This window comes from Acinetobacter baretiae (assembly GCF_015627105.1).
In the GTDB taxonomy this organism is placed as follows: Bacteria; Pseudomonadota; Gammaproteobacteria; order Pseudomonadales; family Moraxellaceae; genus Acinetobacter; species Acinetobacter baretiae.
Genome location: NZ_VTDM01000011.1, coordinates 57672 through 115342, shown reverse-complemented (window position 1 = coordinate 115342; position 57671 = coordinate 57672). Strand labels below are relative to the sequence as shown.

General features: G+C 36.2%; 50 protein-coding genes, 2 tRNA genes and 3 pseudogenes (1 of these 55 only partly in view). 38 read left to right on the top strand and 17 right to left on the bottom strand.

The genetic code is table 11. The features are described from left to right. Nucleotides 1–420, top strand: partial view of a UDP-3-O-acyl-N-acetylglucosamine deacetylase gene (lpxC, locus tag I2F17_RS06330; protein WP_211139376.1) — the final stretch only. It extends 483 nt beyond the left edge of the window; 420 of the gene's 903 nt are visible here — the last part of the coding sequence; its start codon lies off the left edge, out of view; it ends in the stop codon at nucleotides 418–420. Between the two features lie 54 nt (nucleotides 421–474). On the opposite strand, the gene I2F17_RS06325 is transcribed toward lpxC, so the two are convergent. Further along, nucleotides 475–933 (bottom strand): DUF721 domain-containing protein, encoded by a 459-nt coding sequence (locus I2F17_RS06325; protein ID WP_196421765.1) that lies wholly within the window; start codon nucleotides 931–933, stop codon nucleotides 475–477. 96 nt (nucleotides 934–1029) lie between these two features. On the opposite strand from I2F17_RS06325, the gene I2F17_RS06320 reads away from it, so the two are divergent. The 3 genes from I2F17_RS06320 to I2F17_RS06310 all read left to right on the top strand — a co-directional run bounded on the left by I2F17_RS06320 (nucleotide 1030) and on the right by I2F17_RS06310 (nucleotide 6617). Continuing rightward, nucleotides 1030–1659 carry a M23 family metallopeptidase gene (locus I2F17_RS06320; RefSeq protein ID WP_211139375.1) on the top strand — a complete coding sequence of 210 codons (630 nt, stop codon included), beginning with the start codon at nucleotides 1030–1032 and terminating at the stop codon, nucleotides 1657–1659. 245 nt (nucleotides 1660–1904) lie between these two features. After that, nucleotides 1905–4619: a pyruvate dehydrogenase (acetyl-transferring), homodimeric type gene (gene aceE / locus I2F17_RS06315; RefSeq protein WP_196421763.1), complete on the top strand. Its 2715-nt coding sequence runs from the start codon at nucleotides 1905–1907 to the stop codon at nucleotides 4617–4619. Between the two features lie 3 nt (nucleotides 4620–4622). Further along, nucleotides 4623–6617 (top strand): 2-oxo acid dehydrogenase subunit E2, encoded by a 1995-nt coding sequence (locus tag I2F17_RS06310; protein ID WP_211139374.1) that lies wholly within the window; start codon nucleotides 4623–4625, stop codon nucleotides 6615–6617. Nucleotides 6618–6852: 235 nt separating this feature from the next. On the opposite strand, the gene I2F17_RS06305 is transcribed toward I2F17_RS06310, so the two are convergent. From I2F17_RS06305 to I2F17_RS06295, 3 genes are all read right to left on the bottom strand, one after another. Then, entirely contained in the window at nucleotides 6853–7506 is a 654-nt protein-coding gene (locus tag I2F17_RS06305; RefSeq protein WP_211139373.1) for a Crp/Fnr family transcriptional regulator, read from the bottom strand. Between the two features lie 583 nt (nucleotides 7507–8089). Next, entirely contained in the window at nucleotides 8090–8899 is an 810-nt protein-coding gene (locus I2F17_RS06300) for an ABC transporter ATP-binding protein (RefSeq protein WP_211139372.1), read from the bottom strand. Between the two features lie 11 nt (nucleotides 8900–8910). Further along, a complete protein-coding gene (locus tag I2F17_RS06295) occupies nucleotides 8911–10521 on the bottom strand; it encodes an ABC transporter permease (protein WP_211139371.1) in 1611 nt (536 codons plus the stop codon). Between the two features lie 467 nt (nucleotides 10522–10988). Between I2F17_RS06295 and I2F17_RS06290 the strand changes: the two genes are divergently transcribed. From I2F17_RS06290 to I2F17_RS06250, 9 genes are all read left to right on the top strand, one after another. After that, nucleotides 10989–12047 (top strand): ABC transporter substrate-binding protein, encoded by a 1059-nt coding sequence (locus I2F17_RS06290; RefSeq protein WP_211139370.1) that lies wholly within the window; start codon nucleotides 10989–10991, stop codon nucleotides 12045–12047. A 109-nt stretch (nucleotides 12048–12156) separates the two neighbouring features. Continuing rightward, complete coding sequence (locus I2F17_RS06285) at nucleotides 12157–14340, top strand: TonB-dependent receptor (protein ID WP_211139385.1); 2184 nt, start codon at nucleotides 12157–12159, stop codon at nucleotides 14338–14340. 76 nt (nucleotides 14341–14416) lie between these two features. After that, entirely contained in the window at nucleotides 14417–15781 is a 1365-nt protein-coding gene (locus I2F17_RS06280; protein WP_211139369.1) for an LLM class flavin-dependent oxidoreductase, read from the top strand. Next, nucleotides 15774–16769, top strand: a complete 996-nt coding sequence (locus tag I2F17_RS06275; protein WP_211139368.1) for an aldo/keto reductase — start codon at nucleotides 15774–15776, stop codon at nucleotides 16767–16769. The genes I2F17_RS06280 and I2F17_RS06275 overlap by 8 nt, the downstream gene beginning before the upstream one ends. 337 nt (nucleotides 16770–17106) lie before the next feature. Next, nucleotides 17107–18357 (top strand): dienelactone hydrolase family protein, encoded by a 1251-nt coding sequence (locus tag I2F17_RS06270; protein WP_211139367.1) that lies wholly within the window; start codon nucleotides 17107–17109, stop codon nucleotides 18355–18357. A gap of 17 nt (nucleotides 18358–18374) precedes the next feature. Continuing rightward, nucleotides 18375–19160, top strand: a complete 786-nt coding sequence (locus I2F17_RS06265; protein WP_211139366.1) for an SDR family oxidoreductase — start codon at nucleotides 18375–18377, stop codon at nucleotides 19158–19160. 34 nt (nucleotides 19161–19194) lie between these two features. Beyond that, nucleotides 19195–20433, top strand: coding sequence for a styrene monooxygenase/indole monooxygenase family protein (locus I2F17_RS06260; protein ID WP_211139365.1), 1239 nt, complete (start codon nucleotides 19195–19197; stop codon nucleotides 20431–20433). Nucleotides 20434–20479: 46 nt separating this feature from the next. Beyond that, entirely contained in the window at nucleotides 20480–20992 is a 513-nt protein-coding gene (locus I2F17_RS06255; protein WP_211139384.1) for a flavin reductase family protein, read from the top strand. A 237-nt stretch (nucleotides 20993–21229) separates the two neighbouring features. Next, nucleotides 21230–22177, top strand: a complete 948-nt coding sequence (locus I2F17_RS06250; RefSeq protein ID WP_211139364.1) for a SphA family protein — start codon at nucleotides 21230–21232, stop codon at nucleotides 22175–22177. A gap of 43 nt (nucleotides 22178–22220) precedes the next feature. Here I2F17_RS06250 and I2F17_RS06245 read toward each other — a convergent pair whose 3' ends face one another. After that, nucleotides 22221–23255, bottom strand: a complete 1035-nt coding sequence (locus I2F17_RS06245; protein ID WP_211139363.1) for an AraC family transcriptional regulator — start codon at nucleotides 23253–23255, stop codon at nucleotides 22221–22223. Nucleotides 23256–23556: 301 nt separating this feature from the next. Here I2F17_RS06245 and I2F17_RS06240 point away from each other — a divergent pair, with 301 nt between their 5' ends. The 5 genes from I2F17_RS06240 (at nucleotide 23557) to I2F17_RS06220 (ending at nucleotide 29218) form a co-directional block, all read left to right on the top strand. Beyond that, nucleotides 23557–24537: an AraC family transcriptional regulator gene (locus tag I2F17_RS06240; protein ID WP_211139362.1), complete on the top strand. Its 981-nt coding sequence runs from the start codon at nucleotides 23557–23559 to the stop codon at nucleotides 24535–24537. A 188-nt stretch (nucleotides 24538–24725) separates the two neighbouring features. Next, the gene (gene antA / locus I2F17_RS06235) at nucleotides 24726–26138 is read left to right on the top strand and encodes an anthranilate 1,2-dioxygenase large subunit (protein ID WP_211139361.1); all 1413 of its coding nucleotides are present in this window, start codon (nucleotides 24726–24728) and stop codon (nucleotides 26136–26138) included. Next, complete coding sequence (antB, locus tag I2F17_RS06230; RefSeq protein ID WP_211139360.1) at nucleotides 26135–26626, top strand: anthranilate 1,2-dioxygenase small subunit; 492 nt, start codon at nucleotides 26135–26137, stop codon at nucleotides 26624–26626. Before antA ends, antB begins: the two co-directional genes overlap by 4 nt. A 9-nt stretch (nucleotides 26627–26635) precedes the next feature. Further along, nucleotides 26636–27688 (top strand): anthranilate 1,2-dioxygenase electron transfer component AntC, encoded by a 1053-nt coding sequence (gene antC, locus I2F17_RS06225; RefSeq protein WP_211139359.1) that lies wholly within the window; start codon nucleotides 26636–26638, stop codon nucleotides 27686–27688. Nucleotides 27689–27742: 54 nt separating this feature from the next. Next, nucleotides 27743–29218: an aldehyde dehydrogenase family protein gene (locus I2F17_RS06220; protein WP_211139358.1), complete on the top strand. Its 1476-nt coding sequence runs from the start codon at nucleotides 27743–27745 to the stop codon at nucleotides 29216–29218. Between the two features lie 83 nt (nucleotides 29219–29301). Here the strand turns inward: I2F17_RS06220 and I2F17_RS06215 are convergent, their stop codons facing one another. Then, nucleotides 29302–30594, bottom strand: a complete 1293-nt coding sequence (locus I2F17_RS06215) for an LLM class flavin-dependent oxidoreductase (protein ID WP_196421755.1) — start codon at nucleotides 30592–30594, stop codon at nucleotides 29302–29304. A 288-nt stretch (nucleotides 30595–30882) separates the two neighbouring features. Here I2F17_RS06215 and I2F17_RS06210 point away from each other — a divergent pair, with 288 nt between their 5' ends. The 8 genes and pseudogenes from I2F17_RS06210 to I2F17_RS06175 form a co-directional block, all read left to right on the top strand. Then, nucleotides 30883–31425 carry a GNAT family N-acetyltransferase gene (locus I2F17_RS06210; RefSeq protein WP_211139357.1) on the top strand — a complete coding sequence of 181 codons (543 nt, stop codon included), beginning with the start codon at nucleotides 30883–30885 and terminating at the stop codon, nucleotides 31423–31425. After that, nucleotides 31415–32200, top strand: coding sequence for a transporter substrate-binding domain-containing protein (locus tag I2F17_RS06205; protein WP_196421753.1), 786 nt, complete (start codon nucleotides 31415–31417; stop codon nucleotides 32198–32200). Before I2F17_RS06210 ends, I2F17_RS06205 begins: the two co-directional genes overlap by 11 nt. A gap of 66 nt (nucleotides 32201–32266) precedes the next feature. Further along, a complete protein-coding gene (locus tag I2F17_RS06200) occupies nucleotides 32267–32917 on the top strand; it encodes an amino acid ABC transporter permease (RefSeq protein ID WP_211139356.1) in 651 nt (216 codons plus the stop codon). An 18-nt stretch (nucleotides 32918–32935) separates the two neighbouring features. Continuing rightward, nucleotides 32936–33682, top strand: a complete 747-nt coding sequence (locus I2F17_RS06195) for an amino acid ABC transporter ATP-binding protein (protein ID WP_196421752.1) — start codon at nucleotides 32936–32938, stop codon at nucleotides 33680–33682. A gap of 6 nt (nucleotides 33683–33688) precedes the next feature. Further along, on the top strand, nucleotides 33689–34840 hold the full coding sequence (locus tag I2F17_RS06190) for an amidohydrolase (RefSeq protein WP_211139355.1): 1152 nt from the start codon (nucleotides 33689–33691) through the stop codon (nucleotides 34838–34840). 2 nt (nucleotides 34841–34842) lie between these two features. Next, complete coding sequence (locus tag I2F17_RS06185) at nucleotides 34843–36168, top strand: MmgE/PrpD family protein (protein WP_211139354.1); 1326 nt, start codon at nucleotides 34843–34845, stop codon at nucleotides 36166–36168. A gap of 70 nt (nucleotides 36169–36238) precedes the next feature. Then, nucleotides 36239–36826 carry a class I SAM-dependent methyltransferase gene (locus tag I2F17_RS06180; RefSeq protein ID WP_211139353.1) on the top strand — a complete coding sequence of 196 codons (588 nt, stop codon included), beginning with the start codon at nucleotides 36239–36241 and terminating at the stop codon, nucleotides 36824–36826. 3 nt (nucleotides 36827–36829) lie between these two features. Next, a pseudogene (locus I2F17_RS06175) lies at nucleotides 36830–37059 on the top strand (HNH endonuclease); the annotation flags it as partial. A gap of 366 nt (nucleotides 37060–37425) precedes the next feature. Here I2F17_RS06175 and I2F17_RS06170 read toward each other — a convergent pair. From I2F17_RS06170 to I2F17_RS12575, 4 genes and pseudogenes are all read right to left on the bottom strand, one after another. After that, nucleotides 37426–38091 (bottom strand): NAD(P)H-binding protein, encoded by a 666-nt coding sequence (locus I2F17_RS06170; RefSeq protein ID WP_196421749.1) that lies wholly within the window; start codon nucleotides 38089–38091, stop codon nucleotides 37426–37428. Nucleotides 38092–38106: 15 nt separating this feature from the next. Then, nucleotides 38107–38964, bottom strand: a complete 858-nt coding sequence (locus I2F17_RS06165) for a MetQ/NlpA family ABC transporter substrate-binding protein (protein ID WP_211139352.1) — start codon at nucleotides 38962–38964, stop codon at nucleotides 38107–38109. Further along, nucleotides 38951–39994, bottom strand: coding sequence for an isopenicillin N synthase family dioxygenase (locus I2F17_RS06160; RefSeq protein ID WP_211139351.1), 1044 nt, complete (start codon nucleotides 39992–39994; stop codon nucleotides 38951–38953). The genes I2F17_RS06165 and I2F17_RS06160 overlap by 14 nt, the downstream gene beginning before the upstream one ends. Nucleotides 39995–40212: 218 nt before the next feature. Continuing rightward, nucleotides 40213–40320, bottom strand: a pseudogene (locus I2F17_RS12575) (IS30 family transposase); the annotation flags it as partial. Nucleotides 40321–40578: 258 nt separating this feature from the next. Here I2F17_RS12575 and I2F17_RS06155 point away from each other — a divergent pair. The 4 genes and pseudogenes from I2F17_RS06155 to I2F17_RS12790 all read left to right on the top strand — a co-directional run. Beyond that, on the top strand, nucleotides 40579–42732 hold the full coding sequence (locus I2F17_RS06155) for a TonB-dependent receptor (RefSeq protein ID WP_211139350.1): 2154 nt from the start codon (nucleotides 40579–40581) through the stop codon (nucleotides 42730–42732). A 16-nt stretch (nucleotides 42733–42748) separates the two neighbouring features. Beyond that, the gene (locus I2F17_RS06150; protein ID WP_196421745.1) at nucleotides 42749–42892 is read left to right on the top strand and encodes a hypothetical protein; all 144 of its coding nucleotides are present in this window, start codon (nucleotides 42749–42751) and stop codon (nucleotides 42890–42892) included. A gap of 6 nt (nucleotides 42893–42898) precedes the next feature. Then, nucleotides 42899–43156, top strand: coding sequence for an MFS transporter (locus I2F17_RS12685; protein WP_328705921.1), 258 nt, complete (start codon nucleotides 42899–42901; stop codon nucleotides 43154–43156). 161 nt (nucleotides 43157–43317) lie between these two features. Then, nucleotides 43318–43819, top strand: a pseudogene (locus I2F17_RS12790) (transposase); the annotation flags it as partial. Between the two features lie 166 nt (nucleotides 43820–43985). Here I2F17_RS12790 and I2F17_RS06140 read toward each other — a convergent pair. From I2F17_RS06140 to I2F17_RS06130, 3 genes are all read right to left on the bottom strand, one after another. After that, nucleotides 43986–44912, bottom strand: coding sequence for a helix-turn-helix domain-containing protein (locus I2F17_RS06140; RefSeq protein WP_211139348.1), 927 nt, complete (start codon nucleotides 44910–44912; stop codon nucleotides 43986–43988). 97 nt (nucleotides 44913–45009) lie between these two features. Beyond that, on the bottom strand, nucleotides 45010–46581 hold the full coding sequence (locus tag I2F17_RS06135) for a PepSY-associated TM helix domain-containing protein (protein WP_211139347.1): 1572 nt from the start codon (nucleotides 46579–46581) through the stop codon (nucleotides 45010–45012). Nucleotides 46582–46584: 3 nt separating this feature from the next. Continuing rightward, nucleotides 46585–46875, bottom strand: a complete 291-nt coding sequence (locus I2F17_RS06130; RefSeq protein WP_211139346.1) for a hypothetical protein — start codon at nucleotides 46873–46875, stop codon at nucleotides 46585–46587. A 437-nt stretch (nucleotides 46876–47312) separates the two neighbouring features. Between I2F17_RS06130 and I2F17_RS06125 the strand changes: the two genes are divergently transcribed. From I2F17_RS06125 to I2F17_RS06115, 3 genes are all read left to right on the top strand, one after another. Beyond that, complete coding sequence (locus I2F17_RS06125; protein WP_211139345.1) at nucleotides 47313–48338, top strand: HNH endonuclease family protein; 1026 nt, start codon at nucleotides 47313–47315, stop codon at nucleotides 48336–48338. 71 nt (nucleotides 48339–48409) lie between these two features. Then, nucleotides 48410–48811, top strand: a complete 402-nt coding sequence (locus tag I2F17_RS06120) for a (deoxy)nucleoside triphosphate pyrophosphohydrolase (RefSeq protein WP_211139344.1) — start codon at nucleotides 48410–48412, stop codon at nucleotides 48809–48811. Next, complete coding sequence (locus I2F17_RS06115; protein ID WP_211139343.1) at nucleotides 48798–51689, top strand: DUF3427 domain-containing protein; 2892 nt, start codon at nucleotides 48798–48800, stop codon at nucleotides 51687–51689. Before I2F17_RS06120 ends, I2F17_RS06115 begins: the two co-directional genes overlap by 14 nt. Before the next feature lie 92 nt (nucleotides 51690–51781). Here the strand turns inward: I2F17_RS06115 and I2F17_RS06110 are convergent. Further along, nucleotides 51782–51857: transfer RNA gene (locus I2F17_RS06110), tRNA-Gly, on the bottom strand. A 39-nt stretch (nucleotides 51858–51896) separates the two neighbouring features. After that, a tRNA-Gly gene (locus I2F17_RS06105) sits at nucleotides 51897–51972 on the bottom strand. Nucleotides 51973–52169: 197 nt separating this feature from the next. Here I2F17_RS06105 and I2F17_RS06100 point away from each other — a divergent pair. The 3 genes from I2F17_RS06100 to I2F17_RS06090 all read left to right on the top strand — a co-directional run bounded on the left by I2F17_RS06100 (nucleotide 52170) and on the right by I2F17_RS06090 (nucleotide 53382). After that, a complete protein-coding gene (locus I2F17_RS06100; protein ID WP_196421740.1) occupies nucleotides 52170–52481 on the top strand; it encodes a BolA family protein in 312 nt (103 codons plus the stop codon). A 16-nt stretch (nucleotides 52482–52497) separates the two neighbouring features. Then, complete coding sequence (locus tag I2F17_RS06095; protein WP_196421739.1) at nucleotides 52498–52902, top strand: SirB2 family protein; 405 nt, start codon at nucleotides 52498–52500, stop codon at nucleotides 52900–52902. A gap of 99 nt (nucleotides 52903–53001) precedes the next feature. After that, nucleotides 53002–53382 (top strand): hypothetical protein, encoded by a 381-nt coding sequence (locus I2F17_RS06090; RefSeq protein WP_407926553.1) that lies wholly within the window; start codon nucleotides 53002–53004, stop codon nucleotides 53380–53382. 83 nt (nucleotides 53383–53465) lie between these two features. Here the strand turns inward: I2F17_RS06090 and I2F17_RS06085 are convergent, their stop codons facing one another. After that, the gene (locus I2F17_RS06085; RefSeq protein WP_196421737.1) at nucleotides 53466–53840 is read right to left on the bottom strand and encodes a winged helix-turn-helix transcriptional regulator; all 375 of its coding nucleotides are present in this window, start codon (nucleotides 53838–53840) and stop codon (nucleotides 53466–53468) included. Between the two features lie 93 nt (nucleotides 53841–53933). Here I2F17_RS06085 and I2F17_RS06080 point away from each other — a divergent pair, with 93 nt between their 5' ends. Both I2F17_RS06080 and guaA read left to right on the top strand, forming a co-directional pair. After that, nucleotides 53934–54947 carry a zinc-dependent alcohol dehydrogenase family protein gene (locus I2F17_RS06080; protein WP_211139342.1) on the top strand — a complete coding sequence of 338 codons (1014 nt, stop codon included), beginning with the start codon at nucleotides 53934–53936 and terminating at the stop codon, nucleotides 54945–54947. 358 nt (nucleotides 54948–55305) lie between these two features. Continuing rightward, the gene (gene guaA / locus I2F17_RS06075) at nucleotides 55306–56874 is read left to right on the top strand and encodes a glutamine-hydrolyzing GMP synthase (protein WP_196421735.1); all 1569 of its coding nucleotides are present in this window, start codon (nucleotides 55306–55308) and stop codon (nucleotides 56872–56874) included. Between the two features lie 57 nt (nucleotides 56875–56931). Here guaA and I2F17_RS06070 read toward each other — a convergent pair whose 3' ends face one another. Beyond that, complete coding sequence (locus I2F17_RS06070; RefSeq protein WP_196421734.1) at nucleotides 56932–57525, bottom strand: LOG family protein; 594 nt, start codon at nucleotides 57523–57525, stop codon at nucleotides 56932–56934. Nucleotides 57526–57671 lie beyond the last annotated feature (146 nt).

Genomic DNA, 57671 nt, shown 5'->3' with positions numbered 1-57671 from the left:
CACCCTGCATTTGCAAAAGAATACCAATCTGCAACCATTGATTTTTCTACAGAAACCTTTGTGTATGAAGTGAGCGATGCTCGAACGTTTGGTTTTATGAAAGATCTCGATTTTTTAAAAGCGAATAATTTAGCACTGGGTGCAAGTTTGGAAAATGCCATTGGGGTTGATGAAAATGGTGTGGTCAATGAAGAAGGTTTGCGTTATAACGATGAGTTTGTGCGTCATAAAATTTTAGATGCTGTTGGTGACTTATATTTGTTAGGTTATCAAATTATTGCTAAGTTTGATGCTTACAAATCAGGGCATGCGCTGAACAACCAATTATTACGCAATGTTAAATCTGATCCATCTTGCTATGAAATTGTAACATTTGATGACGTAAATCAATGTCCGATTCCTTATGTGTCGGTCAGTTAAATGGCTAAAATTTAACGATTATTAAAAAATACATTAAAATATATATACAGCTTATTATGATTCATAATGAGCTTTTTTGTTTCTATGACTTGCAAAGTTGTATATAGCTTGGCTAAGCTTAGGGTCATTCACCATCTTGGCTGCATTTTTTAACATATTTTGTGTTTCTGTAGACAATGGTTGGGGCACGACTTCATGGGTTTTTTTTACATTTTTTGTTCGTATTCGAACATGAATCTCCTGTAAATCTTTGAATGCTTCAATACGTGAAAGTTGTTGCACATAATGTTTTTGTAAATAACCAACTTTGCTGACCATGGCCTGATTTTCACCTGAGAGTGTGAGAATACCGTGGCGATAACAAGCGATTTGCCAATGCTCAGGTTGAGGCAAAATCGGTTGGAGCAGCTGGGTTAGTTTTTGCCAAGATAAAACATGTTGTGTAAGAGATTTGGCGGCGCTACTTTTCTGGTCTTTTTGCAGATTTTTGAAAAACAGGTGTGGTTGAGCCATATATTTTCTCTTGTTTGTATTAAACGAAGCTTAAATGCTGATGCACTGAGTTTAAGATACTGCCCGACTTAAGAGTCACGATTTTAGAGGTTTACTATGCGACGTATTTTGTTTGCGCTGTCAGTCATTGTTTCGTCACCTGCTGTGTTTGCAGATTTGATGGATAATACTCAGTTATCTGTGACGAAGACAGATCGTTTAGAGCGTACCCTTGCAGAAGGTTCTTATGCTCAAGATACAGGTCTAGATCCAAAGCAGATGAGTACTCATATTACGTTGCGTAATAGTAATAAATCAAGCGCTGTAAAAACATCTTCAAAAGATATTATGAGTTGGTTAACGAAAAGCCCATTGCCAGCAAGTGCAAAAGTGAGCTCGAATTTTGGCCAACGTGTGATGTTTGGTAAAAAAGAAGGTCACTCAGGTCTAGATTTAGCGGCACCAACAGGCACGCCTATTTATGCCTCTGGTACAGGGGTTGTGACACGTTCAGGCTGGGTGTCAGGCTACGGACAGTTTGTAGAAATTAACCACGGTAATGGGTATTTAACACGCTATGGCCATGCATCGAGACTAATGGTGAGTGTGGGTGATCGTGTAAAAGCAGGTTCAGAAATTGCTAAAGTGGGTTGTACAGGACGTTGTACAGGGTCACATTTACATTTTGAAATCGTGGCTGACGGTATACGCAAGAATCCGGGAACTTATTTAGCAATGTTGCCATAAAATCTGTATAAAATTTCAGTTATAATGAGTATGGTGTAAATTGACATAAACTGTACGAAAGACTGTCTATCGAAAAATCGCCATATTGGCGATTTTTTTTGTGTAAAAAAAGCGACTTGTTTGCTGAGTATTTATTTACTAAATGTTATTTTGCTATTGTATTTAAATCTAGCCATTACATGCCGCTATAAAAACATGGTAAAAATAGATGTGGCTATCGATTAACGATGAAGGAAAGGTGAAATATGGCGTACTATGGTGATTCCGACGCACAAGAAACCCAAGAATGGCAAGATGCCTTTGACTCAGTTTTAAAACACATGGGTACAGATCGTGCCGCATTTTTATTAGAAAAGTTATACCAACAAGCAATTGCAAAACATGTTCCTATTCAGCGCCTAAACACGCCATATCTGAACACCATTCCGGTAGAAGAACAACCTGCAATGCCAGGTGACCGAGATATGGAACGCCGTATTCGTGCACTTATTCGATGGAATGCCTTAGCGATGGTACTTCGTGCCAACAAAACAGGTGATGACCTCGGGGGGCATTTAGCCAGCTTTGCATCATCTGCAACGTTGTACGATGTCGGTTTTAACCACTTCTTCCGTGCTAATAGTGATCATTTTGGTGGAGATATGATCTACTACCAAGGACACTGTGCACCGGGTATTTATGCGCGTTCATTTTTAGAAGGCCGTTTGACTGAAGAGCAATTGAGTAACTTCCGTCGTGAGGTCAATGGCAATGGTTTGCCAAGCTATCCACACCCATACCTCATGCCTGACTATTGGCAGTTCCCAACGGTATCGATGGGGCTTGGGCCAATCATGTCCATTTATCAGGCACATATTCAAAAATACTTAATGAATCGTGGTCTAATTAAAGAAGAAGACCGCAAAGTATGGGCGTATCTTGGCGATGGTGAAATGGATGAGCCAGAAAGCTTAGGTGCGATTTCCTTGGCAGGTCGTGAAAAACTAGACAACCTCATTTGGGTGGTGAACTGTAATTTACAGCGTTTAGATGGCCCTGTACGTGGTAACGGTAAAATTATCCAAGAACTTGAGTCGATCTTTCGCGGTGCAGGTTGGCGTGTCATTAAAGTCATTTGGGGACGTCAGTGGGATGCTCTACTCGATAAAGATAAATCGGGTGCACTCAAAGCATGTATGGATGAAACGGTTGATGGTGATTATCAACGTTATCAAGTCAAAGGTGGCGCGTATACTCGTGAACATTTCTTTGGCAAATATCCAGAAGCGGCTGAGTTGGTCAAAAATTTAAGTGATGAAGATATTGATGCATTAAACCGTGGTGGACACGACCCATACAAAGTACATGCAGCGTATACAGCAGCAACTCAAAGTAATGGTCAACCTACGGTGATTTTAGCAAAAACAGTGAAAGGGTATGGCTTATCTGATGAAATTGAAGCGGTAAATAAAACGCATCAAATCAAAAAAATGCAGTTAGAGTCATTAAAGTATTTCCGTAATCGTTTCAATTTACCGTTCAATGATGAACAGCTTGAAGAGTTACCATTTTATCGACCAAGTGAAAACTCACCTGAGATGAAATACCTAAAAGCTCATCGTGAATCTTTAGGAGGGTATTTACCTGCACGCCGTAAAGAAAGCGTGGCACTGCCTATTCCTGAACTTTCAGTCTTTGATGCTGTACTCAAAGGCAGTGGCGGTAAAGAGCAATCTACGACCATGGTGTCTGTTCGTTTAATTTCAGCACTTTTAAAAGAAAAAGCACTGAAAAATCATGTTGTACCGATTGTTCCAGATGAAGCACGTACTTTTGGTTTAGAAGGAATGTTCCGTCAACTGGGTATTTATGCAGCACACGGACAAAATTATATTCCAGAAGACCAAGAACAGCTCATGAACTATCGTGAAGCAAAAGATGGTCATATGTTGCAAGAAGGGATTAACGAAGCAGGTGCCATGAGTGCATGGGCTGCGTTGGCAACCAGTTATTCAACCAATAACTTGCCAATGATTCCAATGTATATGTATTACTCTATGTTTGGTTTCCAACGTATTGGTGATATTGCATGGGCAGCAGGCGATGCACAAGCACAAGGCTTCTTATTTGGTGCAACAGCGGGTCGTACAACGCTCAATGGTGAGGGTCTACAGCACCAAGATGGTCACTCACATCTTTTAGCCAGTACGATTCCAAACTGTGTAGCGTATGATCCTTGTTTTGGTTATGAGCTTGCAGTCATTATGCATGATGGTCTAAAACGCATGTATCAAGAACAAGAACGTGTGTTTTATTACTTAACCTTGATGAATGAAAACTACGAACACCCAGCGATGCCACAAGGTGCAGAAGAAGGGATTAAGCGTGGGATGTATTTGTTGCAAGAAGATGAAAAAGCCACAGTCCAATTGTTAGGTTCTGGGGTAATTTTACGTGAAGTGATGAAAGCGGCAACTATTTTACGTGAAGAATATCAAATTCATGCCAATGTTTGGAGTGTAACAAGCTTTAACGAGCTTGCTCGTGACGGTATGGTGTGTGACGAATACAATCGTTTACATCCAACGACTGACGAAACAAAAGAGTCTTGGGTATCACAACAATTGCGTGGTACACACGGAATCGTATTATCTGCAACGGATCATATGCGCGCTTATAGCGAACAAATCCGTGCTTATTTACCAGATAATCGCCCGTATGTCACATTGGGTACAGATGGCTTTGGTCGTTCAGATACTCGCGCAAACTTACGTAGTTACTTTGGTGTAGATGCAGCTCATATTGTGGTGGCAACGCTTAAGAAATTGGCAGACGAAGGTGAAGTGGAAAATCGTTTAGTGAAAGATGCTATTTCTTCTTTTGAACTCGAAACAGATCGTCCTGTTGCGTGGGCTCCACAAGCGCATCCTGAAGTACAAGCTGTTGCTGCATATCAAGAGCAATCAGGTGAGGAGAACTAAACCATGGAAATCAAAACACCTGATATTGGTGTAGATCATGCCACAGTTGCAGAAATTTTAGTCAAAGTTGGCGACACCGTGGCTGAAAATGATAGTCTTGTTGTGGTTGAATCTGACAAAGCGTCTGTTGAAGTGCCAAGCACTTCAGCAGGGGTAGTGACAAAGATTTTGGTTAAAGAGGGTGATGAGATTGCTCAGGGTACGCCACTCGTTGAGTTAGATCATGAGAGTGATCAGGCCACATCTGAAGCAAAACCATCTGCAAAAGAAAACAGCCAACCTGCCCAACCAAGTAAGACAAAAACGGTATTGCAAGAAAAAGCTGAGTCTCAATCTAAGCCAACATCTCAAGCTCAAGTGGTTGAAGTGAAAGTTCCCGACATTGGTGTGGAAAAAGCATCTGTGGGTGAAATATTGGTAAAAGTGGGCGACAATATTGAAAAAGATGACAGCATTGTTGTTGTTGAGTCTGATAAAGCCACTGTTGAAGTACCAAGTACGGAAGCAGGAACTGTTGAAAGTATTGCTGTAAAAGAAGGTGATACCATTCAAGAAGGCGTACTTTTAATTACGTTGAAAACACAAGGCCATCAATCGGCCGAAGTGCCCCCTGTACAGGTGAATAAAACGTCTGCGCCACAACAAAACTCTAGTTCAAAACAGCAAGAACCTGCTCAACCTGCACAAAACAAGCAACCTGCAGGTGAAATAGATATTGTTGTGCCTGATTTAGGGGTAGATAAAGCTGCGGTATCTGAAATTTTAGTCAAAGTTGGTGACAGCATTGAAAAAGATGACAGTATTTTAGTGGTTGAATCTGATAAAGCGACTGTTGAAGTACCAAGTTCTGCATCAGGTGTGATTAAGTCGATTCATGTTGAAGTCGGTCAAGATGTTCATCAAGGCATTAAAATTGCCACGGTAGAGGCAGAAGGCGAAACGTCAAGTACAGAAGACAAAGCCCCTGAACCTGAACAAGCGTCAACACCAACTGCTCAAAAAGAACCAGAACCATCTTTGGAAAAAACAGCAGTAGCTTCTGATTCATCGGGTACAGAAAAGCTGACCAAAGCACAACAAGCAGAAAATGCGAAAGTATATGCAGGGCCTGCTGTTCGTAAATTAGCTCGTGAGCTTGGTGTAATCTTGGCAGAAGTGAAAGCATCGGGGCCACATGCCCGCATTATGAAAGATGATGTTTTTGCATATGTGAAAGGTCGTTTGACTGAAGCACCAAAAGTGATTGAGAAAGCAACGCCTGCTGCTTCATCAGGCTTACCAAAATTACCTGATTTTACAGCGCATGGAGGGGTTGAAGAAAAACCACTCACACGCTTACAACAAGTGTCTATACCGCAACTGTGTTTAAATAACTTTATTCCACAGGTGACTCAGTTTGATCAAGCTGATATTACGGCACTTGAAGCATGGCGTGGCGAGCTCAAAGGTGGCTTTAAGCAACAAGGAATTAGCTTGACGATTTTGGCATTTATTGCCAAAGCCCTTGCACACCTGTTGAAAGAAGAGCCATATTTTGCAGCGCACTTGGCCGATGATCAAAAATCTGTATTGCTTCGTAAAGAAATACATATGGGTATTGCAGTGGCAACTCCAGATGGTTTAACCGTCCCTGTGCTACGTAATCCAGATCAAAAATCAATTAAAGACATTGCAATTGAACTGGGTGAGCTCAGTAAAAAGGCACGTGAGAAAAAATTATCTCCAAAAGATTTGCAAGGTGCGAATTTTACAATTACCAGTTTAGGTAGCATTGGTGGAACAGCGTTTACACCGCTTGTGAATTGGCCACAAGTGGCAATTTTAGGGATTTCACCTGCAACGATGCAACCTGTATGGAATGGTAAAGACTTTGAGCCTCGTTTAATGTTGCCATTGTCATTGTCTTATGACCATCGTGTGATTAATGGTGCAGATGCAGCACGCTTTAGTAACAAATTAACGAAACTGCTTGCAGATATTCGTTCTTTATTACTCTAAATCATTATTTATCTGTTGAAAGGCTCTGTTGATCAGAGCCTTTTTTATTGAGTCATTCAGCGAATTTGATGTTTGATATTATTGATAATTCGCCAAATATTAAAAAATTTTAAAGAAAAAATACTATTGTTAGATGTGATATTTTGATGCTTTTTTTACTGCTGTTGTGAAGTGTGTTAAGGATTTTAAAAGAGGGTCATGCTTTAAATGTCACCTCAATATACTCAAAAACCAATTAATTTGCTTCACTAATAAGTGCTCGAAGCTGTGTTATGTCAGTAATAATCATTTGATTATACTGTGTTGTAATGATTGACTGCTCAATAAACCAACGCAATTCTTTACGCAGACTTTGTCTAGATATTTTAAGAAGTTCAGCAAAATTTTCTTGCGAGAGCTTGATGAGTAGTTTGATTTCTCCATGTTGTTCTAACGTGAAGTATTCAACCAAATACAGTAATTGACGGGCAATTTGTTGTCGTAAAGATTGCGCATTTTGATGATAAATATCGTTATCGAGTAGACGCGTTCGTTGGCAAACAAGCTGTAACATGTGATACATCACTTGGGAATTACTTTGAATGAGTGTTTGAAAAATATGTCCGGGAATGATGGCTAAACTAGTAGCTTCATGAGCAATGTACTGATGTTCAAAAGGTGCATGAGTAATTAAATAAGAAATATTGAGCAACGCACCACTGGGAATAAAACGATGAATAATATAACGTCCATCGTATGCATTCCATCCTAATTTTAAAGTGCCATTTAAAATCACTATCATTTCATCACATCGGCTGTGACGTTCATATATGGTTTGATCTTGATGAAAATGCTTAATTTTAATATTTTTAAATAGAAAATCAATTTCACTCGCTGTGCAATATTGCATAAAACTACACTTCAAAAGTGTCGTTTCGGCTAATTTTTTATAGTTTTGAAACGGTATCATATGAGTTAAGTGATTACTTGATATTTCTTCGAATAAGCCATGATCGTTGAAATAATATGGTGAGGCAGACCGTGCTTCTACACATTCAAGCATAAAAAATTCCAATATTTTATTTTATAAAATCATACGTTAATTCATATTTTATTTTTATAAAACATAACATTCAGATGAATTTTATCTATGCAAATTAAAAAAAAGATAAAGTCATACTTTTTGTGTTTTATAAATAAAAAATACATGTATAACAATATCTTAAGTTTTAAGATGAAAAGGTGTTGAGTGCCAATGTGGTATGAAAAAAATGATATATATTTATATCTTTTGTTCAATTGTAGCCATGAGTTTGGCATGGTTCAAAGCGATCTTATGATTTAACACGTGTTCTTTTAAGAAAAAAAGATCATCAAATTTTTTATCGAATCTTTTAGCCACTTACATTACACCCAATAGACGCATTGATACTCGAAAAATAGCAGATATTCGTGAATTTGATGCGACTTCATGTGGGGGTTAAATTTATATATTAATTTAAATGGTGGGTTAATTTTTGAAATATATGCTCTTTGAGTTGATTGAGCTCAGGGTGAATGCGATTACGTGGCCTTGGTAAATCAATGGATACAATTTGCTCTATACAACCCGGGTGAGGTTTTAAAATAACCACACGATCAGCTAAGCTCACGGCTTCTTCAACATCATGTGTGATAAAAATGGTGGTGATTTTTTCTTGAGTATGAATTCTTAATAACTCTTGTTGCATTTGATGCCGAGTCAGTGCATCAAGTGCGCCAAAAGGTTCATCTAGTAAAAATATTTTGGGCTGTGTAATTAAACTGCGTGCAATAGATACACGTTGTGCCATTCCACCTGAGAGTTGATGAGGGTAGGCTTTTTCAAAGCCTTGTAAACCAATGGAGATAATACTTTGTTGAATTCTTTGTTTTTTTTCTACTTTAGAGATGTTTTTATTGAGAATACCTAGTTCAATATTTTGCTCTACATTCAGCCAAGGAAACAATCGATGCTCTTGAAATACCACGGCACAATCATTTCTCACCTGATGAATATTTTTTGATTCAATTTGAATTTGACCTTCAAACTCTTGATCTAATCCCGCAAGCAAGCGTAATAATGTAGATTTTCCACAACCACTACTTCCAACAATCGCAATAAATTCACCTTCAAATATTTTTAAATTAAAATCTTCAATAATTTTGATGGGTTGTTGATGAACAAGGTAGCTTTTATGTACGTGTTGAAATTCAACAAAAGGAGTGTTGATATCTGTGTTGCAACAATGCTTTGAGTCATTAAAATGTATCGTTGTATTCATAGAGTTCACCATTAATTATTACGCCAAGATGTACATTTTTTTTCTAAATATAAACCGATATAATTTAAAAAAATTCCAATCATTGCAATGAGAAAAGTGCCAGCAAAAACACGATCCATCTCAAAACTTTGTTGCGCTGCCATCATATAGCTTCCGATTCCAATACCTGAGCCCATGAGGTATTCAGCACCAAATGAAGCCATCCAGCTATACAGTAACGCCAAATGAAGTCCTGCAAAAATAGCAGGTGCAATACTAGGAAGAATAAATTTAAATAACAGTTGAGCGTGATTCAGTTTGAGTACAGCACTCATTTCAATTAAATGTTTTGGACGCCAAGTCATTGCTTGCCAAGTGGCAATAAATAATGGAAAAAAAGATGCCAATGCAATAAAAATAATTTTAGATAAATCAGTTAAACCAAACCATGCTGTAATGAGGGGAATCCATGCAAAAATTGCAATTAAACGAAAGGTATTTAACGTAGGGGCAAATAAGCGTTCTAATAATTTAAACTGACCCAATACTATACCCAAAACAATGCCCAAACTTCCGCCTAAAAGTAAGCCAAGCATGGCTCGATACATGCTTTGTTGTAGCGCATCTGTGAGTGAGTGATCGGTAAATCCTCCAAATAATGCCTGTATGACACTCCAAGGTGTTGGTAAAATATCCGTTGTGATGAGATGGAAGTTGCTGATAAATACCCAAATCACGAGCAAGCACAGAGGGATAATACTGGCTCGTAAATAATCAGAAAATACTTTTTGGGATGAATGGCTATGTGCAGCCACTGTGCTATGCGGCCAAAAGATAAAACGTGTTTCAAGATATGCTAAAAGTTGGTCGAGTATAATTCCGACACAGGCAATCACCACAATACTAACAAAAACAATATCCATCTGAAAAAGCTGTCTACCTGTCACCATTAAATAGCCAATGCCTTCAGAAGATGCTAAAAGCTCAACTACGATTAAGGTCGTCCATGCTGCTGCCACTGCAAGGCGTAATCCTGTAAAAAAATGGGGTAAAATGGAGGGTAGAATCAATTTTAATAAAATTTGTGATGGGCTTAAATGCAGTGTTTGAGCAACTTCTTTGAGTTTAATTTGAATGTCACGTACACCCACTTGTGTATGGATACATATAGGAATAAGTGTTGCTTTAAAGATAATAAAAATTTTTAGTGTATTTTCAATACCTAACCATACAATGAGTAGTGGAATCCATGCCAATGTTGGAATGATCGCCAACGCATAAAAGGTGGTAGACAGATATTTTTCTACAGATGTACTGTATCCCATGCATATTCCAAGCAATAGCCCACCAATAATGCCTAAAGCTAACCCTTCTGCAAGACGTATTAAACTAATGCTTAATTGTTGCCATAAGTCTTGATGCGCAAGCGTGATCAAACTGTGCCATGTTTGTTGTGGTGTTGCTAAAATTTGTTCAGGAAGCCAATGATATTTTGATGTAATAAACCATAACACCAATAATAAACATGGAACAATCATCGCAAGTGCAAAATGATAACTGGCAAATATAAAAGGAGGTGTAGAGTTGTTTTTTTGCTTTTGTAGGTGAGTGATTACATTTTTTTTAAGTAATAACGATCTCATGACAGGACATCCAATAAAATAATATCAATATATTTATGACGATGCTGGCTAAATATAAGGTGTCATATTAATCCTCCTCTTCAAATAAGAATGTTTATATTTATACAAATTTTATCTACATTTAAGAAGTACAAATATTTTTTATGTATATTCAATATTTTTTTATAAGATATTGATCATAATGATTTTTTATTTATAAGGTATTGTTATAAAGTATGCTTAAAATAAGAAAATATCTGTAAATTAATAGACATATTTATCATAAATAACCCACTTATAATTGGCGAAATTAAAGTGATGGACAGTGAAATGTACGTAGCCAAGATCCCATATTATCCAACAAAAATAACGAGTATGCCTTTGACTCAAGGCAATAATGCTTCAAAGATCAAACACAGCTTCATTGCACCACGTAACGAATATCCTGACGTTCAGTCATTAATATTAGCATAGGGGTGGTATGAAACATGAAAAACTTTATTTTAAAACCAATCATGGCATTATTTGTTTGGTTATTGGCTCAAGTTGTTTTTGCACAAAACTTAAGTGTGATTCGAATTGCATCGCCTGATTTAAGTACCACAAACTCACATGCGGCAGGTGGCGTTGTTGATGTGTTGTATACCAAAAAATGGCTTGAACAAGAATTTGCCAAACAAAATATACAAGTACAGTGGTATTTTTTTAAAGGTGCAGGCCCTGCAATTAATGAAGCATTGGCCAATAAACAAGTTGATTTTGCTTTTTTAGGTGATTTACCCCCAATTATTGGTAAAGCAGGTGGTCTAGATACGGAGTTGTTGGCGGCAACAACACGTGGTTTAACCAACTATTTGGCAGTTCGCGCGGATGCCGATATTCATACGCTACAGCAGTTAAAAGGAAAGCGTGTGGGTATTTTACGTGGGACTGCCGATGAAATTTCCTTAGTGGCAGCTTTAAAAAGTCAGGGTTTAACCACCAAAGATGTTCATTTAATTAATTTAGATTTTAATGCGGTGAATGCAGCGCTCGTGGCGAAAAAAATTGATGCATCTTGGGGGCCTTCACGTTTTTTTTCTCTGCGTGATAAAGGTATTGTAAAACTACCGATAAGCACAAAACAACTCAATGGAGCAGGCGCATCACAGGGCGTATTTTTAGGGCGAAAAGAATTTATTCAACAATACCCTCAAGAAACACAACAGATTGTAAATCAGGTGGTTAATGGCTTGAATTGGTTGTCACAAGATGACCATTTAATCCCGCAAGTGGCGTTGTTTTTCACTCAATCTGGTTATCCTGCGTCAGTCTATGCGCAAGAATTGCATGGTGTAAATTTAAAATTTTTATATTCACCATTATTTGATCCTTATTTTAATGACCAACTGCAACAAAAGGTGAATTTAGCTCAATCTCAGGGTTTAATTCGTCACAGTATTGATGTGAAAACATGGGTGAATCAGCAGTTTGTAAATACTGCAATCATAAATCTGAAATTACAACATTTTTGGTCTGCAACAGATCGTTATCAATATTTAAAATAATCAAAGAGATTGAACATTCATGAAATCATATCGTACATCTAAAATGAATCGATGCAAAAAGCATGTCATACGAGGGGTGAAAATAAGCCTTTTAGCACAAAGTATTGTCATGAGTATGCATGCCTTAGCTGCTGCACAAACAGATCAAAACACACAACATGTTCAGCAATTAGAGACAGTCGTTGTGACAGCAACTAAAAAAGAACAAGTATTACAACGTGTTCCTGTGGCTGTTTCTGTGATTAGTGGGCAAGAACTAGATAAAAAACAAAAAGGTTCATTGGAAGCCATTGTTTCAGACATTCCTTCGGTGAACTTTCGTGCAGGTGCATCGAATAAAGATACTTCATTATTTATTCGTGGTGTAGGAACGATTTCAACATCACCTGGGGTTGAGTCATCGGTATCAACAGTGATTGATGGTGTGGTTTATAGTCGTCCCGGACAGGCCACTTTAGATTTATTAGATACTGATCGTATAGAAGTATTACGTGGGCCACAAGGCACTTTATTTGGAAAAAATGCAACGGCAGGTGTCATTAATATTGTGACCAAAAATCCAACAGAATATCCATCGGGTTACATCGATACGTATGTGACCAATGATGGAGAGCAACGATTAAAACTTGGGGCATCTAATGCGCTTATTCCTGAGGTATTGAAAGCAAATATTTCTGCTTTAGTTGGTCGTTATGATGGTAATGTCAATAATTTAACCACAGGAAAAGAGGTCAATGGTTATCATAATTATGGATTTAGAAGTAAGTTTGAATATACAGCTCAAGATAATTTAGTGTTTGGTTTAACCGCAGATTATATGTATAAAAAAGCCACGGCACCCACGGGTATTGTGGTGAAAAATACAGACACTAATTATGCAAAAGCCTTGGCTCCTGTTCAAGTGTCATTTGATAATCGTGATACTGTAGAAAACCAAAGTGCTAAAACAGAAGATCGCAATTATGGGCTGGCTTTAACCGCAGAGTGGACGTTAGAGAAATATCAATTATCATCGATTACCGCATTTCGGCAGTGGAAAAATAATCAAATCGCAGACAGCGATCAATTGGCCAAGGCAACGGTGAATTTTGCCGATGTTGCTGATTTAGGCCATGTAAATAGCAAGCAGTATTCACAAGAATTTCGTATTAAGCCTTTAGATTTTGGGCTGTTTGAATATGTTGCAGGTCTATACTTTGCAAAAAACCAAAATGATGAATATTATCACAGACAATCTCAGTGGTATAACACGACTCTCCAAAATTATCGCTCAGATTTAGGGCAAGCCAATTACAGTACAGATAGTAAAAATTATGCAATTTTTGGCGAAGGAACGTGGCACTTTTCGGATCGGTTTCGTTGGATTTCTGGATTGCGAGTCACGCGTGATGAGCTCTCATATACGCATGAACGAACCTCTACAGTACCTCAAGAGATTGGGGTTAGAAATGCCATTCGATCCGCATTTGCAAGTTCAGGTTCGACTTCTGAAACAGGTATTTCAGGTCGACTTGGGCCACAGTTTGATTTCACACCCAATATTCATAGTTACTTGACCTATTCAAGAGGATACAAAGGCCCAGCATACAATGTATATTTTAATATGCAGGCCAATGATACACCAGTGATTGATCCTGAAACATCTCACTCGTTTGAACTCGGGCTAAAAACGGAGTGGTTTAATCAACGTTTAGTGGCAAACGTTGCAATTTTTAATACCCAATATAAAAACTATCAGGCCAATTTTCGAACCTTAGACCCAACGGGCTTTCCCATTACACGACTCCTCAATGCAGGCGATGTTTCTACACGAGGTGTAGAGTTCGATGGTTCTTATAAATATAATCCAGATTTAATATTTACATTGTCGTCAGCATATACACATGCCCGTATAGATGACTTTAAATGCCCTGCGTCAGATCGCAATTGTCCAAATGTAAATGGTCAAACTTTGCCATTTGCACCCGATTGGAAAATGAATGTACAAGTTGATAAATACTACACATTTAATCAGCACAAGCGCATTGATTTTTCTACACAATATACATGGCAAAGTAAAACACAATTTAGTTTAGATCAAAATCCAAATACGATTCAGCCTGCTTATGGATTGTGGAATGCCAGTATTGCATTGAATGATACGACTGATGATTGGCGTATTGCATTGAATATTCGTAATATTTTAGATAAATCATATGCCACATTACTCAGTACCAATGGTAATCGTATTACACGACAAGTGCCTCGTGATGACCAACGTTATTTTGGTCTTTCATTTCATAAAAACTTTTAATCGTGCATCGATTCACTTTAGTTCGTGAAAAAAAATCTATGCGTACATTTAATATTTTAAACATGAGATGATGGTTATGGGTATTCAAGAAAAACGAAATCAACACAATACAAATCGTCAGCGTCAATTACATTTGAATTTGTTTGTAGATGGTTTTGGCCATCATGTTGCAAGTTGGCGTCATCCACAGAGTCAACTACATATTTCGGCATTTGAACGTTATATAAACGCAGCTCAACATGCAGAGCGTGGAAAATTCGATGCTATTTTTTTTGCAGATAGCTTGGCTGTTGACCCTAACGTGGTGAAATCGGGAAAAACACGTGGCCATGAGGTTGAACCGTTAACGATTTTATCGGCAATTGGTGCTAGAACGTCATATATTGGATTAATTGGTACAGCTACAACCACCTATAACGAGCCGTATCATATTGCACGAAAATTTGCGTCTTTAGATTTGATTTCTAATGGTCGAGCAGGGTGGAATTTGGTGACCACCGATTTGGCCACAGAAGCGAAAAATTTTAATGCTGAAGAACATGTGCAACATAAAGATCGTTATGTCCGTGCTGAAGAGTTTCTTCAAGTTGTGAATGGTTTATGGAAAAGTTGGGACAGTGGTGCGGTATTAAAAAACAAACAAACAGGACAATTTTTTGATTTACAAAAACTACATTCATTAAAGCATCGCGGACAATATTTTTCTGTGGATGGGCCACTCAATGTGACACCAAGTCCGCAAGGACATCCAATTGTTGTACAGGCAGGAAGTTCTGAGCGGGGGCGTAATTTGGCGGCACAATCTGCAGATGTTATTTTTACTGCACAACCTGATTTTAAATCTGCTCAAGCATTTTATAAAGATGTGAAACAACGCCTTAAAAAATATGGCCGTACAGCAGATCAATTGAGTGTTTTACCGGGTGTGTATGTTGTGGTGGCAAAAACACAACAAGAAGCTTTAGATCAGCAAAAAATTTTAGATGATTTAATTGATGAAGAGGTAGGTTTAGGCTTGCTTGGACGTATGTTGGGTAATTTCGATTTGTCACAGCTAGATGTAAATGCTCCTTTGCCTACATTAAAAAAAACACAAACAGGGCAACAAAGTCGCCAAGAATTATTAAGCAAATTAAGTGAAGAGCAGCAATTAACGGTCAAACAACTGTATCAGCGAGTTGCATCAGGCCGTGGGCATTTTAGTTTGATTGGTACACCAGAATATATTGCAGATCAGCTTGAATATTGGTTTCACAATCAAGCTGCCGACGGTTTTAATATTATGCCTGCATTACTTGAAACTGGTATTAATGATTTTGTGGATTTGGTGGTGCCTATTTTACAACAACGCCAAATTTTTAGAACGACCTATCAAGGAACAACCTTACGAAGTCATTTCAATTTAAATGCACCCAATATGAAAGAGGCCACTCATGTATAAAGCAGAAGAAAACCGTTACACATCATTTAAATATCGTAAAGTCGGGCACAGTGGTTTGGTCTTACCACCACTTTCTTTGGGATGTTGGCATAATTTTGGTGATAATACGGCAATTGAGCAACAAAAGCAGATACTTTATACCGCATTTGACCATGGAATTAATCATTTTGATTTAGCCAACAATTATGGAACACCATTTGGCAGTGCAGAAAAAAATATTGGTTATTTTTTAAAAAATGATTTTAAACGCTATCGTGATGAATTAATTATTTCAACAAAAGCAGGTTGGGATATGTGGGCTGGCCCTTACGGTCAGGGTGGCAGTGGGCGTAAATATTTAACTGCCAGTTTAGATCAAAGTTTAAATCGTTTAGGCTTAGATTATGTCGATATTTTTTATTCACATCGATATGATGCAGACACACCACTTGAAGAAACGGCACAAACACTTGCCGATTTTGTTCGTCAAGGAAAAGCGTTATATATTGGTATTTCATCGGGTTATACGCCTGAATTAACCTCTAAACTTACTCAGTTATTGGCACAGTACAATGTACCAATGACGATTCATCAGCCTGTTTATAATTTATTGAATCGTGATCTTGAAAAAGATATTTTACCCGCAGCAGAAAGTGAAAATTTTGGTTTAATCACTTTTTCACCGTTGGCACAAGGTTTATTGGGTGGACGTTATTTAAATGGTATTCCTAATGACTCTCGTGTGGCTAGAGGTAGTCAATATTTAACTCAAGAACATATACAACCTCAAATTTTAGATCAAATTAATCAACTCAATGAGATTGCAAAACAGCGTGGGCAAACACTTGCACAACTTGCAATTTCATGGGTTTTACGCCATAAATCCGTGACTTCAACGATTATTGGTGCCAGTCAAAGTCAACAAATTTTGGAAAATTTGAAAAGTTTAGATCATCTAGATTTTAGTGCAGACGAATTACGGATGATTGATCAGATTACGAAACAATAAATATTGTATGGTGCTTACATCAAAAGGGGGATGCATGATTGCACCCCTTTTTTGATGTGGATCAGACAAAAAATGCATGAAGAATGATGAGATAAACGGATGTAAATAATCTTTAGCACTCGACTAGAGCATAAAAATACTGACCACTGTATCAAAGTTAAATGTATTTTTATTTAATAAAACAATGACTTATTTTGAAATAGATGGTTTTGTATAGGTCGCTATTGATTTAAAAATAGATATTTGCATTAAAAGGATAAAGCCTGCATCTTTTGGACAGCTAAATTGACGACTTCATTCCATGATGATTTACATAAGAATATCTGGAGTGTAAATGATGTCTGGTCAATATGTTCAAATAAAAAGTCAATCCGGTGAGTTGTTTTCAGCCTATCTGAGTATTTCAGCCGATGAGCGTGGTCCGGGTATTGTTTTGTGCCAAGAAATTTTTGGTGTTAATGATGTCATGCGCAAAAAAGCAGATTTTCTTGCTGAAGAAGGATATACCGTACTTGTGCCAGATTTATTTTGGCGTAAGCAAGCCAATATTGAATTGGGTTATACACCAGAAGATTTTGAAAAAGCCTTTGAATTATATCAAACATATGATGAAAATCTTGGTGTGCAAGACATTCAAGATAGTCTTAATTACTTAAAGACCTTAGAAAGCTGTGACACTACGACTGGGGTGAGTGTTGTTGGATATTGCTTGGGGGGAAAACTTGCATTTTTAGCAGGATGTCGTATTCCTGAAGTGGCTTGTGCAGTCGGGTATTATGGTGTTGGTCTAGAAAAATCGTTACATGAATTAGAACAACTCAAAGGGCGTTTAGTTTTACATATTGCTGAACTTGATCAGTTTACTCCGCCAGATGCACGTGCACAAATTATAGATGCCGCAGAAAAATATCCGCATGTGAATGTGCATGTTTACGATGGTGTAGATCACGCTTTTGCTCGTCCGGAAAGCGCACATTATCATAAACCATCAGCAAAAATTGCCCACGAACGAACCATTACAGCACTTCATGACACAGTAGGACCTTATTTTAATTTGGTTGCACTATGGGAAGAACACATTAAGCATGAATTTGAAACCAGAGATGTGCCTGCAACGATGGCCACTATGGTGGCTCAACCTTATGTGAATCATATTCCAACGTTAACCGGTGGTGTGGGATACAGCCAATTAGCACGTTTTTATCGTTATCACTTTGTGCATCAAAATCCTCAAGATATGAAGTTAACACCACTTTCTCGTACAGTTGGATCTACTCAAGTGGTTGATGAATTCATTATGAGCTTTACTCACGACAGTGAAATTGATTGGCTACTTCCGGGCGTTCAACCTACAGGAAAATATGTCGAAATACCTATGCTTGGTGTGATTCAGTTTAGAGGGTCAAAACTATGTCATGAACATATTTATTGGGATCAAGCATCTGTATTAGTACAAATTGGTTTACTCGATCCAACAGGTCTTCCTGTTGCAGGTGCAGAAACTGCTCACAAATTACTCAACGAAAACATTCCTTCAAATACGCTCATGCCTTCATGGTCATCTAGTGAAAATAAACCAATCATATAAATGTAGGAGCGCATGGCATGACATTTGATTTTAAAGAAAAAACAGTTGTAGTGAGTGGTGGTGCAACCTTGATTGGTGAAGCATTAGTTCAAGCATTGGTTAACGCAGGTGCATCTGTCGCGATTTTAGATATTGATACTGCAGGTGAACAAGTAGTACAAAAATGTGGTGAACAAGCATTTTTTATCCAAACCGATTTAACCAATGATCATGCAATTAACACAGCAATAGAGCAAATACAGACCCGATTTGGTCATATACATCATGTTGTAAATCTTGCATGTACCTATCTAGATAAAGGTGTTGAGTCAAGTCGAGAAGATTGGCTGAAAGCACTTGATATTAATCTTGTGTCATCGGCTGAGCTGGTTAAAGCGGTTTATAGCGATTTAAAACAGACACAAGGTTCAGTGGTGAATTTCACCTCTATTTCTGCCAAATATGCACAAACAGGACGTTGGTTATACCCAGTATCTAAAGCTGCCATGTGTGCATTAACTAAGGCAATGGCAATGGATTTTGCAGTCGATGGCATTCGTGTCAATTCAGTTTCTCCCGGCTGGACATGGTCAAGAGTTATTGCTGAAGTCAGCGGTAATGATCGTCAAAAAGCAGATGCTGTTGGTGCAGATTATCACCTTTTAGGCCGTTTAGGTGACCCCGCAGAAGTGGCACAGGTGGTGATGTTTTTACTCTCACCGTTAGCGAGTTTTGTGACAGGCGCTGATTATGCTGTTGATGGTGGATATTCAGTCATGGGGCCTGAAACCAATCAACCAGCAATCCCGCGGTTAGCCAAATAAACACCATTGATAAAAGAAAAATGAGGAGATTTATATGCGTCGTATAGCAATTGTGGGTGCAGGACAATCTGGATTACAGCTCAGTCTAGGCCTGATTAACATGGGATATGATGTGACGATTTTTACCAATCGTACAGCAGAACAAATTGCCCAAGGTCGTGTGATGTCAAGTCAATGTATGTTTCATACTGCCTTACAAACAGAACGAGATTTAGCACTAAATTTTTGGGAAGAGGCTTGCCCTTCGGTCGAGGGAATTGGTTTTACTATCGTCAACAATGACGAAAAAACCAAAGTGTTTGAATGGAGTGCAAGATTAAAACGATATGCTCAATCTGTAGATCAGCGTGTCAAAATGCCATACTGGATGAAAACATTTGAAGAGCAAGGTGGAAAAATTGTTATACAAGATGTGGGTATTCAAGAGTTAGAAGAGATCACTTCAAACCATGATTTGGTGTTACTTGCTGCAGGCAAAGGCGAAGTCGTGAAGCAATTTGCACGTGATGATGAAAAGAGTGTTTTTGATCAACCACAGCGTGCTTTAGCATTAACTTATGTTCAGGGAATGAAACCTCTATCTCCATACTCAAAAGTAACGTTTAATGTGATTCCGGGCGTGGGTGAGTATTTTAGTTTTCCTGCATTAAGCGTGAATGGCCCATGCGACATTATGGTTTTTGAAGGAATACCTGGTGGTGAAATGGATTGCTGGCAACAGGTTAAAACAGCAGAAGAACATCTTGAAATGAGCTTAAATATTCTTAAAAAGCATGTGCCTTGGGAATATGAGCGTTGTTCAGATATTCAATTAAATGATCAGAATGGTTATTTAGCTGGTCGATTCACCCCAACCATTCGTCAACCCATTCTTACACTACCATCGGGTCGAAAAGTTTTTGGTATGGCAGATGCATTGGTGGTCAATGACCCAATTACAGGTCAAGGGTCTAATAATGCAGCCAAGTGTAGCAAAATTTATTTTGATGCCATTTTGGCGCAAGCAGATCAAGATTTTTCTAGTCAGTGGATGCAAAAAACATTCGACCAATATTGGGAGTATGCTGAAAAAGTGGTGGCTTGGACCAACAGTTTATTGGCACCACCAACACCTCATATGATCGAAATTTTAATGGAAGCCAGTCGTAATCAAACAATTGCATCAGAGATTGCTAATAACTTTGATCATCCTGTTGATTTTTCACCGTGGTGGTTTGATGCTGAAAGTGCCAAACAATTTATTAAACAAAGCCACGTCAAGCAAGTTGCTTAAGTAAAAGACAATGGAGTTGATGATGAGTCAGAAAATAGCGCATCCCATGTTAAATGATATTGATGTCACCAATACAAAAGGGATTAGAAATTTATTAGGACAGTTTGCAACAGGTGTGACAGTGATTACCACACGAGGGAAAGATGGTCGTAAAATTGGAATGACTGCTAATTCGTTTTCATCATTGTCGCTTGACCCACCTTTGGTTTTGTGGAGCTTGTCAAAAACAGCACCTAGTTTGCCTGATTTTGTAGATGCAACACATTTTGCCATTCATATGTTGGGTCAAGAACATCATGATATTTCAGGACATTTTGCACGACCTGCTGAAGATAAATTTTTAGATGTAGCCCATATAGAGCATGAAGATCTTCACAAAACACCATTATTGGCAGATGCTTTAGCCACATTGGTCTGTCGCAATGTACAGCAATATGAAGGAGGTGATCATCTTATTTTTATTGGTGAAATGCAGCAGTATCAGCAACGTGAAGGAGCACCATTGGTGTTTCATGCAGGTAAATATCGAGCGGTCATAGAACATCCAGAATTATCATAATAAGACCTTAAAAATCATGATCTTTATCGTGATTTTTTTTGTGTAATACGATCTCAGCAGATTGGAAGAATTGGATAAAACCAAGGAATGAGTGGATAGATCTAAATTAAAATAAATATTAAATTCAATATCTTGGGGTTTTTATTTTGAAAATTTCAAAGAGGGTCAAATAGGTGAATGTATTTATTTTAGACCGAACGATAAACCAAAATGTCAGTTGTGATAAAGGATGAGCGTATGAAATCAACCGTATTAAAAATATTTTTTCTTGCAGGCACTTTGCCCATGATGACTTCACCTGTACATGCTTACGATTTGCCCACAGTGAATTTAGGGCTGACCAGTTTTTTAGATGGTGGATTGCCAGCAGGACCGGGGTGGTATGGACAAATTTACTTTCAAGATTATGATGCCAACAAACTTTCAGATCAGCAAGGCAAGACACTTCCGCTCCCCAAAACCGATTTACACTATCAGGTTGAAGTGGCTCAAATCAGCTATTTATCTCAATTGAGAGTTGGGGATCATGCCTCGTTTGGTATGAATGCATTAGTCCCGTTTATCAGTAAAATGAAGGTTAATGATGGCTTAAATCAAGCCGCATTAAAGTCATCTCAAGGATTTTCTGACATTTTAATTGGTCCATTTATTCAATTTGATCCTATTATGGGGGCAAATGGCCCAAAATTTGTACATCGCATTGAATTCCAAGTGAATTTGCCAACAGGGCATTACGATCAAAATAAAGACATTAATCCAAGTAACCATGCGGTGTCGTTTAATCCTTATTGGGCAGCAACATATTGGTTGACACCACAATGGACAGCATCGACTCGAATTCACTATTTATATAATTTTAAAAATACAAAACCGACGTATGCTTTTGGTGATGCAGGTGATATACAGGCAGGGCAAGCGATTCATGCAAACTTTGCCACTGACTATGCAATCACAAATCAATTACGGGTGGGGATAAATGGTTATTGGCTACACCAAATCACAGATACCAAGTTAAATGGAAATGATCTAAAAGGCAGACGTGAAAAAGTTTGGGCACTTGGACCAGGTTTCATGTACAGTTTTTCACAACAAAACCATGTTCTTGCCAATGCTTATTTTGAACACGGTGCAGAAAATAGACCTGAGGGTAATCGACTTCAAATGAGATATGTTCATCATTTTTAAGCGTTAAAAGCACCTTTTATACGGGTAAAAGGTGTGTTAAATTTTAACTTAAATAGAGCATTTGATTCACTTGATGAGATCGATGTGTAGATGATGGTAACTCACCATAACGACGTTTATATTCTTGAGAAAAACGTCCTAAATGCGTGAATCCCCACTTATAAGCAATGTCAGTCACAGACAAGTATTCATTTTTTTTTAATTCTTGATAGGCTTGTTCTAATCTTAACTCTTTTAAATAGGTCATTGGTGTCATACCAAGAAAGTTTTTAAATCCAGAAAACAAAGTACGTGTACTGACACCTGCATGTTTCGCCAAAATTTCAATGTTTAATGGCTCATGTAAATGTTCTCGCATGTAGCATTCAGTTCGTTTAATAAAATGAGGTGAAACAGGTTTGTCTTGGTAACGTGTGATGACGTTTAATGCGTCATTGTCTTGACCATAGAGTAAAGCAGTAAATAAACTCGACTCAAATTGTTTTAACGCAATGGGATGGTGTAAAGGATGATTTTTAATACTTAAAGCATCAATTAAAGTGGTCATGAGTTGTAAAAAATAAGAACCGCCAAGGGTAGAAAAATCGAGTTTTGGATTGAAAATGGGCGTGTTTTCATAATGGGGCAAATGTTGCTGAACATGGTGCAAAAAATCTGATTGATTGATTTTAAGCATAAGTTGTGGTGCATCTTTTTTCCAACGCATTTTTAAAGGGAGATCGGGAGAAATAATCGATGCAACACGAGTGTAAGAAATAAATTTTTGGGTTGCATATTCAATTTCAGCATAGCCTTGGATTGGAATTTGAATTAAATAAAAATCATCAAGATAATCAGGTTCGATATGTACATCTGCACCATATTCTAAACGACTTAAAGAGAGTAATCCTGTTTTAACATGGTGCATGGTTGCACTAAATTCACTGTCTTTAATGTCTGTTTTGAGCAAATGTGGTTTAAAAATTTCACCTACATTCTTACATGTTTCTTTTAAATCTTGATGCTTAAACAATAAATTACTTGTTGAAAAGACATGACTTTTTTTTAAATGCTCTGAATTAATTTCAACTGAATTCATATAAATTACCTACTGGCTAATATTTTCTTGTTTCATATTGCCCATGCAGTATTTATTCAATCATGCACTGGCTAGAGAAAATAGTAAGGCTTGTGAGTTGTTATCAATTAAGAAGCAATAACTAGACCAATAAAATATTTTTTGACGTATTTTTAATGGATTATTTTAAAATAAACGCGATGGATTTGCTTGAATTCATACATTTGAAATAGAGTACGTTGTGAGTACTATAAACTTAAACTATGGTATAGAGATTGCATTATATTTGATTCAATATATTCAGATTAGCTAGGTGCAACCCATGCCACTCAGCCAAAATATAGAACTTTCTAAGTTCGCACATGACACAGCAACAGCACAACATTGGATGTCTTCTATTTGTGGTTTGCATACGTTAGATACATCGCAAAAAACACTAGATTTTCAATATGACGGTATTCGTCTGCCCACCTTAAATACCACCATTGGCATGATTGAATATGGTGCAAATGTTGCGATTGATGTGACAGATTTAAAATCGTATAGCCTCAGCCTTCCTATTTCAGGGTCACAAACTTTAAATGGTCGAGGTTTAAGTACCAATTCATCTCATGAACAAGCACTCATTGTATCAAGCACAGAATATCAAGAATTAATCCTTGAAAAAGAATGTAAGAAAATTCAAGTGGTCATTCCAGAGCAAAGCATGCAAATGGTATTGTCTGATCTATTAAATACCAAAATTGAAGATACTATTATTTTTGATTTTCAAATGGATATTAAAACTAGTCCTAAAAGCATGGTGTGGTGGGAAAATATTCTTCATTTATTTAAAATTAGAAAGCACTATCAAGATTTTTATTCATCACCCAAACTTTCGAGTGATTTTGAAAATATTATTATTAAAAGTTTATTATTAACACAAGAACATAACTACTCAGATCAAATTAGACAGACAGAACGCAAAGATATTCCTGTTTATATACAAAGGGTTCATCAGTTTATTGCTGAACATTATTTTGAACCCATTACAGTCAAAGATTTAGAGCGTGTTTCTGGTGTGTCTAAGTCTAAACTATATGATGAATTTTGTTATTTTTATGGTGCAAGTCCAATTTTATATTTAAAGAAATACCGTTTAAACCAAGTTCATAAAGCATTATTGAATACTACAGCGCATAAAACGATCTCAGTGTCCAAATTGGCTTATGATGCAGGGTTTAATCACTTAAGTCGTTTTTCTAATGATTATCGTGAAGCTTTTGGAGAGTTGCCACGAGAAACACTGTATAGAAAAATGTAATTTTAAAATAAATTTATTTATATCAAATGTTTATATGATTTTATTGTATATGACAAAATTATCACAGCTATTGTTTTAGCTTTTAAAGAAAAATGGAAGAATAGGATAGTTTTCGGGAACAATAGGATAGCGTCTATTGCTAAAAAACGTTTCAATCTAAGTTATTCAGGAGATTGGAGCGGAAGCAAATGACCCCAAGAAATAATTTAGAATGGCAAAATTTTGTAGAAAAAAGCATTGATTTTAGACCAAACGATGGCGTGTACCGAATAGATCGTCAAATCTTTACCACTCCTGAACTTTTTGATCTAGAAATGGAGCATATCTTTGAAAAATCATGGATTTATGCATGCCATGAAAGTGAAATTCAAAACCCTCATGATTTTGTAACAGTACAAATCGGTAAACAACCTCTTATTATTTCTCGTGATGGCAAAGGTGAACTCCATGCCATGATCAACGCTTGTGAGCATCGTGGTGCAACATTAACACGTGTGGGTAAAGGCAATCAGTCAACATTTACTTGTCCGTTCCATGCTTGGTGTTATAAAAGTGATGGGCGTTTAGTGAAAGTAAAAGCACCTAGTGAATATTGCAATGACTTTGATAAAACCACTCGTGGTTTAAAACAAGGACGCATAGAAAGTTATAAAGGTTTTGTTTTTGTGAATTTAGATGTCACCAGTACCGACTCTTTAGAAGAATTTTTAGGTGATGCAAAAATCTTTTTAGACATGATGGTGGCTCAATCGCCAACAGGTGAGCTTGAAGTCTTACAAGGTAAATCTACCTATACATTTGATGGTAATTGGAAACTTCAAAATGAAAATGGTTTAGATGGCTATCATGTAAGTACTGTGCATTATAACTATGTGTCTACAGTACAACACCGTAATCAATTGAATGTTGAACAAGGTATTGCAATGGATACGTTGGACTACAGTAAGTTGGGTGCAGGTGATAGTGCAACAGATGATGGTTTTTTCAGTTTTAAAAATGGTCACAGTCTTTTATTTAGTGATATGCCAAACCCAGCGGTTCGACCGGGGTATGCCACTGTTATGCCACGCTTAAGAGAAGAATATGGTGATGTTAAAGCCGAATGGATGATGCATCGCTTACGTAATTTGAATATTTACCCAAGTTTATTTTTTATTGATCAAATTAGTTCTCAGCTTCGAATTATTCGTCCTTTAGCGTGGAATAAAACAGAAGTCACTAGCCAATGTTTGGGTGTAAAAGGAGAATCTGCCGAAGATCGACGCAATCGTATTCGTCAGTTTGAAGATTTCTTTAATGTATCCGGTTTGGGTACACCAGACGATTTGGTTGAATTTCGTGAGCAACAACGAGGCTTTCAAGCACGTTTAGAAAAATGGAGCGATATTTCTAGAGGACATCATAAGTGGATTTATGGCCAAACAAAAAACAGTGAAAACTTAGGAATTTCACCTGTAATGACAGGAAATGAATTTACTCACGAAGGTTTATATGTCAATCAGCAAGGTCACTGGCAAAATAAACTATTAACAAATTTAAAAAAAACCACATTAAAACTCACTGATATTGGTCAATTTTCTGTAGAGGAGTCTGAAGTATGAATCCGTCATTAGTTCATCATGTCGCACAATTTCTTTACCAAAATGCAGAACGTTGCGATCAACGCGAGTGGGATGATTATCTAGAAGATTTTGATCCAAAGTGTGAAATTCATTTGCCACAATGGATTGATGAATATCACTATGTGACTGATCCAAATAATGGATTGTCATATATGTATTACTCAGATCGTACAGGCTTAGAAGATCGAATATTTAGACTCAGAACAGGAAAATCTGCTGCATCTACACCATTGGCACGTACTGTACATAATTTAATGAATATTCGTATTCTTGAAGATCATGCAGAGCAATTGGTGGTGAAGTTAAATTGGAACACTTTTTATTATCGCCAAGGGTTACAAGGTAACTTTTATGGCTATGCCACGTATCATTTAAATAAAGTGAATGACAGTTATAAAATTGCCAAAAAACATATTGTTTTACTGAATGACAAGATTGATTCAGTCCTCGATTTTTACCACATATAGGAGTGAAAAATGAGTCACTCTGTTGCATTAAACTTTGCTGATGGCAAAACATTTTTTATTTCGATCAATGAAGGCGAATTGTTACTTGATGCGGCTTTTCGTCAAGGAATCAAACTGCCATTAGACTGTAGAGAAGGGGTGTGTGGTACATGTCAGGGACAGTGTGAATCTGGTCGTTATGAACAAGAATATGTAGATGAAGACGCACTTAGTGAACTGGATCTAGAAGAACGCAAAGTATTGGCATGTCAAACACGTGTTCAATCTGATGCTTCGTTTTACTTTGATCATGATTCAAACATGTGTGGAGCAAACGATCCTGTTGCCATAGATGCTGTATTAACACGAGTTGATGTCATTTCAGAAACAACTGCTGTGATTTACTTAGATGCAAGCCATGTCAAACATCAATTGAAATACTTACCCGGGCAATATGCACGCTTAAAAATACCTAACACAGAATCATGGCGGTCTTATTCATTTGCCAATTGCTCAAACGTAGACAATGAATTGCAGTTTTTAATTCGATTGTTGCCTGATGGTGTGATGAGTAATTATTTAAGAAACGATTATCAGATTGGCGATAAAATTGAGTTAGAAGCACCTCTAGGTAGTTTTTATTTACGTGAAGTTGAAAACCCATTAATTTTTGTGGCAGGTGGTACAGGATTATCGGCATTTTTAGGGATGTTAGATGATCTAAAAACAAGAAAAGATCAACTTCCTCCAATTAAACTATTTTATGGGGTAAATAAGCAGGCTGATTTATGTGAAGAAGCTCGTTTAGAAGCATATAGACAATGTTTTGAGCAATTTGAATATCATCCTGTCATTGGTCAAGCCACAGAAGAATGGCATGGCAAAGTGGGTTTTATTCATGAGCATTTAGATGAAATGGAGCTGAAGAAGCAACCCTTTGATATGTATTTGTGTGGCCCTCCGCCCATGATTGATGCAGTCAAAACATGGTTGAGTCAGAGTAGTGTGGCAGATTATAAAATATATAGTGAGAAGTTTTTGCAAAGCAATACAACAAAAACACCTGCTTTATCAACGTTATGATGTATCAACACCTCTATAATATTTAAAATTATCGGAATTTAAAGGGAAATACAAATGACGCTACAGCTTCAAAACACATATCACGCACATATTAACGGGAAAGACATTGCAACAGATGATTATTTTTTAGCTGTCAATGCCACTACAGGTGAAACACTTGCACATGTGGCGCGTTGTACTAGTAAAGAAGTAGATCTTGCAGTAGAGGCTGCTGTTACAGCCCAACATGAATGGAAAAAAACCACTTACGAAGAACGCTCTATTTTACTCAATCGTCTTGCAGATGTATTAGAAGAAAATTTCACTCATTTGGTGAATATTGATACTGCAGATATTGGTCGTAAATATAGCGAAATAGAAACTGACTATCATATTGCAATTTCTCAATACCGCTATTTTGCAGGTGCAATTTTAACTCATGAAGGATATGGTCGCCCAAATCCAAATGGATACTTTATTGCCAAAAGAGAACCCATTGGTGTGGTTGGACAAATTATTCCATGGAATGTACCTGCCATTATGGTGGCATTAAAAGTTGCGCCTGCAGTGGCTGCAGGGAATACAGTGATTTTAAAGCCTGATGAAAATGCGTCATTGTCAAGCTTAGAGTTTGCACGTCTTGCCTCTAGCGTCTTTCCTGCAGGTGTAATTAATGTTTTACCTGGTTTTGGTGAAGAAGTCGGTTCAGCCATGACAGCACACCCAAAAATCTCAAAACTTGCTTTTACCGGTAGCCCTGATGTGGGGAGAATTATTGGTGTAGCAGGTGCAAATCGTTTGGTTCCTGTTTCTTTAGAGTTGGGTGGAAAAAGTGCCAATATTGTATTTCCAGATGTTTTAAATAAAATTGACGATGTCGTTGATAATGCTTTATTTGCAACCTTGTATTGTAATGGTCAATCATGTTTGGCTGGAACACGTCTTTTTGTTCATGATGCAATTTATGAAACCTTTATTGATAAATTGGTAGATGCAGCAACACGTGTCAAAGTTGGAAATCCTTTTGATCAGGACACCAAACTCAGTGGTGTGATTAATCAAACTCAAGGCGAGCGCATTCAAAAATATATAGAGATTGCTCAAGCTGAAGGTGCAAAAGTTTTATTTGGTGGACGTAGAGTGCAAGTTGAAGGTCATGAGTTTGGCTGGTTTTTTGAACCAACCATTCTTGAAGCAAAATATGACATGCGAATTGCACAAGAAGAAGTATTTGGTCCTGTATTAAGTGTTATGCGCTGGAGTGACTATGACGAAATGATTAAACAAGTCAACAGCACAAGTTACGGCCTTGCAGCAGGAATTTATACCAATGATTTTGCAAAAGCGTTAAATACAGCAGATCAAGTCGAAGCAGGCAATATTTGGATTAACCGATACTTTAACTTAAATAGTGGTTGTCCATTTGGTGGTGTGAAAGAAAGTGGTATTGGTCGCGAGCATTGTCATGAAACTTTAAATATGTATTCACATTTAAAAACAGTGACTATGCAAGCTGAAGTTGATTCGGCTTGGTTTGTGCCGAAGGTATGATTTGATGTATGAGAGCATCTACCTTTAATGAAGGTACATGCTCTACGGTTACCGTGATTGCTTACAATAATAATGGATAAAAATTACACTAAACCTAAGTTTTCTCGGAGTGTGGCAAATTCATAATGCTCTGGTATTAAATGGCGTGATTTTAACTCAGGAATAACTAATTCAATAAATAGATCGAGTTGTTCTGGAATGATCGCAGGCATAATGTTAAAGCCATCGGCCGCATGGTGTAACAACCAATTTTCTAAGTCATCTGCAATATCTTGTGCTGTACCCACAACAACACGATGCCCTCTTGAACCTGCGGCAATCGCAGCCAATTCTCGAATAGATAACTGATCTCGTTCAGCCATATCTACCAATAATTTTACGCGACTTTGGTTACCCTCTCCTAAAGGAATCTCAGGCAATGGACCATCGAGTGGGTAGTTTCTTAAATCTAAACCAAAGCGTGCGGACAGTTGATTTAACCCATTGTCGATGTCGACATATTGGTTGAGTTTACGCCATAAAGCTTGAGCTTCTTCGTGCGTTTTACCGACAATTGGCATTACGCCGGGCATAATAATAACTTGGTCGGGGTTACGTCCTGCATCCACAATTTTTTGCTTTTGCGATTGATAAAATGCTTGCCCTTCTTCGAGTGTAGCAGCTGCGGTGAAAATAATTTCAGCCGTTTTTGCAGCAAGGTTTTGTCCATCTTCAGAAGAACCTGCTTCAATAATGACAGGTTTATGTTGTGGCGAGCGTGTAATATTGAGCGGCCCTTTGATTTGGAAAAATTTGCCCTGATGATCAATGGTCTGAATACGATCATCAGCAAAATATTGTCCTGTGGTTTGATCGGCAATCACAGCACCATCTTGCCATGCATTCCAAAGTTTATTGGTTACTTCTAAAAATTCTGTTGCACGTTGATAGCGATCGGCATGATTGGGCATGTCAGTAAAGCTGAAATTTTGTGCAACATCTTGAGAATAAGAGGTGACAACGTTCCACGCAGCACGACCTTTACTAATATGGTCTAATGATGAAAACGCACGAGCGAGGGTGAAGGGGTCACTAAAGGTGGTAGATGCAGTGGCCGCAAGCCCGATGCGAGAGGTATTTACCGCCAAGGCAGACAGCAAAGTTAAGGGTTCTAAACGTGCCATGGTTGAAGGTAAACGGTGTACAGAGGTTGCTAAAGCATCACCAACAAAAAATAAATCAAAAGATCCAGCTTCGGCTTTTTTTGCAATTTGAATGAGCCAATCAATATCTGTGGGTTGATTTAGGTTTTCTGTTAAACGCCAGCCACTGACATGATGACCAAGTGGTTGTACAAATAAGCCTAAAAACAATCTTTTTTGTGTTTGTTGATTCATGCCGTTATCCTCATAAATATAGGTGATCATCATAATAAGTTTTCAATGTCACTGATACATCATTAATAGATAAATATATTTTGGTAAAGAATATGTTACATTTTTAATTAAATTATAAATCGTGTTGAAGCACAGCCTTTATTTAATATATAACTAAAGACTTACTTTTTTATTATTAAGGAATGGTCTTTTATATCCTATGATGGCGATTCTTTAGCACGCCGTATGCTTAATGCTTTGTATTTATGTGGTATTAAATATGAATTTCTTTATGATAGGACATAAGCCGTGGTTGATCATTTTAGACAAATTGGTGTAGATGAAGCACAGGTTTATCAACAGTTGGTATTTCATGCTTATGAAAACATACGGGCATTAGATATTCATTTTGATGCAGCAACGATGGACGTGGCACGTGCCGAACAACACCTTATGCAACATTTGGTGTACGGACTATATCGTGATGATCAACTGATTGCTACAGTCACGGTACGAATGCCGTGGGGTAGATTACCTGGGCCGTTTGGCCTGCCACATATTGGAACTGTGGCTGTACATTCTGCATATCAAGGGCAAGGCTTAAGTAAGTTGTTGTTGAATCTACTTGAGCAAAAGGTGTTGTCTACAACATTGCAAACACCCGCATATTCTTTAGGCACAGCGTCAAAGCACCCTTGGTTATTTACCATGTATCAAAAACTGGGTTTTCAAGAGGTCAAGCGTGCTGATTTAGGTAAAGGGCATATCACTATTTTTATGCTTAAAGTGATTGACCCAACGACATTTAATCATTGGAATAAAAAACATCAGGTTGTGAATTATGAAAACTAAACTCGTTCTTTCATCTTTATTGTTAACCACACTCATGGGTTGTTCTGGCCAAAAAGAGTCAGAAGAAAGAGTGATTAAAATAGGGGCTACAGGTACAAGTTATCCAAGTGCATTTAAGCAAGATGGCAAATTGGTGGGCTTTGATGTAGAAGTGGCCGAAACAGTTGCAAAAAAATTAAACTACAAAGTTGAATGGGTAAACTCTGATTTTTCGGGTCTTATGGGACAATTAGAGGCAAAAAAAATAGATACCGTGGCAAATGTGGTTGCGATTACGCCTGAGCGTGAACAAAAGTATCTATTTACTCAGCCGTATGCTTTTTATAGTACACGTATTGTGACGCATCAAGACAACACGCAGTTTAAAGATCTTGCAGATCTAAAAAATAAAACCATTGCAGGTGTACTCGGTTCTAATAACATTAATGTGTTAAAAGATACCTTTGGCGATAGCGTAAAAATCCGTACTTATGAAACACGTGATATTGCTTCAAATGATGTGATTGCCAAACGTGTTGAGGGTTATGTCAATTCAGGCCCAATTTTAAGTGCAGAAATCAAAAGTAAAAATCTACCTTTACGTTTTGTGGGTCAACCTTTAAAAATTCAAAATGTTGGGTTCCCATTCAATAAAGACGAAAAAGGGCAGAAATTACAGGCAGAGTTTGAGCAAGAACTCAAAACACTGCAACAAGATGGAAGCTTAAAAGCATTGTCGGAAAAATATTTTGGTGAAGATATCACTGATCAAGCGGCAGTACAAAACAGTAAATAATCACATTATTTTATATGTGACAGATAAAAGACGGTAGACAGCATAATGCATTTAGATTGGACTTATATGATTTCGATCATACCCAAAATCTTACACTATTTACCCATTACATTGCTTTTGGCAGTCGTATCCATGGTTGCTGCAAGTGTTTTGGGCTTAGCTTTGGCATTGATTCGACAAGCAAAAATTAAAGTCATTAGCCCAATCATTACGGTATATGTCTCTCTTTTTCGCAGTCTACCGTCTTTGGTACTTTTGTTTTTAATTTATTTTGGTTTGCCTCAGTTGGTGCCTGGTTTATCAGGACTCAATGCTTTAACGGCTGCCATGATTGCTTTTAGTATGAAAAACTCTGCCTATATGGCAGAAATTTTTAGAGCAAGTTTAAACTCTGTAGATCCTTCACAAATGGAAGCAGGGTTATCTGTAGGTATGACAAAAACACAAGTTTATGCCAGAATTATTTTGCCACAAGCTTTTTTAAATGCACTTCCTGCAACAGGAAATACATTTATTTCATTAATTAAAGATACATCTGTTGCATTTTCCTTGGGTGTTACAGAAATATTTGCTCAAGCAAAAATGATTGCTGCCGAATCTTTTCGATACTTTGAAACCTTTGTCGTTGTTGGATTAATGTATTGGATTTTAGTGGTCTCTTATTCGTACTTCCAAGCATATTTGGAACGAAAGTTAAGCCGTTCTTTACAACGATAATTCAAGAGGAAAAGGCAAATGATTTCTGTAAAACACTTGTGTAAGCGTTTTGGTGAGCATACCGTACTCAATGGCATTGATTTAACAGTAAATAATGGCGAAGTTGTGGCAATTATTGGTCCATCGGGTTCGGGTAAATCAACGTTACTTCGTTGTCTTAATTTACTTGAAGTGCCACAATCAGGGCAGATCAGCATTGGTCAAGTTGTACTTGACTATGCTCACTACGATGCAAAAGAAGCGTATGCATTACGCAGAAAATCTGCAATGGTTTTTCAAAACTATAGTTTATTTAAAAATAAAACCACGTTAGAAAACGTGACTGAAGTATTAAAGGTTGTCAAAAAAATCAAAAAAGATCAAATACAGCCATTGGCCATGCAATATTTGGCAAAAGTAGGTATGGCTGACTTTGCATCGCAGTATCCTGTGACCTTATCTGGCGGCCAACAACAACGGGTAGGCATTGCACGGGCCATGGCTGTCGACCCTGACGTTATTTTATTTGATGAACCAACTTCTGCTTTAGATCCTGAAAGGGTCAATGAAGTACTACACGTCATTCAAAATTTAGCACAACAAAAAACCACCATGATTATTGTGACGCATGAAATGGAGTTTGCTCGACACGTTGCAGACCGTATTATTTTTATGATGGATGGTCAAATTGTTGAGCAAGGCACACCACAGCAAATTTTTGATGAATCTACACATCCTAAAACACAGAAGTTTTTACGTAAAATCATGACCTACGATCAGGATTAAATCATAATGACCAATTTAAACATGCCAGAAATGTTAAAAACTCAATTGACTGATTTTTTTTATGAGTTACATCGAACGCCTGAACTGTCGAACCAAGAGTTTCATACAACCCAAAAAATCAAAGATGTACTCACGCAGTACGACATACGCATTTTAGATTTACCAATAAAAACAGGATTAGTGGCTGAAATTGGTCATGGAGAACCAACCATTGTATTGCGCTCAGATATCGATGCTTTACCAATTACAGAGCAAGCCGATGTAGCTTATGTTTCGGAGCACCAAGGTGTGATGCATGCATGCGGGCATGACTTTCATGCCACCGCTGTACTAGGGACTGCCATTTTACTCAAACAGCAAGAATCTACTCTTCAGGGTAAAGTACGTATTTTATTTCAAGCAGCTGAAGAGGTTGGAACAGGTGCTGCTGAATTGGTTCAGGCGGGTGTATTAGAGCAAGCACAGGCCGTATTTGGAATTCATAACGACCCAACACTTGAAGTAGGTGTTGTGGGGTGTAAAGCAGGTGCATTGACCGCAGGCGTAGACCGTTTTGCTATTCATATTCAAGCCAAAGGAACACATGCTGCACGACCACAAGATGGCAACGATCCGTTATTAATTTTAGCCAATATTATTAATATTTTTCAAACGATTGTGAGTCGCAGACTGTCTTCAGATGAAAATGCTGTTCTTTCAATTACACAGGTACATAGTGGTTCAACGTGGAATATTATTCCTGATACTGCTTTTTTAGAAGGTACGGTTCGTAGCTTTGATGCAGAAACGAGACAGCGTATAGAACAGCAAATTCGTCAAATTTTAGAAGGATTAGCAACAACCTTTAATGCAAAAATTGATTTAGATTGGCAGCCTGGCCCACCGTCAGTCATGAATGATGAAAAATGGGCTCAATTTGCATTAGATACTGCACAAAAAAGTGGCTTTGAACCTCGTGTGGTTAAAGCTAGTCCAATTGGTGAAGACTTTTCTTATTATCAAGAACAGGTCAATGGTGCATTTATGATGATTGGTTCTGGTGGCCCATTTCCATTACATCATCCTAAATTTAAAGTAGATGAACGTATTTTAATTCCAACTTCCTTATATTTGGCCACTTTAGTTCAAGATGCACTGATTGAAATTCAGGACAGTTAATGATGCAAGATTTGACGATTAATGTGGCACAATCTATTGTACACACGCAAGTCACAGATTATGCACGACTGGCTGCTAAAGATGGAGTGAAAGATTTTTTTGCCGTGACTTATCCTGTCATGAAAGGTTTAATTCCCGATACATCATGGCAAAAAATTAAGTATGTTTATCCTCATCATGATATGGCAAGTTTTGCGCTTAAAACAGCTTATGCAGGGCATGCTTTAGATTACGATGATTTCCATGCAGATTTTCGTGGTCATCCAACAGTCGTCATTTTACCTGTACTGTTTGCCTTGTTAGAGGTGAAGACACTGTCTAGTGTGTCTGAGTTTTTAGATGCCTATACCATTGGTGTGGAAGTTGCAGGTCGTTTGGGTTTGGCAATTTCACAGCAACATTATGCCAAAGGTTTTCACGCAACCTCTAGTCTTGGAATCATTGCTGCGACTGCAGCAATGGCTCGTTTATGTCGATTTGATGTACAGCAAACTGCCAATGCATTAGGTTTAGCATGTACGCTTTCGAGTGGATTACGAGCACAATTTGGTACAGCCATTAAGCCATTGCATGCAGGGTTTGTTGCACAAAAAACCATAGAAATTTATCAATTGGTTTCTGCAAACATTCAAGGCCAAACACATCGTGTTTTAGATGCTTTTTTAAATGCATATAGTGATTCGAAAGCGTTACAGCCTGATCAATTCATACAATCATGGGGCCAGCCTTTTCGTATAGTCACCCCCGGTTTAGAGTTTAAACCATATGCATCGTGTGCTGGTACACATACAACAATTGAAGCGGTGAAGCAGATTAAACAGCATTGGTTAATGCATCACAAATCAACGAAGCAATTAATATTAAGTATTGATAAAATTGAATTTATTTTCCCACCTCATGCTGATTTAGCAATGCCAATTCAACAACCTAGTACGAAATTTGAAGGGCGTTTTAGTTTAGAGTATGTCACTGCAGTGACTTTACTTAAAGATGATTTGAGTCCGTTAGACTTTATTGAACAGCCTGTTACAACAGAAGAAATACGTCTTATGGCAAAAATGAAACGTTGTCCAGATTTACAGGCAGAAGACGACAGCGTGAATCCAGCAAATCGTTTTAATGCAGTAAAAATTTATTTAAACAACGGACAACAATTGCACAGTCGAATTACCCGTCAAGAGTTATTACAGACCAAACTTGACCTCCAAGAAAAACTCAAACAATGTCTAGTGGGTTTAAATCCTCAAGCATTTACTGCCTGTATTGAGCCTTTGAAATTAAATGTGGTGGCCGATTTATATGCGATTAGACAGTCTTTTGAACATTAAATCACATGATGCTTTCAAAAGGATATCGCAAAGATCATGTCAATATTTAACCTGAGTAATAATTTAAACAATGACTGATACCTCGGATTACTATAACCAAAAAGCACAATCATTTTTTGATGCGACTTATGACATAGACATGGAAAGTTTGTACGCACCATTTTTACAGCATCTGAACAAGGGGGATTTAATTTTAGATGTAGGTTGTGGTTCTGGGCGTGACATATTAGCATTTAAAAATAAAGGGTACCGTGTTGAAGCCATAGATGCATCCTATGCACTTGTGACAAAAGCCACTGAACTGTCAGGCATTTGTGTTAAACAACATAGTTTTTATGATTTGGTTGTTCAAAATAGATATGATGGTATTTGGGCATGTGCGTCACTATTGCATTGTGACAGACAAAAATTGCCCAATGTATTGTATCGTATACTGACTGCACTAAAGCCACATGCCGTGTGTTATATGTCTTTTAAATATGGCACGACAGATCGTAAAAAAGACGGACGAGTATTTACAGATTTAAATGAACAGCAATTACATATGTTAATACAGCCTTTAAATGTAGAGGTCTTACAACAGTGGATTACCCAAGATAAACGCCCAGATCGACATGAAAAATGGCTAAATATTATTTTTAGAAAACAGAATCAATAAAGTATGTGTATTCAAGCACCTAACCCACAACAGCAATTAAATTTTTTGAAAAATATTCAGAAAGTTTTGCATATAGGTCATTTTTCCTCAACATATAAATTGCATTATTCATCAGTTTAAGTCGTTTGGCGATTAAACAAGGAAAAGATACAGGAGCATCTTTGACCTTAGATTGTTTAGATATTGCAAAGAAGTTTATTACATTATATTGGAAGCAAGCAGTGCCTTTTTATCTTGGTTTTTTAACAGATTTAGCGCGTTCGCATGGTGTTGCCGATTGGGCATATACTCAAGCTAAAACCAATGATTATATTTTTGGCAGCCTAAGTAACTGACATTGTACTTCAAGGTTACAATCAGGTCTTTGTGTGATCGGTTCTTCTTTCAAGAATATGATTTCATCGAGTCTCTTGTATAACAAATCAAGTAATTTTACCTAAAAAGTAAACATGAGTGACAAAAATAGATACTATAAAAGTAAATATAAAATACACAGGAAATTGATTTTAAAATAAAAAAAATAGGTATTGAGTGTATTTACTGTAAAGCACTGATTTTATGATCAGCCAATGTATGAATATGCATTGGCTTTTACTTGTTTATGATTCTAACAGTGCGGAAATGGCATTTTGAATATCTTGTGAGCCCTGTACTACTTCAATAATTTTACGATTTAATAAAGGTTCTTCAATAATACTCACAAGTGTTTGTGCCACATCATCTCTTGATATGGTGCCATAGGGTAGAGCAACCCCCGCTTCTATTTGACCTGTACCTTCATCATCGACCAATGTACCGGGTCTGAGAATAATCCAATTCAGTTTTGTTTTTGTCAAAAAATATTCAGTCTTTTTTTTGACATTCATATAGTTTTCAAAATTATCTCCTAAGTTTTTTGTGCGTCCTGCCTCTGGAAATGCAGAAACAAGAATTAATCGTTGTATACCTACATGTTCTCCTGCAGTAACCGTCATTTCTAACCCTTGACCGTCCACCAAATTGGTTGCTTCTTGTCCCCCTTTACCGCCTGCACCTGCGGTAAAAATAACAGTATGTGCTTGGCTTACTCGTAATATTTCATTGAGTTCTTGTTGGCTTAATTGAGTTAAATCTGCAAACACAGGCTCTGCACCTAAAGCTTCAAGATCTGCTTTTTGAGTGGTATGGCGATACATTGCACTGACAGATATATTTTTTTGACGTAATCTTTGAATGGTTTTTTTTGCAATTTGACCCGATCCACCAATAATAAATACATGACTCATATTCACTCCAATATACTAAGGTAAATGATTGACAGGCTGATTTACATCAACTTTTGTTCCTGCAAAGTGTGTTGCAATGTAGGTTTGAACAAAAGGCTCATGATACAATTGCCCTAATTTTTTAATGTCTGCATCATTGATTTTATCTTTACGTGTTACTAACACATTTATATTTTGTGCGGTCTTATCGCTTACATTTTCATGAATGAGAGATTGTGTCAATACATTAAGTCCACTATCTAAAGCAATGGTATTGCCAATAGCAGCTAAATCGACCTCTGCGATCACACGTGGAATAGTCGAACCTTGTATGGTTTTAAACACCAATTGCTTTGGATTATTGATAATATCTGCTGTGCTTCCTCGAACGATATTAAAATTTTGAGAGAGTGTAATGAGGTGTGCGTGTTCAAGTAATCGTAATGCACGTGCTGTGTTGGCGGTGTCATTTGGAATCGCAACAATTGCTTTATCAGGTAAATCATTTAAGTGTCGATATTTTTGAGAGTAAAGTCCCATAGGTTCTAAATATGTTGTTGCTATGGCAACCAATGAATGATGGTTAATATCATTAAAGGCTTTTAGATATCCCCAAGACTGAAATGCATTTACATCAATCTCTTGATTTAACGTGGCTTGATTTAACGCTACACCATCATTAATTTCTTTGACATCAATGTTGAGACCCAACTTCTTCGCTTGATCAGACTGAGCAATATATTTCCAAATTTGAGCATCAGCTCCCATAGAGCCAAGAGTAATGACATGTGTATGGGTATTTTCCACTGCTTTGCTTTGACTTAAGTAGTTTGAGCAACTGGCGATTAAACAGATAGCAACCACCAAAACAAAAATCCATTTAGTTTTTTTCATATAAATCACCATGTTTTTTCTTTAAATGTTTATAGATATCTGGATAAAATTTTTGAGTGACATTCAAATGCGATCTGAATTTACTCTTCATGTTATTTTCAGCAATATTTCTAAGGAGTGGATTGTTTGGGTCTGTTGTGGGCCCTGTGGCTAATTGTTTGAGTGTGTGAGGTAAGTCAAGAATAGGTAAATCACCAGCAAAGAGGTTTGGGGAAATAAAATAGGCAATTGAATAACGGTCCGTATTTTTGGGCGATACGACACGGTGTGTGTTTGCAACCAAGTAACCATTTGTAGCCAGCTCCAATGTTTCCCCAATATTGACTACAAAAGCATCTTCAATATAAGGAACATCAATCCATGTGTTTTTAGACAGAACTTGTAATCCCCCAACTTCATCTTGTAAGAGGAGTGTTAAAATATTGGTGTCTTTATGAGCACCAACGCCTTGAACACTTAATGTTGAATCTGTTTTTGGATAATGGATTAATTTTAATGATTCATTGGGTTGGTTCAAAATAAATGGATCTAACACATTTTCTTTAACACCTAATGCCAGTAAAAATGCATGAATTAAATCTATTGATATTTTTTTTGTATCAAAGAGCCAAGATTGCACCACCTTTTGAAAATCTGGCCAATCTTTTGGCCATTGATTGGGGCCTTGTAATCTAGTCCAAATAGGATTTGTTGATGTTAGAGGAATTGCTTCGAGTTCTGTTCCAATATCAATTTGTTCTCTTGCATCTGGTGTGTTTTGGGTATGTTCTCCATTGAGATGTGTATAACCACGAAAATGAGGTGAGTTTTCAATAGAAATAGATTCTTTGTCTTGTTGTGGTAATGAAAAAAATAATGCGGCATATTCTTTGATTTGTTTTATTCTGTTTTTATCTAAGCCATGTCCAACTAAATAAAAAAAACCAATATGACGAGCTAAATACTGCAATTCTTTTAAAAAAATATGCCTTTCTTTGACGTTGTAAAATTGCCGAAGATCTAAAATAGGAAGTTTATTTTTATCGTACATTCAGATTTACCTCTTATCATTTTTTATATCTAAGAGATTACATCTAATATTTTTTTCGATGAAATCATAAAAAATAGATTGCTTAGTATTTTTTTTAATTTATTTTTTTATATTTTTCATATGTTTATAATTAAATCAGATAGGGTGTATTTATTTTTAGTGATGTTTTGAAAGGGGGTATGATTTTAATTATTTTGAAGGATATTAAAATGGCGGATTCAAGTAACAAGTGCAACGGTATAAAAACCAGCCATAACGTTATTTTGAGCTTGCCAACTTAAACTCTTTCTAGGACGGTTGTTTAAAGCATTCTCAATGACTTGAATATCTACCTGTTCCAATTACAAGTTGAAAACTTCAGAATGAAGTTAATACACTCTAACTTTTTTAACTACTCTTAACATCATTACCTTTGGTTGTTGAATCTGCGAAATAATAATTAATTTCACTTGAAATTTATTAAATCTAATAAACTCAATAACTTTACCAATTGTTTTAAATTTCTTCCAATTCATTCTGTAAGTTGATAATGATAATCAGTAAACTTATGTAAATTTACGCTGTAATAAATACAAGGTTCGACAATGAATAACGCACTAAATCTCAAATATTCTATTTTGGGGATAAGTGTTGCATGCATCATGCTGTCTCAAGCAACATATGCATCAACAGAAGATTCTGATAATAATCAAGTTTTACCGATCATTAATGTTAAATCATCAAAGATAAATCAAAATACAATTTCAGCAGGACAAGTGAGTCGTAACAGCCAAGTTGGTATTTTAGGGGATAAAGATGCGCTAAATACCCCCTTTAGTACAGCAAGCTATACATCAAAATATATAGAAGATCACCAAGCAAAAACTGTTGCAGAAGCATTGGCCAATGAACCTTCTGTACGAAATTATTTTAGTGGAAATAGTTTAGGTGAATACTTCAATATTCGCGGTTTTAATGTGACATCTGAAGAATTTGCATGGAACGGCTTATATGGTTTGAGTCCACATAACCGTGCTCCAACAGAGTTTTTAGAGCGTGTAGATGTTTTACGTGGTACAAGTGCAATGCTTTATGGGATGTCATTGGGTAGTAGTGTTGGTGGTGCAATTAACTTAGTACCTAAGCGTGCAGCGGATGAGCCATTGACACGATTAACTACAAGTTATACATCTGATTCTAATTTTAATGGACATTTAGATGTAGGGCGTCGATTTGGTGAAAATAATAAATTTGGTGTACGTGTAAATGCTTTAAAAGGGGGCGGAGAAACAGTTCTTGATAATCAAAAAGAAAATAGAACACTCGGTTCTATCGCTTTAGATTACCGTGGTGATAAGTTAAGAACATCTTTAGACGCATACTATATTAAAGAAAAGTATAAAAATGGTATGCCATTAATGGCTTTTTTCACAACACCAAGTATTCTGACAACTCCAAAAGCATCAACCAATATTATGAAGGGGGCATATGCAACGAGTGAAACAAAAGCTGTTATTGGACATGCAGAATATGATTTTTTACCTAATTGGACAGGTTATGTAAGTGGTGGTTTTAAAGAGCAAGAGTCACATGGTGCAATTGCAAATAATGCTTTATGTGTGATTAGTGTGAATAGTGGCAATTGCACTGCAAATGGTCGTAATATTACTAATATTACGCATACAGGCTCAGCAGAGCTTGGTTTGCGTGGCAAATTTACAACAGGTGTTATTGATCATCAGGTTGTCTTAAGTGGTAATACTATTAAACAAGACACAGATACTGGCTATAGATCGTTGACTTGGCAATCTAATATTTACTCGCCTGTAGAAAATACTTTATTTGCACGTGACCCAAATTTTGTACCGAGAACAAAAGAAACCAGATTATCAAGTGTTGCGCTTGCAGATAATTTATCTTACCTCGATGGCAAGTATCAATTAATGTTAGGTGCACGTTTTCAAAGTGTGAAAGTACATAGCTGGACGACTTCAGAAACAGCAATTACAGGTCAATCTTCTTATAATAAAAGTGCGGTTACGCCAGCAGTTGGATTTATTGTGAAACCGTGGGACAACTCGTTCTCTTTCTATGGTAACTATATTGAAGGCTTAAGTGAAGGTGGTCAAGTTACTGCAATTACTGCTGCAAACTATGGGCAAGTTTTCGCACCTTATAAATCAAAACAATTTGAATTAGGTGCAAAATGGGAAAATAACACTTTTAGAAATACTTTAAGTGTTTATCAAATTCAAAAACCAAGCTTAATTTATGATGCATCAAGTAATAGATATAACGATGATGGTGAACAACGTAACCGTGGTGTTGAATGGACAACAGCAGGTAATATCACTAAAGATGTACGGGTATTGGGTGGGGTGACTTACCTTGATGCTGTAACAACAAAGACTGCATCAGGTGCATTGAATGGCTATACAGCTTATGGTGCTCCACATTGGTTATCTAATCTTGCTTTGGAGTGGGATGTTCCTCAGCTACAAGGCCTAACACTCACAACCAATACTATTTACACAGCTAAGCAGTATGTTAATGCAGCAAATACAAAAGAGATTCCAAGTTGGTTTCGTTGGGATTTAGGTGGTCGTTATGCCACATCAATTGCAGGGCATAAAACAACGTTTATTGGCAGTGTTGAAAATGTAATGAATAAAGACTATTGGGCTGGCGTATATGCTGGTTATTATGTAGCTGCAGGTTCACCTCGTACAGTGAAGCTCTCTATGTCATTTGATTTTTGATTTAGGCTGCTTGCACATGAATCATAAATCAAAACCATGGCCACTGTTAGTGAGTGTTTATATCACACAGTATGTAGGTCTTGCTTTTATCATGTCAGCAGCATTTGCGATTTTAAGAGAAAGTGGTGTTGCATTAGATAAGTTGGCTTTAATTCATTGAGTTGCACTGCCACTGTTAGGAAAAGTTTTATACGCACCTTTTGTAGATACTTTTCGTCTTTTCTTCCAAGGCCAATATCGGTCTTGGTTGTTTGTTGCTCAATCATTGATGACAATTTTATTATTGATCTGCAGTTTTTTAAATATCCAACGTGATTTTTCAATTATTTTAGTCACCATCTTTCTTTATTCTTTTTTTAGAAGTGTACAAGATATTGCCATTGATGCATTAGCATGCAAAATACTTATCGTCTCTGAAAGGTAATTTGTAAACAGCATTCAATATTCAAGTAATTTAATAGGTAATATTATTGGCGGTGGCTTATTACTTAACCTGAGTTCGATGTGAAAAATAGGTAGAAAAAAGCCTTAGACTGTATAACGTATTGGTTGTAAAGACAAAAATAAATAAAGACAAGGCTTCTTATGGACTATATTACCGAACTATTTTGTCCTTTGGATGATTTTTGCAAAAATTTAACGCAGAATTAGAAAAATCCCTCATTTCAGATTCAAAGCGCGACAGTGGAAGTCAGCGTTAAGTCTATCTGAAGCCATGACCATCATTATTTTATTTCACAAATCAGGTTTTCGATTCTTTAAGTGTTTTTATTGCCATATGGTCTATTCTTTCTTGAAAACGGCATTTCACCAACTGGTCAGCTACAATCGTTTTATTGAAATTATACCAAGTGGTTCACAAACCATGACGACATTCTTTCATCAAGTGAAGGATCAAGATATAGGAATTAGCATCATTGATTCGACAAAAATCACGGTCTGCCACAATATAAGAATCCAAAGACATCGTGTTTTTAAAGGTTTAGCAGAAAAAAGGAAAAGTAGTACAGGTTGGTTTTATGGACTCAATTTACATATTATTAGCAAGCACTTAGGTGAGATTGTCGATCTAACACTGACTTCAGGAAAATACAATTGTCATCATTTGGAAAATATGAGCGACAGGAATGTGTATAGCTGCAATTGCGATGATAATACAAAGCTATAGAAAAAATCAGCAGATGCATATAGTTAATAGAATCTGATTTAAACTAAAAAGATACTTTGTATATCACGTATCTTTTTAAATCAACTTAAGGTTGATAGCCATAATATTGCTCATAAATACGTTTGAAATGTTGAGAGCTACAATAACCAATTTTACTCGTCACATTCTCAATAGAGAAACCTTCTTTGAGAAGAGTTTGAGCATATTTCATACGTATATTTAATAAATAATTACCAATGGTATAACCTGTTGTTTCTTTGAAAATTCGTTTTAAATAACACTCGTTCATGCCCACTTGTTTTGATAAATAACGAATAGTAATCTTTTCTTCAAATTCATTTTCTAATATATGAATTGCCTTTTTTATGGGCAAAGATATTTTACATTCTTGCTGATTCTTTTTTAATAATAGACTGATGAGTTCTAAAGTTGCTCCTTCAAGATATAATAAATCTAACATCGTTTCTGCTGTAGGAAGGTTCAGCAAATACTGAGCATGGTGAAATATTTCTCTTTGCGGAATATCTAGAGTTTTAATTTTGGAATTATCATGATCCATAAAAAAACAAATCAGCGGATTAGCTGATTGTGAAGGTTCTAACAAGGTAAGTAGACTTTTGTTAAAATATAAAGTAATGAAAGATATCTGTTTTTTTTCTTGTGCATATATAGTTTGTAAATCAAGTGTTCCTCTTTTTAGAATTAAAGTAGGGGAGTCAAAAGTATATGTTTGATTTGTTAGATGATCTATTATTTGCTGTGTTCCAGAGAGTAAAATGGTTAAACTCAAAGAAAACCTTTCTTTATTCTCTTTAATTTCTTTAGGATGATTTAACCAATATTTTCCTTTGCTAATACATAAGCGATCAAAATCATAAATTTCTGTATAACCTTGACCATCTGAGGGTTCAAAAATATTTAAATTGTAATTCGGGAGATTAAAACAAGTTTTTAAATACAAGCTTTGATAATTTATTAAACTTTCTTGTTGAATATCTATAATTTTAGACATTATTTTCTACTATTATCACTATAAATGATAATGATTTATATTTATATTTTTTATTTTGTCAATTGTGATATATGTCAAAAAAGAGTATTTCATATAGTTATTTTGCCCACAAAGAACCTTTAGGTGCAGCATGAGCACGATCTTGTGCTTTTTGATAAAAATTAAAAAATATAAAAGCAGTACATAACGTAATAATATTAAGCCAAATATTAGTGCTAGACATAAAAAATGAGGTCAATGGCATTAAAATTAAGCTAAGCGCAATTGCTGCGAATAAATGTGGTAATGCTTTGGCATAGCCAACAATGAATGTATACGCTATAGAAAAAAGAAAAATAATATAATAACTGTATAAGAAAAAATGGTTCATACTTTTAATATCAGCTATTAAATAAAACCAACAGCTCAAAAGTAATGTTCCTGTAATCGCAAAAATACAGCCTAAACACATACCAATAGTTAAACTAGCAAAAAACCTCACATCTTTACGTTGAACAGGAATTGGGTCATGTGCAAATTTTTGTTTTTTAGCACGGCTTTCAATCCAAAGAATATTTCCTGAATAGAATAAAAATGCACCACCTATCCCAAATATAAAATAAATCCAACGTACTGTATAACCACCATAGCTGCCAAAATGTAAACTAAATAATGCCGTGACTAATGTATTACCTGCATCAGTTTGGGTACTGATATTACTATAATTGATTTTTTTAGGCAGATAAGGGTTCATGCGTACAAAATCATTTGATGCACTACGCAACATTTGATGATCACTATATAAAGCAATATTTGCTGCGGCTTTTTGTGGCTGGTCTAAATTGCTAAACTCAATATAGTCTACTGTATATTCAGGTGCCACTTTTTTTGTTTGTAGCAATATATTTTGGATATCAAGTGTAGTTGATTGAATATGGATTTGTTCTTGTTTTGGTGGACCAAAGGCAGGCTTACCATTTAATGCAAGTTGAGTGATTGAGGCATAAAAAAGATCATGAAATGCAAAAACAATTACAGAAGTACAAATAATGATATGGAAAGGTAAGCTTGTAATTCCAACAATATTATGGGCATCTAACCAAAAACGTTTTTTATTCTTACCAGTGCGAACAGCAAAGTAATCTTTAACTAAGGTAGGCAAGAGTAAAATTAAACCTGTCATGAGTGCTAAAAAATATAATATGGCGACTATACCCATGACATATACCCCTAAACCATGATGGCCAACCATACCAGGGATTCCGGCAGTTTCATGTAATTGTTCTATGAGCCAGCCTGCTTTAGATAGGTTAACTTCTTGTGTGATGAGCTGACCATGTGAATCTAAGCTTGCAAGCCATGTATGTTGTGCAAGATTGAAGCCTTGTCTATGTTCTGACTCTGTCCAAATTAAAGGTGCATATTGATGTTCAGTTGATTGAATATTGAATAAAAAAGATTTTTGAGTAGCAGGAAATTTAGCTTGAACTTGTTGGATAAGTTCATTGTATTGTTCTGGTTTAATCGTTGGTAGAATTTGCTGTTGTGGTGTTGCCCATTGACTAATTTGATGTTGAAACATACTTAGACCACCTGCAAAAAAGCAGATGAATAGTAAAATTCCGGCACTTATACCAACCCAAGTATGCATGCTTTTTGCGAGCTTCATGAGATCAGAGCGAATTTTCATGGATTATCCTCGTAAAAAGAATAGACAGCTATAAGCAATGGTATTGGCAAGTGTCATATATAAAAATGCAGATCTACCACTATGAAATAAATAACTAATAAAAAATAAAGGCAGCCATAGCCATGCAACACTCCACATGCCAATTAGCACCATCAGGCTAAGCGCAAAAAAATGTTTGCCAATCACAACAATTAAATTGGCCAGAGCGATTGCTAAACTTAAACCTAAAATTGCTCCAACACATGATTTAGACCACCAATCAGGTTGAATGGTTTTTTTTAAATTTTTTTTCATGAGTTAAGTCTGCGCTTTAAGAGGGCAATAAAAGGAATGTATGACCACATTACAATCATAAGCGCAAGCCAAAGGAAACAAGCAACAATTTTTGGTAAGCTAATGAGTAGAATAATTAATGAAATCAGTAGTATAGATATCCCAAAGTATTTAAAAATGCGAGGCAAAGGAGATAGCAATAGATTTTGATTTTTATGGCTAAAATAAATGCTCAATGTCCCTATGAGCGTGAGTAATATTCCAAGCATTTTCATATGAATGGTAAACTGTAATCACTGTTGATTTATTAGAGAGTATATATAATTGATAATCATTATCAAGTAAATAGTTTGGATTTTAAAAGATTCAATCTAAAACTAAATGAAAAAATAGTTGGTTTCTCAAAAAGTATATGGCTAAATCATTTTCTTAAAATAATACTTAAAAGAGTAATATAAATGGCTGAGTTTTATGAAATTGAACCCACTCTTGAAAATTATTGGCGTTCAGTTATTTTATTTGGTCGTAACGTTGCATCTTATAAATTTGCGTTAGCAAAATCTTTATATGACTTAAAAGTAGAAGGAAAAACGCAAGTCACGCTTGATCAGCTTGCAGTACCTTTTAGTCAGTATATTTGTGAACATTTAAAACTAGTTGATAAACAAGCAACATCAAATTCAAGTAAATTTTTAGATTTTTGTCGGGCATATAATAATCATGACATAGGTCAGAACACACTCATCAATAAGACAGTTCAATATGGTTTTGTAAATGTGATCGATGCGTTTCATGTTGTACATGGACAAGAATTACCACAAAGATTTTTTATTGATGCAAGAAAAAAGCAAGGTGGTATTATTTTGACTGATGAGATTTTTAAATTATTTGATCATCAAAATGGAAGTGATTTGATAGATGAAACAGAAGCTAGATGGCGTCTAGTTGAGACTGCATGGAGTATGAATTTACCAAAGAATTTAGTGCAAATCGAACATGATGACACTGGTATTTTAGTTGCAAATAATAAAATTAAAAGGGTTAATGTAACCTCTGCTAAAGCAGCTTTAAATGGTTATCAAAAGAGCAAATGTTTTTATTGTTTCAGACCCATCACAATTACTGCCGCTTTAGATGAATCTGCTGATGTCGATCATTTTTTTCCGCATAAATTACGTCATTGTGATCCTCAAAAACCAATTAACGGTGTAGCAAATTTAGTTTTATCTTGTATTACATGTAATCGAGGTGAAAAAGGAAAATTTGATCGTCTACCATCTATTGATTTATTAAAAAAACTTCATAAACGTAATGAGTATTTAATTACAAGCCATCATCCGCTGAGAGAAACATTAATTGCCCAAACTGGATTTACTGAACAAAAGAGGCAAGCATTTTTGCAAGACGCATATCACTGTGCAACTTTAACTTTGGGATCAAGTCAAAAATGGCAACCTACAGTTAATGGATCAATTATTTTTTAAATGTAAACGAAATATAATATGATTGAAATAAAGCATTTCATCTTTGTATAAATAATAGGCATTTGAGTGGTATGAAGAAAATTGTTGTTGTTGCGGCTGTTATTCAACATGAAGAAAAAATTCTGTGTGTACAAAGATCATCATCTAAATATGATTATATTTCATTTAAATATGAATTCCCTGGTGGTAAAGTTGAAAATAATGAAACACCAGAGCAAGCAATTGTTCGAGAAATCCAAGAAGAATTAGCAATGCAAGTGATAGTGGATTCACACTTGATGACAGTTGATTATGATTATCCTGATTTTAGTATTTCTTTGAATACATTTTTATGCTTTAGTGGGGATAAAAATTTACAGCTATTAGAACATATAGATTATCAATGGTTGTTTGTTCATCAACTTAATAATCTTGATTGGGCAGCAGCTGATTTACCTATTGTTGAGAAGTTGCAAAAAAATGATTTTAAATGAATTACGCCAAGGATTAATTACAAGTTTTATTGATCAATCTTTTAATTCAGAAGATATTTATCAAACTAAATTAGTACATAATAATTATCCACTAAATAAAGTCATTCATACTTTTGAGAGTGAATTAGAATCTTGTACAGGTTTTTGGTTTACTACAGCATTTCTAAGTATGAGTGGTTTTAATACACTTTATTCTTTGCTTGAGAGTTTACAGCGTAGAAATATTCCTGGTCGAGTTTTAGTCTCTCAGTATTTAAATTTTACTCAGCCAGAAGCATTAAAACGATTAAAAAAATTTAAAAATATTGAAATTCGAATAGATACACAATCTGATTTGCATGCAAAAACTTATGTATTTGAACATAAAAATCACATGAGTATTCTTTTGGGAAGTAGTAACTTAACTGCAAATGCATTAAGTAAAAATGAAGAAATGAATATTTTCGTTCGAGCTTTGCCGAATAGTAAATTTATACAAGATCTTTTGTTTAAGAAAAAAAAATTATTTGATAATTCACAAGAGTTGTCAGAAGCATACTTGTTAGAATACAGTGAAATATACAATGCTCAGAAAAAAACGAAGAATTATCAACCTTTACAACGTTTAAATCATACTCACTCCATTAAACCAAATTTGATGCAACAAGAGGCCTTGATTAATTTAGCCAAACTAAGAAAGGAAAGCGCTTCAAAAGCTTTAATTATTTCAGCAACAGGCACTGGTAAAACTTATCTTTCTGCTTTTGACATCAAAAATTTTGATGCAAAAAGTATATTGTTTGTTGTACATCGAGAAAATATTTTGATTGATGCTCAAAAAACTTTTAAGCATGTATTTGGAGATCACTTTAAATCTGCTATTTTTTCAGGATCTAATCGAGACTTAGATGGATGTAAAAATATTTTTGCGACGATACAGTCTTTATCAAAAGATCATCATTTAAATCAGTTTTCACCCGAATTTTTTGATTATATTGTAATAGATGAAAGTCATCGTTCAGGTTCTGCTAGCTATTTAAAAATTTTAAACTATTTTAAACCTAAATTTCTTTTGGGTATGACGGCAACACCTGAACGAAGTGATGGTATTGATATATTTAAGGCATTTGATTACAACGTAGCTTATGAGATTAGATTGCAAAAAGCGATGGAATATAATTTGATTTGTCCTTTTCATTATTTTGGAATTTCAGATTTAGAAATAAATGGAATATCTGTTGATGAGCATGCTAATTTTAGTCATTTGGTTAGTGATGAGCGTGTGATAAGAATCAAAGAAGCGTCAGACAAATTTGGTACAGACAACAATGAATTAAGAGCTTTAGTTTTTTGTTCTAGTGTTCAAGAGGCTAAAGAACTTGCAGAAAAAATGAATCAACTTGGAATTAAAGGTGTAGCATTAAGTGGTGAAAATACCATAGAACACCGGTTAATTGCGATTAAGTCGATCAGTTCAACAGACCACGATCGTATTAAAATGATCTTTACAGTTGATATTTTTAATGAAGGGATAGATATTCCTCAAATCAATCAAGTAATTTTTTTAAGAGCAACAGAATCATCAATTGTCTATATTCAACAGTTAGGTCGTGGTTTAAGAAAAACAGAAACTAAAGAATATTTAACCGTTATTGATTTTATAGGCCATTATGAAAAAAACTTTTTAATTCCAATGGCTTTATTTGGTGATCATTCTTTTAACAAAGATAAATTACGAAAATTAGTAACCAGCGGTGGTTCATTATTACCTGGTACATCAACAATATATTTTGATGAAATTGCTAAAGAAAAAATATTTGCTGCCATTAATAACTCTAATTTTCAAATTAAAAAAGATTTAGTGAGCGACTACAAAGTATTAAGAAATCGTTTAGGTCGTATACCAATGATGATGGATTTTGTAAATACGGATCTGAGAGATCCATTGAGTTTTGTTCATTATGCAAAATCGTATTACTCCTTTGTTAAACCATTAGAAAAAAATGTACCAATTTTAAGTGAGTTCTTAGAGGAGTTATTACGATTCTATGCTGTAGAAATTAATAATAACAAACGTATATTGGAATCTTTACTTTTAGATAAAATTATTCAAGCTGATCAAAATTTTATTTCTATTGAGCAGTTTAAATATGAAATTAAAAATCGCTACCAAATTTGTATTTCTGAGCACGATATTTCATCGATGCTTAATAATTTAAATATGATTTTTAATCCTACTAAGTATTTTAAAGATCATGAAATAATGCGTTCTTTAGACATTACAGAAACTGATTTTATTGCCTCTGATATGCTTAAAAAAAATCTTAAAAATATGACTTTTAAAGATTTCTTGAATGACAATATACAATATGCAATTAATACATACTTCCAAGATTTTGACGTAAGCAAATTTAAATCTGGTTTTATATATTATGCAAAATATGGTCGAAAAGATGTATTTCGTATTTTGAATTGGGAAAAAAATCAAAACCCACAAAATGTTGGTGGTTATTTAGCCAGTAAAGATAAATCAAACTGTCCAATATTTGTTACGTATCACAAGGCAGACCATATTTCTGATACGACAAAGTATGAAGATCAATTCATTGATTCTCAACACTTCCAGTGGATGTCTAAATCTAAAAGAAAAATTTCTAGCCCTGATGTTCAAGTCATTTTAAATGCTCATGAGAAAGGTACATTATTGCCTTTATTTGTCAAAAAGGATGATGACGAAGGTGTTGATTTTTATTTTATTGGTTTTTTAAGCTACATTCAAAATAGTGCAAAAGAAACTGTCATGCAAAACAATACTAACCCTGTTTCTGTCGTCAAAATTGATTTTAAAATTGATAGGCCTGTTGAAACAGGGCTATATAAATATTTAACACAAAAATAATTTAAAAGATGGAATATAACGATAATTTAAATGTATTTGTAATATTGGGTATTAAAAAAAAACCTCATCTTTTGATGAGGTTTTTTAGAATTTGGAGCGGAAAAGGAGACTCGAACTCCCGACCCCAACCTTGGCAAGGTTATGCTCTACCAACTGAGCTATTTCCGCAAATTGAGCAGTTTTAATAAACTTTCACTAAAAATAAACTGGAGCGGAAAAGGAGACTCGAACTCCCGACCCCAACCTTGGCAAGGTTATGCTCTACCAACTGAGCTATTTCCGCATGACGTGTATAATACATTAAAGATTTTTAGACGCAATATTTTTTTTAAAAAATGATTTTAATTGAGTAAAATAACGACAAAAAAATAAATTTAGTCGATAAAATAGACAAAATACTGCATTATGAGTGAGATCAGATCTTCATACATCGTGATCTGCTTATGTTAAACTATTTTTTTAAATGATTTTTTGAGTCTTATGTCTTTACAACAGCAACTTGTTGAGCAATTGAGTGCGTTATCTCCACTTCATTTAGAAGTCATTAATGAGTCTGCTCATCATGGGGGGTATTTCCCGGGTAAAGAGTCACATTTTAAAGTGATTATTGTAAGTGATGCTTTTGAGCATTTGCGCTTAGTACAAAAGCATCAAAAAGTATATTCATGTACCCAAAATTTACTAGCAGCACACGGTGGCCCAATTCATGCTTTGGCAATACATGCCTATAGTCAAACGCAATGGAAAGGTGATGTACCGCTCAGCCCTGAGTGTGCGCACGCTAAAAAATGAATAGGAAAATTTACCGATGGATTTGTTTGCAATTTTAAAAATTATACACAGCATTGGGATTACAGTTTTATTGCTCAGTATTATTTGGCAAAGTATTATTTTATTTCGTCTGCCAACCCATGATACTGCATTTGCTGTCCCCAACCGCAAAAAGATTGTTATGCTTCAACATAGTATTTTTCTTGTATTGTTTGTGACAGGAGGAATCTTACTTTATTTAAAACATTTTCAAGTACAACATTGGTTCTATGCAAAAGCGTTACTGTTTATTGTAATTATCTCATCTTCTGTGAAAGCATTTAAAAAGCCGAATCCGAATATATTGTTAGTACAACGTAGAGGTGGCATTGTATTGGCATGGGTGGCATTTATTGCAATTATTGCTTTAGTAGTGATTAAACCCACTATTCTTAATGGCTAACATGTCTTTACAGACACAGACTCGTATTTTAAGTACGATGAATGCATATATATAAACAATACCTCTTGGGTTAGAGTGAGGATATGACATATGCGTACGATAAAAACTAAAATCGCGATTACTGCTATATTTCTAACGTTACTAACAGGATGTGCAACCACGTCTGTTAAACCGAATTATGTTTCGCCTGCTATGTATCAAAATTTAACTTGTATACAGTTACAAAGTGAATATGATCGCATTCAGCAATACATGGCTCAAGGGGTTAGTCCTGCAAAACGTAACTTATTTGGTGTGGGTTTAGGATTAGGTGGTGGTTGGGGTCGAGGAGGTTGGGGGTTTGGACCTTCACTTTCACTCAATTTGGGTCAGTCGCGTGAGAGTAAAAATACTCAATTGGCACAGTTGCTTGGGCAACAAGATGCGATTGTACAAGCGGCACGTTTTAAAGGGTGTTCAATAAAAGTAGTCCCCAAATAATCAAGCAAAATAGTCGCTTTATTATTTAAAAATGCATCAAAGCTGAAAGGTTAGTTCCTTATTCGCTCTGATGCATTTATTTTCTAATCAGTCGTATTTAAATTTTGGTTTTGGAGTAACTTTATACCGTACTGCTCTCCCCATAACTTAAGCATCGAAATGAGAGGTCTTAGTGTTTCACCATACTCAGTGAGCCCATATTCAACTTTAGGTGGTACTTGTGGGTAAACAATTCGATAGATTAAATTAGAGTGTTCTAACTCCCTGAGTTGCTTGGTTAAAATACGTGCAGTAACTGGGCCAAGCTTTCTTCTCACTTCATTAAATCTAAGTTTACCATCGAGTAAATGGTACAAGATTATTCCTTTTCCTTTACCACCAATCAGTTCCAATGTTGCTTCAACGGGGCAAGCTTCGTCTTGATAAGATTCGTATCGTGGTTGTTTTACAGTATCCAAAATGTTCCTATATATCAAAAATGGTAGTACTTGTTATAAATTGTATACAAGCTATACTTTTAATACCATAATATTTTGACTCAGGCTTTAAACATGAAAGGACTAGTTTTCGATGCATCTAATGGAACACCACAAATTCTTCTAAAAGAGCTTAATGATCCAGGCCAACCCAAAAGAGGCGAAATTCGAGTTCATATTCAAGCAAGCTCTTTAAATTTTCATGATCTTATGGTGGCACGTGGCATTATGCCTACAGAAAATGGCAGAATTCTACTCTCTGATGGTGCAGGTGTTGTTGAAGCAATCGGTGAAGGTGTTGATGATTTTAAAGTGGGGGATCATGTTGTTTCGACATTTTTCCCACTGTGGTTGGCTGGTAAAGCTATTCCTGCGGTCGGTAATTTTGCAAATACACCAGGAGATGGTATTGATGGAATGGCAACAGAGTATGTTGTGCGCTCTGAAAGTGCCTTTACGAAAATACCTAAAGCTTGGTCTTTACAAGAAGCGGCTACCATCACTACTTCAGGTTTGACAGCATGGCGAGCTTTAATTACAGATGGACAATTGAAATCAGGAGAAACTGTGCTGATTCAAGGAACTGGTGGTGTGTCTATTGCCGCATTGCAGATTGCTAAAGCGATGGGTGCTTTTGTGATTGCGACATCATCGTCAGATGAAAAATTAACGAAAGTTCGTGACATGGGTGCAGATGAGTTAATTAATTATAAAACAACCCCTGCTTGGGGCGATGAAGTGTTACGTTTAACTCAAGGCAAAGGTGTTGATCATGTGGTTGAAGTGGGTGGGCCTCTCACCATTAATGAGTCTTTAAAAGCAGTGAAAGTTGGTGGTCATATTGCACAAATTGGTGTGCTTTCTGGAAATGAGGCAAATATTCCTATTGCTGACCTTTTAGGTAAGCAAGTAAGACTGCAAGGCTTAATTGTTTCAAGTGTTGAAGATCAAAAAGCCTATATCTCTGCACTCGAAGTCATTCAAGCACGTCCTGTGATAGATAAAGTATTTAATTATACAGCGTTATCAGAGGCATTTGATTACATGCAAAGTGGTAATCATTTTGGGAAAATTTGCATGACTTGGTAAGTGGTATATGGTTTTTAAAGCAAGTGTTTTTGATTAAAGACACTTTGCTTCTGAAATCAAACGTGGGTCGTTGAATAACTATTGATTAATTTCATGTTCACAGGTTGTTTAGTGCTTTGAAAATAATGAAGATATGCCATTATTGATGCGTTGATCAATGATTATAAGTATATGTATGACCGATGTATTGATGAGCTCATGGTTTTCTGACAAAAAAGTGTTTGGCATTAAAATTAAACGATATACGTTGAGCTGGATGATTTGAAGCCTACAAAAGAAACTCTACATATACTCGACCTTAGAAAAATGTTAGCATAGTGTGCTTCCTTTGTTCTTTAGCTTTCTATAGTTGAATCACATGACGACCAATACCCAAATTACTGAAGATCGTATCCTTATTCTGGATTTCGGTTCACAATACAGCCAACTGATTGCACGTCGTGTACGTGAATCAGGTGTTTACTCTGAAATGTACGCGTTTGATATGTCTGAAGAAGACATTCGTGCATTTAATCCAAACGGTATTATCTTATCTGGTGGTCCAGAAAGCGTACATGAGGCAGGTAGTCCACGTGCGCCAGAGGTGGTATTTAACCTAGGTGTACCTGTACTAGGTATTTGCTATGGTTTACAAACCATGTCAGAACAATTAGGCGGTAAGGTTGAACCAGGTACTGTACATGAGTTTGGTTATGCAGAAGTAGATGTATTAATTCGTGATGCTCTTCTTGGTGATTTGCAAGATCAGGCAAACCAATTACATGTATGGATGAGTCATGGCGACAAAGTCAGCAAAATTCCAGAAGGTTTTAGGGTTACAGCAAGCACACCAAGTTGTCCATTTGCAGCAGTGAGTGATGAAGCAAGACGTTTTTATGGCGTGCAGTTTCACCCAGAAGTCACACATACAACACAAGGTCAGGCATTGCTATCTAACTTTGTACACAATATTTGTGGTTGCCGTAGTTTATGGACATCAGAACATATTATCGATTTGCGTGTAGAACAGTTGCGTGAACAGATTGGCCAAGAAAAAGTACTGCTTGGTTTGTCTGGTGGTGTAGACTCATCAGTGGTTGCAGCACTTTTACATAAAGCAATTGGAGATCAGTTGACATGTGTATTTGTAGATAATGGCTTACTTCGTTTAAATGAAGGTGAGCAAGTTATGCAAATGTTTGCGGAAAACATGGGCATTCGAGTAATTCGTGCCAATGCACAAGACCGTTTTCTCAATGCACTTGCAGGTGAAGTAGACCCTGAAGCCAAACGTAAAATTATTGGTCGTGAATTTATTGAAGTCTTCTCTGAAGAAGCACGTCAGCTCGATGGCGTGAAATTCTTAGCACAAGGTACAATTTACCCAGATGTTATTGAATCTGCTGCAAGTAAACAAGGTAAAGCACATGTAATTAAATCACACCACAATGTGGGTGGTTTACCTGATGATCTAGCATTTGATCTTGTTGAGCCTTTACGTGATTTATTCAAAGATGAAGTTCGAAAACTAGGTACAACACTTGGCTTACCGCACAGTATGATTTATCGTCATCCTTTTCCTGGCCCAGGCCTAGGTGTGCGTATTTTAGGTGAAGTTAAAAAAGAATATGCAGATATATTACGTTTAGCAGACGATATTTTTATGCAAGAGCTTCGTGAGAGTGGTTGGTATGATAAAACCGCCCAAGCTTTTGCAGTATTCCAACCGATTAAATCTGTTGGTGTAGTGGGTGATGGTCGTCGTTATGCATGGGTGATTGCACTGCGTGCGGTAGAAACAGTTGACTTTATGACAGCACGTTTTGCACACTTACCATATGATTTAGTCGATAAAATCTCAACACGTATTATGAACGAGATTAAAGATGTTTCTCGTGTGGTCTATGATGTATCATCTAAGCCACCTGCAACGATTGAGTGGGAATAGAATTCGTTGAGCTATAAAAAAGAGTGCTGATGCACTCTTTTTTTATGTTATGAAATTTTAAATACTGACATTTTTAGGTACGTCTAAATTATTGAGTACAGTATAAATTTCAAGAAGATTTGTACATATAATGATTTTTGCACGATGATGTAGTGGTAAAAAACCTTCAGCAACAGCATGATCTAACTGTGCAATTAGTGCGTCGTAATATCCATTAACGTTATAAATCATCATTGGTTTATGATGCTGTTCGAGTTGTCCCCAAGTCGCAATCTCTAAAATTTCTTCAAATGTGCCTAAACCACCAGGAAGGGCAATAAATGCATTGGCTCGTTCAGCCATCATGGCTTTACGTTCATGCATTGTATTTACAACGTGTAGTTCGGTTAATTCTGTATGTGCAACTTCATAATCCAACATAAATTGTGGAATGACACCTACAGTTTCAGCATTAAACTCAGAAAAAGTATCGGCGACCTGCCCCATAAGGCCAATACTTGCCCCACCGTATACAAGTCCAAAGCGATGCTCAGCTAAACCTTGTGCTAATTCAATGGCACTGTTTAGATAAATTGCTTTATTACCTGCGCGAGAACCGCAATACAATGCAATTAAAGGTTGGGTTGTTTTTACTTTGACTGTTTCATTCATTTGAAGTGATCCTTTTTGTTTAGAGTATCTTTATCATGTTTTGTTCATCAACGTGGTTTAAATGAGTTCATTTTTAACCAATTGCAACAATCTTTATTCATTTAGAAAATAACACTACTGTAAAATTAAGCTGCTAAAAAATATGT

Excerpts from the sequence above, each read along its gene's own strand:
- I2F17_RS06320 (WP_211139375.1), top strand. The coding sequence starts at position 1,030 with ATGCGACGTATTTTGTTTGCGCTGTCAGTCATTGTTTCGTCACCTGCT.
- I2F17_RS06140 (WP_211139348.1), bottom strand. The coding sequence starts at position 44,912 with ATGTCTAAAATTATAGATATTCAACAAGAAAGTTTAATAAATTATCAA.
- antA (WP_211139361.1), top strand. The coding sequence starts at position 24,726 with ATGACCCCAAGAAATAATTTAGAATGGCAAAATTTTGTAGAAAAAAGC.
- guaA (WP_196421735.1), top strand. The coding sequence starts at position 55,306 with ATGACGACCAATACCCAAATTACTGAAGATCGTATCCTTATTCTGGAT.
- I2F17_RS06325 (WP_196421765.1), bottom strand. The coding sequence starts at position 933 with ATGGCTCAACCACACCTGTTTTTCAAAAATCTGCAAAAAGACCAGAAA.
- I2F17_RS06275 (WP_211139368.1), top strand. The coding sequence starts at position 15,774 with ATGTATAAAGCAGAAGAAAACCGTTACACATCATTTAAATATCGTAAA.
- I2F17_RS06200 (WP_211139356.1), top strand. The coding sequence starts at position 32,267 with ATGATTTCGATCATACCCAAAATCTTACACTATTTACCCATTACATTG.
- I2F17_RS06240 (WP_211139362.1), top strand. The coding sequence starts at position 23,557 with ATGCCACTCAGCCAAAATATAGAACTTTCTAAGTTCGCACATGACACA.
- I2F17_RS06150 (WP_196421745.1), top strand. The coding sequence starts at position 42,749 with ATGAATCATAAATCAAAACCATGGCCACTGTTAGTGAGTGTTTATATC.
- I2F17_RS06115 (WP_211139343.1), top strand. The coding sequence starts at position 48,798 with ATGATTTTAAATGAATTACGCCAAGGATTAATTACAAGTTTTATTGAT.
- I2F17_RS06195 (WP_196421752.1), top strand. The coding sequence starts at position 32,936 with ATGATTTCTGTAAAACACTTGTGTAAGCGTTTTGGTGAGCATACCGTA.
- I2F17_RS06290 (WP_211139370.1), top strand. The coding sequence starts at position 10,989 with ATGAAAAACTTTATTTTAAAACCAATCATGGCATTATTTGTTTGGTTA.
- antC (WP_211139359.1), top strand. The coding sequence starts at position 26,636 with ATGAGTCACTCTGTTGCATTAAACTTTGCTGATGGCAAAACATTTTTT.
- I2F17_RS06270 (WP_211139367.1), top strand. The coding sequence starts at position 17,107 with ATGTCTGGTCAATATGTTCAAATAAAAAGTCAATCCGGTGAGTTGTTT.
- I2F17_RS06135 (WP_211139347.1), bottom strand. The coding sequence starts at position 46,581 with ATGAAAATTCGCTCTGATCTCATGAAGCTCGCAAAAAGCATGCATACT.
- I2F17_RS06255 (WP_211139384.1), top strand. The coding sequence starts at position 20,480 with ATGTTAAATGATATTGATGTCACCAATACAAAAGGGATTAGAAATTTA.
- I2F17_RS06170 (WP_196421749.1), bottom strand. The coding sequence starts at position 38,091 with ATGAGTCATGTATTTATTATTGGTGGATCGGGTCAAATTGCAAAAAAA.
- I2F17_RS06180 (WP_211139353.1), top strand. The coding sequence starts at position 36,239 with ATGACTGATACCTCGGATTACTATAACCAAAAAGCACAATCATTTTTT.
- I2F17_RS06245 (WP_211139363.1), bottom strand. The coding sequence starts at position 23,255 with ATGAATTCAGTTGAAATTAATTCAGAGCATTTAAAAAAAAGTCATGTC.
- I2F17_RS06220 (WP_211139358.1), top strand. The coding sequence starts at position 27,743 with ATGACGCTACAGCTTCAAAACACATATCACGCACATATTAACGGGAAA.
- aceE (WP_196421763.1), top strand. The coding sequence starts at position 1,905 with ATGGCGTACTATGGTGATTCCGACGCACAAGAAACCCAAGAATGGCAA.
- I2F17_RS06285 (WP_211139385.1), top strand. The coding sequence starts at position 12,157 with ATGAGTATGCATGCCTTAGCTGCTGCACAAACAGATCAAAACACACAA.
- I2F17_RS06190 (WP_211139355.1), top strand. The coding sequence starts at position 33,689 with ATGACCAATTTAAACATGCCAGAAATGTTAAAAACTCAATTGACTGAT.
- I2F17_RS06295 (WP_211139371.1), bottom strand. The coding sequence starts at position 10,521 with ATGAGATCGTTATTACTTAAAAAAAATGTAATCACTCACCTACAAAAG.
- I2F17_RS06130 (WP_211139346.1), bottom strand. The coding sequence starts at position 46,875 with ATGAAAAAAAATTTAAAAAAAACCATTCAACCTGATTGGTGGTCTAAA.
- I2F17_RS06250 (WP_211139364.1), top strand. The coding sequence starts at position 21,230 with ATGAAATCAACCGTATTAAAAATATTTTTTCTTGCAGGCACTTTGCCC.
- I2F17_RS06070 (WP_196421734.1), bottom strand. The coding sequence starts at position 57,525 with ATGAATGAAACAGTCAAAGTAAAAACAACCCAACCTTTAATTGCATTG.
- I2F17_RS06080 (WP_211139342.1), top strand. The coding sequence starts at position 53,934 with ATGAAAGGACTAGTTTTCGATGCATCTAATGGAACACCACAAATTCTT.
- I2F17_RS06215 (WP_196421755.1), bottom strand. The coding sequence starts at position 30,594 with ATGAATCAACAAACACAAAAAAGATTGTTTTTAGGCTTATTTGTACAA.
- I2F17_RS06165 (WP_211139352.1), bottom strand. The coding sequence starts at position 38,964 with ATGAAAAAAACTAAATGGATTTTTGTTTTGGTGGTTGCTATCTGTTTA.
- I2F17_RS06125 (WP_211139345.1), top strand. The coding sequence starts at position 47,313 with ATGGCTGAGTTTTATGAAATTGAACCCACTCTTGAAAATTATTGGCGT.
- I2F17_RS06260 (WP_211139365.1), top strand. The coding sequence starts at position 19,195 with ATGCGTCGTATAGCAATTGTGGGTGCAGGACAATCTGGATTACAGCTC.
- I2F17_RS06310 (WP_211139374.1), top strand. The coding sequence starts at position 4,623 with ATGGAAATCAAAACACCTGATATTGGTGTAGATCATGCCACAGTTGCA.
- I2F17_RS06185 (WP_211139354.1), top strand. The coding sequence starts at position 34,843 with ATGCAAGATTTGACGATTAATGTGGCACAATCTATTGTACACACGCAA.
- I2F17_RS06160 (WP_211139351.1), bottom strand. The coding sequence starts at position 39,994 with ATGTACGATAAAAATAAACTTCCTATTTTAGATCTTCGGCAATTTTAC.
- I2F17_RS06265 (WP_211139366.1), top strand. The coding sequence starts at position 18,375 with ATGACATTTGATTTTAAAGAAAAAACAGTTGTAGTGAGTGGTGGTGCA.
- I2F17_RS06300 (WP_211139372.1), bottom strand. The coding sequence starts at position 8,899 with ATGAATACAACGATACATTTTAATGACTCAAAGCATTGTTGCAACACA.
- I2F17_RS06100 (WP_196421740.1), top strand. The coding sequence starts at position 52,170 with ATGTCTTTACAACAGCAACTTGTTGAGCAATTGAGTGCGTTATCTCCA.
- I2F17_RS06280 (WP_211139369.1), top strand. The coding sequence starts at position 14,417 with ATGGGTATTCAAGAAAAACGAAATCAACACAATACAAATCGTCAGCGT.
- I2F17_RS06305 (WP_211139373.1), bottom strand. The coding sequence starts at position 7,506 with ATGCAATATTGCACAGCGAGTGAAATTGATTTTCTATTTAAAAATATT.
- I2F17_RS06120 (WP_211139344.1), top strand. The coding sequence starts at position 48,410 with ATGAAGAAAATTGTTGTTGTTGCGGCTGTTATTCAACATGAAGAAAAA.
- I2F17_RS06205 (WP_196421753.1), top strand. The coding sequence starts at position 31,415 with ATGAAAACTAAACTCGTTCTTTCATCTTTATTGTTAACCACACTCATG.
- antB (WP_211139360.1), top strand. The coding sequence starts at position 26,135 with ATGAATCCGTCATTAGTTCATCATGTCGCACAATTTCTTTACCAAAAT.
- I2F17_RS06095 (WP_196421739.1), top strand. The coding sequence starts at position 52,498 with ATGGATTTGTTTGCAATTTTAAAAATTATACACAGCATTGGGATTACA.
- I2F17_RS06155 (WP_211139350.1), top strand. The coding sequence starts at position 40,579 with ATGAATAACGCACTAAATCTCAAATATTCTATTTTGGGGATAAGTGTT.